56 protein-coding genes (2 of these 56 cut by a window edge) are annotated in these 54,902 nt (G+C 64.2%); 25 read left to right on the top strand and 31 right to left on the bottom strand.

All coding sequences use genetic code 11. The annotated features are described in order from the left end of the window. On the top strand, positions 1-143 hold the 3' portion of the coding sequence (locus NFJ07_RS09490) for a hypothetical protein (RefSeq protein WP_269993868.1). The gene continues 388 nt to the left of window position 1, outside the view; only the last 143 of its 531 coding nucleotides appear in the window; the start codon falls outside the window, past its left edge; it ends in the stop codon at positions 141-143. 688 nt (positions 144-831) lie between these two features. Here NFJ07_RS09490 and NFJ07_RS09485 read toward each other — a convergent pair. From NFJ07_RS09485 to NFJ07_RS09460, 6 genes are all read right to left on the bottom strand, one after another. Beyond that, positions 832-1,644, bottom strand: coding sequence for an HpcH/HpaI aldolase family protein (locus NFJ07_RS09485; protein ID WP_269993867.1), 813 nt, complete (start codon positions 1,642-1,644; stop codon positions 832-834). Further along, the gene (gene hpaH / locus NFJ07_RS09480) at positions 1,629-2,414 is read right to left on the bottom strand and encodes a 2-oxo-hept-4-ene-1,7-dioate hydratase (protein ID WP_269993933.1); all 786 of its coding nucleotides are present in this window, start codon (positions 2,412-2,414) and stop codon (positions 1,629-1,631) included. The genes NFJ07_RS09485 and hpaH overlap by 16 nt, the downstream gene beginning before the upstream one ends. 53 nt (positions 2,415-2,467) lie before the next feature. After that, entirely contained in the window at positions 2,468-3,574 is a 1,107-nt protein-coding gene (gene hpaD / locus NFJ07_RS09475; RefSeq protein ID WP_269993866.1) for a 3,4-dihydroxyphenylacetate 2,3-dioxygenase, read from the bottom strand. Positions 3,575-3,724: 150 nt separating this feature from the next. Continuing rightward, on the bottom strand, positions 3,725-5,242 hold the full coding sequence (gene hpaE, locus NFJ07_RS09470) for a 5-carboxymethyl-2-hydroxymuconate semialdehyde dehydrogenase (RefSeq protein ID WP_269993865.1): 1,518 nt from the start codon (positions 5,240-5,242) through the stop codon (positions 3,725-3,727). A 56-nt stretch (positions 5,243-5,298) separates the two neighbouring features. After that, positions 5,299-6,000, bottom strand: coding sequence for a GntR family transcriptional regulator (locus NFJ07_RS09465; RefSeq protein WP_269993864.1), 702 nt, complete (start codon positions 5,998-6,000; stop codon positions 5,299-5,301). Beyond that, positions 5,993-7,471: a fumarylacetoacetate hydrolase family protein gene (locus NFJ07_RS09460; protein ID WP_269993862.1), complete on the bottom strand. Its 1,479-nt coding sequence runs from the start codon at positions 7,469-7,471 to the stop codon at positions 5,993-5,995. Before NFJ07_RS09460 ends, NFJ07_RS09465 begins: the two co-directional genes overlap by 8 nt. A gap of 238 nt (positions 7,472-7,709) precedes the next feature. Between NFJ07_RS09460 and NFJ07_RS09455 the strand changes: the two genes are divergently transcribed. Together NFJ07_RS09455 and NFJ07_RS09450 are read left to right on the top strand one after the other, a co-directional pair. Next, positions 7,710-9,614 (top strand): FAD-binding monooxygenase, encoded by a 1,905-nt coding sequence (locus NFJ07_RS09455; RefSeq protein WP_269993860.1) that lies wholly within the window; start codon positions 7,710-7,712, stop codon positions 9,612-9,614. Between the two features lie 74 nt (positions 9,615-9,688). Continuing rightward, a complete protein-coding gene (locus tag NFJ07_RS09450) occupies positions 9,689-10,393 on the top strand; it encodes an alpha/beta fold hydrolase (protein WP_269993858.1) in 705 nt (234 codons plus the stop codon). Between the two features lie 21 nt (positions 10,394-10,414). Here the strand turns inward: NFJ07_RS09450 and NFJ07_RS09445 are convergent, their stop codons facing one another. Continuing rightward, positions 10,415-11,335 carry an NAD(P)H-binding protein gene (locus NFJ07_RS09445; protein WP_269993856.1) on the bottom strand — a complete coding sequence of 307 codons (921 nt, stop codon included), beginning with the start codon at positions 11,333-11,335 and terminating at the stop codon, positions 10,415-10,417. Between the two features lie 305 nt (positions 11,336-11,640). On the opposite strand from NFJ07_RS09445, the gene NFJ07_RS09440 reads away from it, so the two are divergent. Beyond that, positions 11,641-12,708, top strand: coding sequence for a hypothetical protein (locus tag NFJ07_RS09440; protein WP_269993855.1), 1,068 nt, complete (start codon positions 11,641-11,643; stop codon positions 12,706-12,708). Positions 12,709-12,732: 24 nt separating this feature from the next. After that, positions 12,733-13,176, top strand: coding sequence for a hypothetical protein (locus tag NFJ07_RS09435; protein ID WP_269993854.1), 444 nt, complete (start codon positions 12,733-12,735; stop codon positions 13,174-13,176). A 54-nt stretch (positions 13,177-13,230) separates the two neighbouring features. Here the strand turns inward: NFJ07_RS09435 and NFJ07_RS09430 are convergent, their stop codons facing one another. From NFJ07_RS09430 to NFJ07_RS09410, 5 genes are all read right to left on the bottom strand, one after another. Continuing rightward, positions 13,231-13,545 carry a carboxymuconolactone decarboxylase family protein gene (locus tag NFJ07_RS09430; RefSeq protein ID WP_269993853.1) on the bottom strand — a complete coding sequence of 105 codons (315 nt, stop codon included), beginning with the start codon at positions 13,543-13,545 and terminating at the stop codon, positions 13,231-13,233. After that, positions 13,542-14,441 carry a helix-turn-helix transcriptional regulator gene (locus NFJ07_RS09425; RefSeq protein ID WP_269993852.1) on the bottom strand — a complete coding sequence of 300 codons (900 nt, stop codon included), beginning with the start codon at positions 14,439-14,441 and terminating at the stop codon, positions 13,542-13,544. Before NFJ07_RS09425 ends, NFJ07_RS09430 begins: the two co-directional genes overlap by 4 nt. A 45-nt stretch (positions 14,442-14,486) precedes the next feature. Continuing rightward, positions 14,487-15,212 (bottom strand): SDR family oxidoreductase, encoded by a 726-nt coding sequence (locus NFJ07_RS09420; protein ID WP_269993851.1) that lies wholly within the window; start codon positions 15,210-15,212, stop codon positions 14,487-14,489. Positions 15,213-15,327: 115 nt separating this feature from the next. Beyond that, a complete protein-coding gene (locus NFJ07_RS09415) occupies positions 15,328-15,738 on the bottom strand; it encodes a hypothetical protein (RefSeq protein ID WP_269993849.1) in 411 nt (136 codons plus the stop codon). Positions 15,739-15,919: 181 nt separating this feature from the next. Further along, a complete protein-coding gene (locus NFJ07_RS09410) occupies positions 15,920-16,444 on the bottom strand; it encodes a MarR family winged helix-turn-helix transcriptional regulator (RefSeq protein ID WP_269993847.1) in 525 nt (174 codons plus the stop codon). A 99-nt stretch (positions 16,445-16,543) separates the two neighbouring features. Between NFJ07_RS09410 and NFJ07_RS09405 the strand changes: the two genes are divergently transcribed. Further along, positions 16,544-18,424 (top strand): ABC transporter ATP-binding protein, encoded by a 1,881-nt coding sequence (locus NFJ07_RS09405; protein WP_269993845.1) that lies wholly within the window; start codon positions 16,544-16,546, stop codon positions 18,422-18,424. Between the two features lie 47 nt (positions 18,425-18,471). Here NFJ07_RS09405 and NFJ07_RS09400 read toward each other — a convergent pair whose 3' ends face one another. From NFJ07_RS09400 to fdxA (NFJ07_RS09385), 4 genes are all read right to left on the bottom strand, one after another. Beyond that, the gene (locus NFJ07_RS09400) at positions 18,472-19,965 is read right to left on the bottom strand and encodes an aldehyde dehydrogenase (protein WP_269993844.1); all 1,494 of its coding nucleotides are present in this window, start codon (positions 19,963-19,965) and stop codon (positions 18,472-18,474) included. Between the two features lie 93 nt (positions 19,966-20,058). After that, positions 20,059-20,937 carry an SDR family oxidoreductase gene (locus tag NFJ07_RS09395; protein WP_269993843.1) on the bottom strand — a complete coding sequence of 293 codons (879 nt, stop codon included), beginning with the start codon at positions 20,935-20,937 and terminating at the stop codon, positions 20,059-20,061. A gap of 82 nt (positions 20,938-21,019) precedes the next feature. Further along, the gene (locus tag NFJ07_RS09390) at positions 21,020-22,531 is read right to left on the bottom strand and encodes an MFS transporter (RefSeq protein WP_269993842.1); all 1,512 of its coding nucleotides are present in this window, start codon (positions 22,529-22,531) and stop codon (positions 21,020-21,022) included. A gap of 243 nt (positions 22,532-22,774) precedes the next feature. Beyond that, on the bottom strand, positions 22,775-23,089 hold the full coding sequence (gene fdxA / locus NFJ07_RS09385; RefSeq protein ID WP_269993841.1) for a ferredoxin: 315 nt from the start codon (positions 23,087-23,089) through the stop codon (positions 22,775-22,777). A 146-nt stretch (positions 23,090-23,235) separates the two neighbouring features. Between fdxA (NFJ07_RS09385) and NFJ07_RS09380 the strand changes: the two genes are divergently transcribed. The 3 genes from NFJ07_RS09380 to NFJ07_RS09370 are packed head-to-tail and all read left to right on the top strand — an operon-like array spanning position 23,236 to position 25,636. Continuing rightward, positions 23,236-24,408: a cytochrome P450 gene (locus NFJ07_RS09380; RefSeq protein WP_269993839.1), complete on the top strand. Its 1,173-nt coding sequence runs from the start codon at positions 23,236-23,238 to the stop codon at positions 24,406-24,408. Positions 24,409-24,410: 2 nt separating this feature from the next. Continuing rightward, positions 24,411-24,623 carry a ferredoxin gene (locus NFJ07_RS09375; RefSeq protein ID WP_269993837.1) on the top strand — a complete coding sequence of 71 codons (213 nt, stop codon included), beginning with the start codon at positions 24,411-24,413 and terminating at the stop codon, positions 24,621-24,623. After that, positions 24,620-25,636, top strand: a complete 1,017-nt coding sequence (locus NFJ07_RS09370) for a zinc-dependent alcohol dehydrogenase (protein WP_269993835.1) — start codon at positions 24,620-24,622, stop codon at positions 25,634-25,636. Before NFJ07_RS09375 ends, NFJ07_RS09370 begins: the two co-directional genes overlap by 4 nt. A 62-nt stretch (positions 25,637-25,698) precedes the next feature. Here the strand turns inward: NFJ07_RS09370 and NFJ07_RS09365 are convergent, their stop codons facing one another. Then, positions 25,699-26,685 carry a cyclase family protein gene (locus tag NFJ07_RS09365; protein ID WP_269993834.1) on the bottom strand — a complete coding sequence of 329 codons (987 nt, stop codon included), beginning with the start codon at positions 26,683-26,685 and terminating at the stop codon, positions 25,699-25,701. A 337-nt stretch (positions 26,686-27,022) separates the two neighbouring features. Between NFJ07_RS09365 and NFJ07_RS09360 the strand changes: the two genes are divergently transcribed. From NFJ07_RS09360 to NFJ07_RS09340, 5 genes are read left to right on the top strand one after another with little or no spacing between them, the layout of a single operon-like run. After that, entirely contained in the window at positions 27,023-28,312 is a 1,290-nt protein-coding gene (locus NFJ07_RS09360; RefSeq protein ID WP_269993833.1) for a cytochrome P450, read from the top strand. After that, positions 28,312-28,527 (top strand): ferredoxin, encoded by a 216-nt coding sequence (locus tag NFJ07_RS09355; RefSeq protein ID WP_269993832.1) that lies wholly within the window; start codon positions 28,312-28,314, stop codon positions 28,525-28,527. The genes NFJ07_RS09360 and NFJ07_RS09355 overlap by 1 nt, the downstream gene beginning before the upstream one ends. After that, positions 28,524-28,928, top strand: coding sequence for a Zn-ribbon domain-containing OB-fold protein (locus tag NFJ07_RS09350; protein WP_269993831.1), 405 nt, complete (start codon positions 28,524-28,526; stop codon positions 28,926-28,928). Before NFJ07_RS09355 ends, NFJ07_RS09350 begins: the two co-directional genes overlap by 4 nt. A gap of 1 nt (position 28,929) precedes the next feature. Beyond that, positions 28,930-30,078, top strand: coding sequence for a thiolase family protein (locus NFJ07_RS09345; RefSeq protein ID WP_269993830.1), 1,149 nt, complete (start codon positions 28,930-28,932; stop codon positions 30,076-30,078). After that, on the top strand, positions 30,075-31,307 hold the full coding sequence (locus NFJ07_RS09340; protein WP_269993829.1) for a CaiB/BaiF CoA transferase family protein: 1,233 nt from the start codon (positions 30,075-30,077) through the stop codon (positions 31,305-31,307). The genes NFJ07_RS09345 and NFJ07_RS09340 overlap by 4 nt, the downstream gene beginning before the upstream one ends. 127 nt (positions 31,308-31,434) lie before the next feature. Here NFJ07_RS09340 and NFJ07_RS09335 read toward each other — a convergent pair whose 3' ends face one another. Beyond that, complete coding sequence (locus NFJ07_RS09335) at positions 31,435-31,908, bottom strand: MarR family winged helix-turn-helix transcriptional regulator (protein ID WP_269993827.1); 474 nt, start codon at positions 31,906-31,908, stop codon at positions 31,435-31,437. A gap of 36 nt (positions 31,909-31,944) precedes the next feature. Continuing rightward, positions 31,945-32,397, bottom strand: a complete 453-nt coding sequence (locus NFJ07_RS09330; protein ID WP_269993826.1) for a MarR family winged helix-turn-helix transcriptional regulator — start codon at positions 32,395-32,397, stop codon at positions 31,945-31,947. Between the two features lie 144 nt (positions 32,398-32,541). Here NFJ07_RS09330 and NFJ07_RS09325 point away from each other — a divergent pair, with 144 nt between their 5' ends. Beyond that, positions 32,542-33,999, top strand: a complete 1,458-nt coding sequence (locus NFJ07_RS09325; RefSeq protein WP_269993825.1) for an MFS transporter — start codon at positions 32,542-32,544, stop codon at positions 33,997-33,999. A 44-nt stretch (positions 34,000-34,043) separates the two neighbouring features. On the opposite strand, the gene NFJ07_RS09320 is transcribed toward NFJ07_RS09325, so the two are convergent. From NFJ07_RS09320 to NFJ07_RS09295, 6 genes are all read right to left on the bottom strand, one after another. Next, positions 34,044-34,535, bottom strand: a complete 492-nt coding sequence (locus NFJ07_RS09320) for a hypothetical protein (RefSeq protein WP_269993824.1) — start codon at positions 34,533-34,535, stop codon at positions 34,044-34,046. 97 nt (positions 34,536-34,632) lie between these two features. Next, positions 34,633-35,796: a P-loop NTPase gene (locus tag NFJ07_RS09315; protein WP_269993823.1), complete on the bottom strand. Its 1,164-nt coding sequence runs from the start codon at positions 35,794-35,796 to the stop codon at positions 34,633-34,635. A 16-nt stretch (positions 35,797-35,812) separates the two neighbouring features. Continuing rightward, a complete protein-coding gene (locus tag NFJ07_RS09310; RefSeq protein WP_269993822.1) occupies positions 35,813-37,147 on the bottom strand; it encodes an FAD-dependent oxidoreductase in 1,335 nt (444 codons plus the stop codon). A gap of 2 nt (positions 37,148-37,149) precedes the next feature. Next, positions 37,150-37,473, bottom strand: coding sequence for a ferredoxin (fdxA, locus tag NFJ07_RS09305; RefSeq protein WP_269993821.1), 324 nt, complete (start codon positions 37,471-37,473; stop codon positions 37,150-37,152). Positions 37,474-37,512: 39 nt separating this feature from the next. Beyond that, positions 37,513-38,742, bottom strand: coding sequence for an NAD(P)/FAD-dependent oxidoreductase (locus tag NFJ07_RS09300; RefSeq protein WP_269993820.1), 1,230 nt, complete (start codon positions 38,740-38,742; stop codon positions 37,513-37,515). Positions 38,743-38,958: 216 nt separating this feature from the next. After that, the gene (locus NFJ07_RS09295) at positions 38,959-39,792 is read right to left on the bottom strand and encodes an IclR family transcriptional regulator (RefSeq protein WP_269993819.1); all 834 of its coding nucleotides are present in this window, start codon (positions 39,790-39,792) and stop codon (positions 38,959-38,961) included. A gap of 96 nt (positions 39,793-39,888) precedes the next feature. On the opposite strand from NFJ07_RS09295, the gene NFJ07_RS09290 reads away from it, so the two are divergent. Genes NFJ07_RS09290 through NFJ07_RS09275 form a run of 4 tightly spaced genes read left to right on the top strand, consistent with a single transcriptional unit; the run spans position 39,889 to position 42,601 of the window. After that, complete coding sequence (locus NFJ07_RS09290) at positions 39,889-40,791, top strand: SDR family NAD(P)-dependent oxidoreductase (protein WP_269993818.1); 903 nt, start codon at positions 39,889-39,891, stop codon at positions 40,789-40,791. A gap of 18 nt (positions 40,792-40,809) precedes the next feature. After that, complete coding sequence (locus NFJ07_RS09285) at positions 40,810-41,433, top strand: carboxymuconolactone decarboxylase family protein (RefSeq protein WP_269993817.1); 624 nt, start codon at positions 40,810-40,812, stop codon at positions 41,431-41,433. After that, on the top strand, positions 41,430-41,921 hold the full coding sequence (locus tag NFJ07_RS09280; RefSeq protein ID WP_269993816.1) for an HtaA domain-containing protein: 492 nt from the start codon (positions 41,430-41,432) through the stop codon (positions 41,919-41,921). The genes NFJ07_RS09285 and NFJ07_RS09280 overlap by 4 nt, the downstream gene beginning before the upstream one ends. Before the next feature lie 2 nt (positions 41,922-41,923). After that, complete coding sequence (locus NFJ07_RS09275; protein WP_269993815.1) at positions 41,924-42,601, top strand: TetR family transcriptional regulator; 678 nt, start codon at positions 41,924-41,926, stop codon at positions 42,599-42,601. A gap of 46 nt (positions 42,602-42,647) precedes the next feature. Here NFJ07_RS09275 and NFJ07_RS09270 read toward each other — a convergent pair whose 3' ends face one another. Beyond that, positions 42,648-43,589 carry an SDR family NAD(P)-dependent oxidoreductase gene (locus NFJ07_RS09270; protein WP_269993814.1) on the bottom strand — a complete coding sequence of 314 codons (942 nt, stop codon included), beginning with the start codon at positions 43,587-43,589 and terminating at the stop codon, positions 42,648-42,650. Between the two features lie 183 nt (positions 43,590-43,772). On the opposite strand from NFJ07_RS09270, the gene NFJ07_RS09265 reads away from it, so the two are divergent. From NFJ07_RS09265 to NFJ07_RS09245, 5 genes are all read left to right on the top strand, one after another. Further along, positions 43,773-45,416, top strand: a complete 1,644-nt coding sequence (locus NFJ07_RS09265) for a flavin-containing monooxygenase (protein WP_269993813.1) — start codon at positions 43,773-43,775, stop codon at positions 45,414-45,416. A 47-nt stretch (positions 45,417-45,463) separates the two neighbouring features. Further along, positions 45,464-45,793: a DUF4286 family protein gene (locus NFJ07_RS09260; protein WP_269993812.1), complete on the top strand. Its 330-nt coding sequence runs from the start codon at positions 45,464-45,466 to the stop codon at positions 45,791-45,793. A gap of 90 nt (positions 45,794-45,883) precedes the next feature. Further along, positions 45,884-46,630, top strand: a complete 747-nt coding sequence (locus NFJ07_RS09255) for an SDR family NAD(P)-dependent oxidoreductase (protein ID WP_269993811.1) — start codon at positions 45,884-45,886, stop codon at positions 46,628-46,630. Positions 46,631-47,010: 380 nt separating this feature from the next. Continuing rightward, positions 47,011-47,841, top strand: coding sequence for an SDR family NAD(P)-dependent oxidoreductase (locus NFJ07_RS09250; RefSeq protein WP_269993810.1), 831 nt, complete (start codon positions 47,011-47,013; stop codon positions 47,839-47,841). Between the two features lie 111 nt (positions 47,842-47,952). After that, positions 47,953-48,804 (top strand): IclR family transcriptional regulator, encoded by an 852-nt coding sequence (locus tag NFJ07_RS09245; RefSeq protein ID WP_269993809.1) that lies wholly within the window; start codon positions 47,953-47,955, stop codon positions 48,802-48,804. A 114-nt stretch (positions 48,805-48,918) separates the two neighbouring features. Here the strand turns inward: NFJ07_RS09245 and NFJ07_RS09240 are convergent, their stop codons facing one another. Continuing rightward, on the bottom strand, positions 48,919-49,185 hold the full coding sequence (locus tag NFJ07_RS09240; protein WP_269993808.1) for a type II toxin-antitoxin system RelE family toxin: 267 nt from the start codon (positions 49,183-49,185) through the stop codon (positions 48,919-48,921). Then, a complete protein-coding gene (locus NFJ07_RS09235) occupies positions 49,182-49,433 on the bottom strand; it encodes a type II toxin-antitoxin system Phd/YefM family antitoxin (RefSeq protein ID WP_269993807.1) in 252 nt (83 codons plus the stop codon). The genes NFJ07_RS09240 and NFJ07_RS09235 overlap by 4 nt, the downstream gene beginning before the upstream one ends. 200 nt (positions 49,434-49,633) lie before the next feature. On the opposite strand from NFJ07_RS09235, the gene NFJ07_RS09230 reads away from it, so the two are divergent. Further along, positions 49,634-51,124 (top strand): MFS transporter, encoded by a 1,491-nt coding sequence (locus tag NFJ07_RS09230; RefSeq protein WP_269993806.1) that lies wholly within the window; start codon positions 49,634-49,636, stop codon positions 51,122-51,124. A gap of 115 nt (positions 51,125-51,239) precedes the next feature. Here NFJ07_RS09230 and NFJ07_RS09225 read toward each other — a convergent pair whose 3' ends face one another. The 3 genes from NFJ07_RS09225 to kdpC all read right to left on the bottom strand — a co-directional run. Next, positions 51,240-51,917 (bottom strand): response regulator, encoded by a 678-nt coding sequence (locus NFJ07_RS09225; protein ID WP_269993805.1) that lies wholly within the window; start codon positions 51,915-51,917, stop codon positions 51,240-51,242. Further along, complete coding sequence (locus tag NFJ07_RS09220; RefSeq protein ID WP_269993804.1) at positions 51,914-54,562, bottom strand: ATP-binding protein; 2,649 nt, start codon at positions 54,560-54,562, stop codon at positions 51,914-51,916. Before NFJ07_RS09220 ends, NFJ07_RS09225 begins: the two co-directional genes overlap by 4 nt. Before the next feature lie 74 nt (positions 54,563-54,636). Beyond that, positions 54,637-54,902 carry the 3' portion of a K(+)-transporting ATPase subunit C gene (kdpC, locus tag NFJ07_RS09215; protein ID WP_269993803.1) on the bottom strand. Its footprint extends 346 nt past the window's final position, so only the last 266 of its 612 coding nucleotides appear in the window; the start codon falls outside the window, past its right edge; the stop codon is at positions 54,637-54,639.

Below are 54,902 nucleotides of genomic sequence, written 5' to 3'. Positions count from 1 at the left end.
ACCAGATCACCGAACAGCGGGAGGCGTTGATCGTGATGGCACACCGCACCCAAGCCTGCGATGACCTTGAGCTTGCCTCGTTGACCGGCCTCACGCCCGACCATATCCGCAGGTCAACACGAGGCACCGCGCGCTCCGCCTAGCTTCCGCGGGCCAGCCCAGACGGCGCCTCCAACCCAACTGACTGACAGTTGTTGTCGTTATGAGGCGTCAAAACGACAACAACTGCGAGTCAGATGGGAGTCCTCACATCATTGGCTCTTTCTTTGCCGGGGGCGTCCTGCAGCTAAACAGTTCCTGGGGTCCTGTTCTCCTTGCGATGAGCACCGTCAATGTGCGGGCCGACGTTGGAATCGGTTCAAAATGTTGGATCGACCGCGCACCAACGGTCCAGATGCGCTTCACGCCCAGCACACGGTCGTGCTCATCCGCGGCAACCAGGGGCGGACTTCCCTGCCCCGCCATGGGCCTGCGTTTCCAGCACAGACTGACTACCGTCGCGTGCTCCCAGAATTCCACGGCAGTCACGAAGAATTCGCGCCCCTCATCATCTAGGAACAGCCCGGACTGCGGGACGTAAACCGCCCGAAGATCGTACTCCACGGGGCCCGAACGCCTTGCAGCCGGCGGTTGGGCAGTGGCTGCAGCTTGTTGAGGATTGAGATCTGGTTGCGTGACCACGACATGCTCCGTTGAATTGTGGACGGTCCCCTTCTCGACCGCCCCCGGCGGCCCCGGGATATCCAATGTAGCTCCGTCCAAGGACCTCCGGAAGAGTGCCGACTACCTACTTGCAACATCGTGGGCGGCTGGTTAGTGAATGAGAAATGTTCAGTAGCTCGGGGGCGCTCCGCCGTCGGGGGCTCTTGGGATGAACTTGTCCGCGAGGGCTTCCGTGCCGCGCGCGAGCAGCGCGACGTCGGCGCCGACCAGCACGAACGAGGCACCCGCGTCCATGTACGACCGGGCCGTGTCCTCATTGAAGGCGTTCACGCCTGCCGGTTTGCCCGCGGTTTGTGCCGCGGTGAGGCAGTGCTCGACGGCGGCGCGCACCTTGGGGTGTTCCTGCTGTCCCAGCAGGCCCATGGACGCCGCGAGGTCGGAGGGCCCGAGGAAGATGGCGTCGACACCGTCCACCGCCAGGATCTCCTCGACCGCGGCGACGGCGGCCTCGGTTTCGATCTGGACCGTGACGCTGATGGTCTCGGCGGCGCGGGCGAGGTAGTCCGGGATGCGGTTCCAGCGTGAGGCGCGGGCCAGGGCCGAGCCGACGCCCCGGACGCCGTGCGGCGGGTAGCGCACGGCGGCGACGGCGGCCTTGGCTTCCGCGGCGGAGTTGACCATGGGGATGAGCAGGTCCTGCACGCCCAGGTCCAGGTATTGCTTGAGGAGCACGGTGTCGTTGACCGGCGGTCGGACGACGGCCTGGACGGGGTAGCCGCGGACGGCCTGGAGCTGGGCGAGGATGGATTCGAGTCCGTTGGGGCTGTGTTCGGCATCAATCAGGAGCCAGTCCAGCCCGGCCCCGGCGCACAGTTCGGCGACGAGCGGGCTGCCGGAGCACACCCACATCCCGGCGAGGGGCCGGTCCGCGGCGGCCAGGGCTTGACGGAACGTACGGTCTGGTTCTACTCGAACCGGCATGTGACAACTCCCAAGGGTCCGTAGTCGGCGTGGACGGTATCGCCTTTGTACACCCAGAGAGGGCGGGTGAAGGAGCCGGCGAGGATGATCTCCCCGGCCTTCAGCCCGTCGCCGTGCGGGGCGATCTTGTTGGCGAGCCAATGCACGCCGTTGGCCGGGTGGTCCAGGACGCCGGCGGCCACGCCGGTCTCCTCCACGGTCTGGTTCTTGTACAGGATCGCCGAGACCCAGCGGAGGTCGACGGCGTCCGGGCGGACCGGTCGCCCGCCCACCACCATGGCGCCCATGGCCGCGTTGTCCGAGATGGTGTCCACGATGGTCCGGCCCTCCATCTCGATCCTGGAATCCAGGATCTCAAGGGCCGGAACCACGTAGTCGGTGGCGTTCAGGACGTCGAAGATCGTGCAACCCGGCCCGGAGAGGTCCTTCTTGAGCACGAACGCGAGTTCCACCTCGACCCGCGGGTGGGTGTACTGGTCCCACGGCACCGAGCAGCCGGTTTCCAGGACCATGTCATCGAAAATCGCGCCATAGTCCGGTTCGGTGATGCCGGTGGCGTCCTGCATGGCCTTGGACGTCAGCCCGATCTTGCGGCCCACCAGCTTCCTCCCGGCTTCCTCGTTGCGGCGTCGCCACAACTGCTGCACGGCGTAGGAATCCTCCACCGTCATCTCCGGGTAGCGGGCCGTCAGGCGCGGAACCGGGGTCCGGCTCCGGCCTGCTTCCAGTAGTTCGTCCGCAATGGTTTCTATCGTCTTCGGGTCAAGCATCTCCACACTCCGTTCGGCCATCCTGCGGTCAGCATACGTTGGGGGCTGCGGGCCTAGAGCTGCGAGCCGACCTTGAAGCCCTTCTTTTCCCCTGCGGGGCCGTCCTCGGGCTGGCGGGTGTACGAGAAGCCGTCCGCCCCAACGGTGACCGCCATTTCGCTCTTTTCCTCACGGACGATGACCGGCTGGGGGTTGCCGTCCAGGTCCAGGACGAGGGAAGCCTCGGTGTACCAGGAGGGGACCACGGGGTTGCCCCACCAGTCGCGGCGCTGGTTGTCGTGGACGTCCCAGGTGACCGTGGGGTTGTCCGGGTCCCCGGTGTAGTAGTCCTGGGTGTAGATCTCGATGCGGTGCCCGTCCGGGTCCAGGATGTACAGGTAGAACGCGTTGGACACGCCGTGCCGGCCGGGGCCTCGTTCGATCCGGTCGCTGATGCGCAGGGCGCCCATCTTGTCGCAGATCTGGATGATGTTGTGCTTCTCGTGCGTCGAGAAGGCGATGTGGTGCAGGCGGGGTCCGTTGCCGCCGGTCAGGGCGGTGTCGTGCACGGTCTGCTTGCGGTGCATCCACGCGGCGTAAGTGACGCCGTCGGAATCCTTGATGTCCTCCGAGACACGGAAGCCCAGGTCCTCGAGGTACTTCCGTCCCCGGGGAACATCGGGGGTGACCTGGTTGAAGTGGTCCAGGCGGACCAGTTCACCGGCGGAGTAGAGGTCGTAGCGCTGGGTGAGGCGTTCGACGTGTTCGACGTCGTAGAAGAACTCGTAGGGGAAGCCCAACGGGTCCTCCACGCGGACGGAGTCGCCGACGCCCTTGGTGAAGCCGTCCTTGCGGCGTTCAACCCGGCAGCCCAACTCGCGGTAGTACGCCTCGGCGGCGTCCACCTCGGCCGGGGACTTCACCCGGTACGCGAACGCTGCCGCGGCGGCGACCGGTCCCTTGCGGAGCACGAGGTTGTGGTGGATGAACTCCTCGAAGGAGCGCAGGTAGATGGTGTTCTCGTCTTCCTCGGTCACGTGCAGGCCCAGGAGGTCCACGTAGAACTCGCGGGATTTGGCGAGGTCGGTGACCACGAGTTCGAGGTAGGCGCAGCGGACGATATCCGGTGCCGGGACGGTGGGGGTGGGGACGAAGTTGGTCTGTGCAATTTGAGGGTTCATGGGGTTCTCTCTTCTTTGAAAGGGGTCTGTGGTGTTCGACGGCGGTGGCTCGCCTTGCGTGCCGTCGGCCACCCAACTGACTCGCAGTAGATGTCGTTTTGGAGCCTCATAACGACAACAAGTGCGAGTCAGTTGGGAAGGGGGAAGCGCTTAGGCGCCGAACTTGGGAGTATGAACAGCGCCGAGGGTAATGTGCACGGCCTGCTGGTCGGTGTAGAAATCGATGGAGCGGTAGCCGCCTTCGTGGCCCAGGCCCGAGGCCTTCACGCCGCCGAACGGGGTGCGCAGGTCCCGGACGTTGTGGCTGTTGAGCCACACCATGCCGGCCTCGACGTTCTGCGCGAAGTTGTGGGCCCGGGTCAGGTTCTGGGTCCAGATGTAGGCCGCCAGGCCGTATTTCGTGTTGTTCGCCAGGGCGAGCGCTTCGTCGTCGTTCTCGAACGGGGTGATCGCGACGACCGGTCCGAAGATCTCCTCTTGGAAGATCCGCGCGTCGGGCGCGACGTCGGCGAACACCGTCGGCGCGATGTAGTTGCCTTCGGGCAGGTGTTCCGGGCGTCCCCCGCCGGCGAGCAGCCGGCCTTCGGACTTGCCGATCTCCACGTACGAGGCCACTTTTTGGTAGTGCTCGGGGTGGACGAGGGCGCCGACCTGGGTTTTGGGGTCGTGCGGGTCGCCGACGACGATGTTCTTCGCGCGGGCGGCGTACTTTTCGCAGAACTCGTCATAGATGGCGCGTTCCACGAGGATGCGGGAGCCGGCCGTGCAGCGTTCCCCGTTAAGGGAGAAAACGCCGAACAGGGCCGAGTCGATCGCGGCGTCCAGGTCGGCGTCGGCGAACACGACGCACGGGGATTTGCCGCCGAGCTCCATGGACAGGCCCTTGAGGTTTGCTGCGGCGTTGCGGAAGATTGTCTGCCCCGTGGTGGTCTCACCGGTGAAGGAGATCAGCGGCACGTCCGGGTGCTTCACGAGGGCGTCGCCGGCTTCCTCGCCGAGGCCGTTGACCAGGTTGAACACGCCGTCGGGCAGGCCTGCGTCCTTGAAGATCTGTGCCCAGAGCGAGGCCGAGAGCGGGGTGAATTCGGCCGGCTTCAGGACCACGGTGTTGCCGGTGGCCAGGGCCGGGGCGAGCTTCCAGGACTCGAGCATGAACGGGGTGTTCCACGGGGTGATCAGGCCCGCGACGCCGATCGGCTTGCGGTTCACGTAGTTGATCTGTGAGCCGGGGACCTTCATGGCGTCGTCGAACTGGGCCACGATCAGGTCCGCGAAGAAGCGGAAGTTCTCCGCCGCACGCAACGCCTGGCCCTTGGCCTGGGTGATCGGCAGGCCGGTGTCGAAGGTCTCGAGTTCGGCGAGGCGCTCCTCCTGGGCTTCGACGGCGTCGGCGATCCTGTTCAGGACGCGGGCACGTTCGCGCGGCTTCATCTTCGGCCAGGGACCGTTCACGAAGGCTTCGCGGGCGGCGGCAACAGCGAGGTCGATGTCTTCCTTCTGCCCGGCCGCGGCGGTGGCGTAGTTGCCGTTGGATACCGGGTCCAGGACGTCGAAGGTCTTCCCGCCAACGGAGTCAACGAACCGGCCGTTGATGAAGTGCTGGATGTGGGTGGGAAGGTCCTTCGGGATGTAATGGGTGGTGGTGGTTTCTGGTGCGGTGAACGTCATTGTTGTCTTCCTTTACTTGTGCAACGCGGGGTCACTTACGGCCTATGTTGGGCCGTTTAATGGGCGCTAACTGACCCCGCGTTGCTTTGTGCGAGGTACGCGTCCAGGGTGGCGCTGCGGTGCCGGCGGGCGGCGTGTTCGATGGTGTTGGCGTCGGCGTTGCTTTCGATGAGTTGAAGCAGCGCCTCGTGCTCTTTGACGGATTCCTGCGCGCGGCCGGGGACGAAGCGGAACGTCGAGGCCCTGATCGAGGCGAGCCGGTTCCAGCCGCGGTGCACGAGGTCCAGGATGTGCGGATTGGGACAGTGTTCAAAGAGCACGCTGTGGAAATCCTGGTTCAGCGCCGTGAAGCGGACCGGGTCGAAATGCTCCAGGCAATCGCGCATCTCGGCGTTCACCGCGCGGGCCCGTGCAATCGCCACGGAATCGATCAGCGGTGCGGACAACGCCGTTGCCGCTCCTTCGATAATGCTCAGGGTCTGCATCGTGTACAGGTACTCCGTGGGGTCGATCCCGGAGACCGTGGCGCCGACGTTGCGCTCGAACTTCACGAGCCCCTCGGCCTCCAGGCGGCGGATCGCCTCCCGGACCGGAACCACGCTCACGCCCAGGTCCTCAGCGATCTTGGCCAGCACCAGCCGGTATCCCGGCGTGTAGGTGCCTTCCACGATGCGCGCCTTGACTGCCGTATAGGCCTGCTCGGACTTGCTCCCGGTCTTCTCGCCCAAGGCGACGCTCCCGACGGCGGTTTCAGTCACCCTGGGCTCCTTCCCACTCCTGGTAGCGGGCACGCCACTGCGCGTTCATCGGATACAAACCGTCCACGCTGTTGCCCTGCTTGACCATCTCGAAGATGAAGGATTCTTCCTTCTCCTGCTCGATGCACTCATCCACGAGTTCCCCGGCGATGGCCGGCGGGATCACCAGGATGCCGTCCGAGTCGGCCACAATGATGTCCCCGGGCTGGACCGTGGCCCCGCCGCAGGCGATGGTGATGTCCGTGTCCCACGGGATGTGCCGGCGGCCCAGCACGGCGGGGTGTGGGTTGGCGAAGTAGGTGGGCATGTCCAGTCCAGCCACCGCAGAATAGTCGCGGACGCCGCCGTCGGTGATAATGGCTGCGGCGCCGCGCATCTGGGCGCGCAGCGCGAGGATGTCCCCGACAGTGCCTGTGCCCTTTTCGCCCCGGGCCTCCATGACCAGGATTTCGCCCTCGTTCACGGAGTCGATCGCGCGCTTCTGCGCGTTGAAGCCGCCGCCGTGGGTCTTGAACAGGTCCTCCCGGTTGGGAACGTAACGCAAGGTCCGGGCGAGCCCGACGACGCGGCGGTCCGGGCGGGTGGCCTGCAGTCCGTCGATGCTCACGTTGTTCAGCCCGCGCTTGCGCAATTGGCTGGACAACGTCGCGGTGGCGACGCTCTCGAGTTTCTTCTTCAGCTCAGGCGTAAGGACGGGCGCCGGATTTTCCAGCGGCGGCAACCCCGCCGCTTCGCGGGAACCGTACGCTTCCTCCCGCTGCGTGTCATCGGACTTGGGCCGGGCACCGAAGTCCGCGAACGGCGTCGTACCTTCCGTCACTGTGGTGACCAGGCGGCCGCTGCTGAGCCCGACGGCGGTGACTTCAACCTCGACGACGTCGCCGGGCTGGGCGACGGAGGCGCCGGCCGGGGTTCCGGTCAGGATGATGTCGCCGGTTTCCAGTGTGAGGAGCTGCGAGAGATCGGCGACGAGGCGCGCGAAGGGGAACAGCAAGCCTTCGGTGGTGTCGTCCTGCACAAGTTCGCCGTTGTGCCAGGTGCGGATGCGCAGTTGGGAGGGGTCGACGTCGGCGGCCGGGATGAGCGCGGGCCCTACCGGGGTGAAGCCGTCGCCGCCCTTGGACCGGAGGTTGGAGCCCTTGTCCGCGTAGCGGAGGTCGTAGACGCCCAGGTCGTTGCTGGCAGTGACCCACCCGACGTGGCTCCAAGCGTCCTCGATGCTGACCCGACGGGCGGGCTTGCCGATGACCAGCGCGATCTCGCCCTCGTACCCGAGGAGCTCGCAACCGGCCGGACGCTCCACCGATGAAGGCGCTTCTGCCGAGCCGAATGTCAGGGACGACGAAGGCTTCAGGAAGTACGACGGCTGCTCCGGCGTACGGCCCCGCTGGGCGGCCCGGCTGGGGTAGTTGATATGCACCGCGATGACCTTGCGGGCCGCGGCCAGGATGTGGTCGGTGACCTTTTCCAAGATTTACTCCTCATCGAGTACGAAATCGTATACGATAACTATGACCCGGGAGCTTCGGGACGTCAACCCCCGTTTTCAGGCACAGTCTCACGGGCCCGGCGCGGATCGCGCCAGGGTCGGCCATCCGGCCTTGTAGCCCACGTCACACCTGCCGTACAGTTAGAATCCAATTCAGGGTTCAAATAGAGAATTCACAGTTCTATAATTGAACAACCACACAACGAAGTGAGGAAATCCCATGCAGTTCCACCACCACGGTTATGTGTCCGGTGACCCGCGAGTCCAGGCGGCCGCCGGTGTCGGGATCAACAGGCCCACTGACATTCCCGACGAGGTCGACGTGCTCATCGTGGGCAGCGGGCCCGCGGGCATGCTCGCCGCCGCACAGTTGTCCCAGTTCCCGGGCGTCACGACGCGGATCGTGGAGCGCCGCGGCGGGAGGCTCGCGATCGGCCAGGCCGACGGCATCCAGGCCCGGAGCGTGGAGACGTTCCAGGCCTTCGGATTCGCCGAGCGGATCATCGCCGAGGCGTATCGGATCACCGAGATGGCGTTCTGGAAGCCGGACCCCGCGGATCCCTCGCGCATCATCCGCACCGCCCGCGCCCTCGACGATCCGACCGGAGACATCAGCGAATTCCCGCACCTCATCGTGAACCAGGCGCGCGTGCTGGACTACTTCGCCGAGTTCATGGCGAACTCCCCTACCCGCATGTCTCCCGACTACGGATACGAGTTCCGCGGCCTCGAGGTCACCGGCGAGGGCGACTACCCCGTCACCGTCACCCTTCTCCACACCGCCGGAACCAACGAAGGCCAGGAACGCGTCGTCCGGGCCAAGTACGTCGTGGGGGCGGACGGTGCGCGGAGCAAGGTGCGGGAGTCGATCGGCTGCACCCTCGCCGGGGACCAGGCCAACCACGCCTGGGGCGTCATGGACGTCCTTGCCGTCACGGACTTCCCCGACATCCGCACGAAATGCGCCATCCAGTCCGGCACGGGCGGCAGCATCCTGCTGATCCCGCGCGAAGGCGGCCACCTCTTCCGCATGTACGTCGACCTCGGCGAGGTGGACCGGAATGACAACCGCTCCGTGCGCAACACCACCATCGAGGAGATCATCGCGAAAGCCAACGAAATCCTGCACCCCTACACGCTCGACGTGCGCAACGTCGCCTGGCACAGTGTCTACGAGGTGGGGCACCGGCTCACGGACAGGTTCGACGACGTCCTGCCGGAGGAGCGCGGCACCCGCACTCCCCGTGTTTTCATCACCGGCGACGCATGCCACACCCACAGCGCCAAGGCCGGCCAGGGCATGAACGTCTCCATGCAGGACGGCTTCAACCTGGCCTGGAAGCTCGGACACGTACTCGAAGGCCGCAGCCCGGAGAGCCTGCTGTCCACGTACTCCGCCGAGCGCCAGGTCGTTGCCAAGAACCTCATCGACTTCGACAAAGAGTGGTCCACGCTCATGGCCAAAAAGCCCGAGGAATTCGAGGACCCCACCGAGCTGGAGAACTTCTATGTGAACACGGCGGAGTTCCCTGCCGGCTTCATGACCCACTACGCTCCCTCGCCGCTCATCGCCGAGCCAACACACCAAAGCCTGGCCACGGGATTCACCATCGGCAAGCGTTTCAAGTCCGCCCCGGTGGTGCGGGTCTGCGACACCAACCCGCTGCAACTCGGCCACCAGGCCAAAGCGGACGGCCGCTGGCGCATCTACGTCTTCGCGGACGCCGAGGTGGCCGGTGCACAGTCCCCTGCCGCGGACTTTGCCGAGTGGATCGCGAACGCACCGGACTCACCGCTGGCCGCGACGCCGTCGGGCGCTGACCGTGACGCGTGGTTCGACGTGAAGGTGATCTACCAGCAGGAGCACACAAGCGTCGACATCGGGGCCGTACCGGAGGCGTTCAAGCCGCAAGTCGGGCCGTTCAAGCTCACCTACCTCGAGAACGTCTACGGCACTGATCCTTCGGCTGACATCTTCGAGCTGCGCGGCCTTGACCGCGGCGGCGTCGTGGTGGTGGTGCGCCCGGACCAGTACGTCGCGAACGTGCTGCCCTTGACCGCGACGACGGAACTCGCCGCGTTCTTCGCGCCGCTCCTTCGATCGGGACGGACCGCGGCAGTGTGAGCTGTTGGCGCGGCTTGGCGCGCTGGACCTGCGGAAGGGTTCATTCTGTCGGTGGCTCGTCGTAGGGTACCGGCATGGACATCATCATGGTTCCCGGATTCTGGTTGGACGCTTCTTCGTGGTCGGAGGTCACGCCGCCGCTCGTTGCTGCGGGGCACACCGTCCACCCACTCACGCTGCCCGGGCTGGAGGCCATTGACGCCCCAAGGTCCGGCATCGGCCTTAGGGATCACATCGACGCAGTAGTGGCGGCTGTTGACGCCGTCGGCAACCCCGTTGTTCTGGTCGGCCACTCCGGTGGGGGCGCCATCATCCACGGCGCCGTCGACGCCCGCCCGGACCGCGTGGTCCGGGCGGTGTACGTGGACAGCGGCCCGCTTGGCGAGGGCGGAGTCATCAACGACGAACTGCCGGTAGAGGGCGACGCCGTGCCGTTGCCGCCGTGGGAGCTTTTCGAAACTGAGGACCTTGTGGACCTCAACGAGGAACTGCGGGCTGCCTTCCGGGCGCGTGCGATTCCGGAACCCAAGAAAGTGACGTCCGATAAGCAGCGCTTGCACGATGTTCGCCGCTACGACGTCCCGGCCACCATCATCGCGTGCGAATTCCCTTCCAGCCTGCTCGGCGAATGGATCGAATCCGGCCACCCCTTCGTGGCCGAGCTCGCGCGCATCAACGATGTCGAATTCATGGATCTGCCCACCGGGCACTGGCCCCAGTTCACCAAGCCGATTGCACTCGGGGAAGCCATTCTTGCGGCTGTTGAGCGGACGGGATAGTCACCGTACCTAATTGCTCGTTCACGGCTTACGGTAGCTGTTCACCGTGACCTCCAGCGCTTCGTCCCACGGCGTCGCCGTGACACCCAGCATCCTTTGCGTCTCCGTTGAGTCGATCACGAAGGGCATCGTGAATTGGTAGCTGGAAGCTGCGATCTCGCGCATGATCGGAATGACGGTGCCGAGGGCTTTGAGTGACCACTGCGGGATCGAGGCGACCCGGCCTTTCACGCTCCAGCGCTCATTTACCTGCCGCGCAATTTCCGTGCGGGGGACGGATGCACTCGGCACATGCCAGGCTCGCCCCCATTCGCCGGTGTGGTCTGCGGCCGCGATCAGTGTCGCGGCGATATCGGGCAGGAAGCTCCAACTGTGCTCTAGTGCGGGGTTCCCAACGACGCGCGCCGTTTTGGAGGCCAAGAGTGGTGCGAAAAAGCCACCGCCGAGGTGTGTCGACATGCCGATGGACCCAGGACCGAAGTAGTCGCTGGCCCGAACCTCCACGGCCCGGATTTCACCGCGTTCGTGCGCCGCGAGCACTTTCTCCCAACCCGCTTTGCGCACCAGGCCCTTTTTCTCGGTGGTGGCGAGCCGTGAATGCTCGGTCATCGGACCGACCGGCGGTCCGTACGCATAGAGGTTGCCCATGAACACAAGCGCGGCCCCGGAATCACGGGCCGCAGTGATCACGGCGTCGAAGATCGGCGGCCAGTCGGCTACCCAGTTGGTGTACGGCGGGTTGGTGCAAACAAAGATCGTGTCGGCTCCGCGCGCAGCCTGTGCCACATCGGCCGCGTTGCTGGCGTCCAGCTTCAGTGGAGTCGCGCCGGGGACGGTGGTGCCGCTGCGGGTCCCAAGCGTGACTTGGTCGCCACGGGCGGTGAGTTGCTTCGCGAGTGTTCCGCCTATGGGTCCCGCGCCGAGGATAAGTTGACTTGCCACGATGGTTTCTCCTGAGCTCTCCGGCCATGCGTTGTTGGTAACGTCGCATCCCTCAGCACGACGGAACCCATCACCCTTGACAAGATCCGAGGGTGGAATGAATGATACGAGCCTCACCAGCTTTGTCCCTTCCGGTGGACAATAGCTGAATTTGTGTCCGACATTGTCGAAAGAGCGTATTGACAGTATTAATGTGGGCGTGTTTTTCAGTCGGGTTGGTTGGGTTGCTCCTGAACTGGATGAGTGTGATCGGAACGCTGATCGTGCCGCGGCCGCTGCACAGCAACCTTTCACGGGTGACCCATATGGTCACTGCGAAAATCTTCTTTGCCATCACGAAGCCCGCCACCTCGTACGAAGTGCGTGATCGGATCCTTGCCTGGCAGTCTCCGATGGCACTGTTCGTCCGACTGCTTGTTTGGGTGATCCTGTTCGACCTGTCGTTCAGTCTCCTGCTGCTACCCTTCGTCGATGGTGACATCTGGCAAGCCTCAAGCGAGGCCGGCTCCGCGATGTTCACGCTCGGTTACGCTGCCCCATCCAACGTTGGCAACACGGTGTTGGTGTACGTGGCCGCGTATACCGGGTTGATTGTGATCGCTTTGCAGATCGGTTACCTGCCAACGCTTTATGCAGCCTTCAACCGGCGCGAGGCGGAGGTAACGCTGCTGGTATCGAGGGCAGGCTCACCTGCATGGGGGCCGGAGCTTTTGGTGCGCACACGGTTTGGCATGGCCGCTCAAACCAGTACCAGCGAGCTAAGCGAGCTTTACCGTACGTGGGAGCGGTGGGCCGCCGATGTGGCCGAATCTCACAGCACCTACCTCACCTTGGTGTGGTTCCGTTCACCAGCGCCGCAATCGAACTGGCTCAACTCCCTCCTCAGCGTCATGGATGCGGCCGCGTTGCAGCTTTCCTTGAGTCCAGGGTCTGCCCCGAGCACGAGAGCGCGGCTGGTCCTTCGGATGGGGTTCACCTGCCTGAATCAAGTGGCGCGGGCTATTCGAATCCCGGTCGAGGAAGACCCCGATCCGGATTCCGAAATCGACGTGACCTTCGAAGATTTCCAAACAGCCGTGGAGCTCCTGCGAACCGTCGACTACCCGGTTGAGGTGACGGCGGAACAAGCCTGGCCCCACTTCAAGGGCTGGCGCGTCAACTACGAAAAAGTCGCATACGCCCTCGCCTACGCGATCGACGCTCCGCCATCACTGTGGAGCGGCCCACGACGTTTCGCGTCCGAGCCGATCCCGCCGCACCGGCCGAAGAACCGCACCTCCAAGGACGTCAAGCCAGACGACCCGCAAATGATTGCCCAGAGGAAGACACTGGGACAGCAAGATGCAAGGATTGCAGAAAATCATGACGATTGACCAACATCGAAGAGGAGAAGCATCATGCCCATGATCGACGTGTATGCCACGACGGGGACCTTTGCCGACAAACACCAGCTCGCCGTTGATCTGGCATCGACGGTGATGCGGGTGGAGCAGGTGCCGGATATCCCGATGTTCCGCAAGAACACGGCGGCATTCATCCATGAACTCCCGGAGGGGGATCTGTCGAATGTCGACGGCGACAGCAACTACGTGCGCGTCCAGGTGCTCACAAACGCAGGAGCATTGGACCGCAACAAGCAGCTCGCCTTGGTCGAACAGCTCACTGCGCTCGTCGCGACCGCCGCAGCAGATCCGACGTTACCCGACCGAACCTGGGTCCTGCTCACGGAAGCACCCGACGGCGGCTGGGGCCTCAACGGCCACGCCAACACCAATGAAGAGCTCATCGCAGCCGCACGTGCGCAAATTGCCTCACTCCAGGGGCAAGCCCCGCAGGCCTGACCTCCGGCGGCAACCGGGAAAACGGGGCGCCAAGCGCCCCTGACGTGAACTTGGCTACTCGGCAAACACCTGCTTGGCGACCGCCATGGCGGACATCGCCTTCGGCCAGCCCGCGTAGAACGCCAGGTGCGTGATCGCCTCGCTCAATTCGGCCTCGCTCAGTCCGTTGGCCTTCGCAAGACGCAAGTGTCCAAAAAGCTGTTCGGTGCTGCCGCTCGTGACGAGACTGGCAACGGTGATGAGGCTCCGATCGCGCTTGGCCAACTCGGGCCGTTCCCAGACATCGGCGAAGAGAACGTCGTCGGTGAGTGAAGCAAGTTTCGGCGAGATGTCTCCGACGAGTTGCTGGGCACGGGATTGTTCGGTCATGTGATTCTCCTTGTTAGCGATTCGTTTTGCGAGGTGAAGACAGTGCCTTCAACGTCTTCCGCGGGTGCCCAGCTGTTGAGCAGCTGGAGCCCTTCCTCGGACCGGGAGCCCGGTTCGGCGGCATAGATAAGCAGAGTCAGGCCCTCGTCCGTGGTCAGTTGCATGGCCTCGTACGTGAGTTCCAGATCTCCGACGACGGGATGCCGAAGCCGCTTGGTGCCGTTGCGATGGACGAGGACTTCGTGTGAGGCCCAGAGTTGGCGGAAGGGTTCGCTGTGGGTCGCGAGTTCGCCGACGAGGTCAGTGAGGCCTTTGTCGTAAGGGTGCTTGCCGGCCTCGGTCCGAAGCGTTGCCACCATGCCGCGGGCCATCTCCGGCCAGTCGGGATAGAAGTCCGCGGCGCGCGGGTCCAGGAAAAGGAAGCGGGCAGTGTTTCCTGGCCGTCGGGGATCGACGAAGATCGGTGCGTAGAGCGCCCGTCCCAGGCGGTTGCCGGCAAGGAAGTCGGCCTTGCCGTTTCTGACCCAGGCCGGTGCACCGATCGAGTCGAGTATGCGTTGCACCGCCGGGCGTACGTGAAGCGCCGCCGGGCGCGCGCGGCGGGTGCCGCTGCTGTTGGCTGTGTTGGCGAGATCGTAGAGGTGGGCGTGCTCAACCTCGGACAGCTGTAGCGTGCGCGCGACTGCGTCGAGAATACTTTCCGAGACACCGGAGATATTTCCCCTCTCCATGCGCACGTAGTAGTCCACGCTCACGCCGGCCAGCATCGCAACTTCCTCCCGGCGAAGGCCCTTGACGCGCCGGTTACGTCCGTAGACCGGAATCCCGGCTTGTTCCGGTGTGACCCGGGCGCGGCGGGACGTCAGGAAGTCCTGCACCTCGGTTCTGTTGTCCATTTCGTTGCCTTAGGTTCGACGACGGCGACGCACGGGTTCGCCGGTTCAGGCCTGGCCTGCGGGGCGCAGCAGGATTTCGTTGATGGTGAGGTGCCGGGGGCGGTTGACGGCGAACGCGATCACTTCGGCGATGTCCTCGGCCGTGACAGCCACCTGGCTATACATCGCCTCGGCGCCCGCCCTGGTCTGTTCGTGCGTGATGTGGCTCGGCAGCTCGGTGGCAACCGCCCCGGGTTCGATCACCGTCACGCGTACCCCTGGCTGAAGTTCCTGCCGGAGCGATTCCGACCAGCCGTTGATGCCCCATTTCGTTGCGGCATAGACGCCATTGCCGGGCCGGGCCGTCCGGCCAGCGACGGAAGAGATGTTCACCAGGTCCCCGCCACCGTCGCGGAGCTGATCCAAAAAGACCTCCGTCGCGGTGATCGCCCCGATCAGGTTCACTTCGATCATCTGGCGGTAATCGTCCTGCTGATCCGAAGAGAACGGCCCGAGCAGCATGATCCCAGCGTTGTTCACCAAAACGTCTGTCCCGCCGAACTCGGCCTTGACCCGCTCCGCAGCCGCCAGCAGGGAGCCACGGTCAGTGACATCTGCCTCAATGGCGATAACACCATCGCCGAGCTCATCAGCCAACGCCTGAATCCGGTCGGCCCTCCGTGCGAGTAGTGCGACCCGGTATCCATCGGCAGCCAGCGCCCGCGCCGTGGCGGCCCCGATTCCTGACGACGCACCAGTAATGACGGCAACCCGTCCTTGTCCAGAGTCCATTATTTTTCCTTCTTTCGGTGAAAGCTTGTCGGCTTGCTTTCCATCCTAGGAACGCGCATCTGAATGAGACAGGGTCGGCTATTACCTGTTTCCCGGTGAAACCCGGGGTCCGGGATTAGAGCGACGGATATCTTTTGAGGCCCACCACTCCGCCAGCGGCAATCAGGGTCCCGCCGAAGGCCAACAGGATTCCAGCCACCGAGACGGTCGGAGCGAGGGTCTGGCCGCCCTGGGCGGGAGCGCCGGGGTCAATTCTGGCTGCGGCGGCCGAGGCTGAATTTTGTGTCGAGGGCGTCGGACTGGAAACAATCGGCGACGGCACGGCAGCCACGGCTGTCGCGGGAAGCGGGACCTGGGTGGGTGCCTGTTCCGCGGTCACCGCCGGCGAAGGCGTTGAGGCGGCACCCGAAGGAACTGCGACGCCGGGATCCGGCTGGGGTTGCGGTTGTACCGGTGGGCTAGCCGTGGCGGACGGGGTGGGTTTGCCCGACGGCCGGGAAGATGGGGAGCTGCTGGGAGAACACATGCCAACCACCCCTAAAAGGCCTTGCGAATTGCAGGATGCGGCCCCTGCAGTCCCCGCTGGCGCAAGTGCGATCAGGCACAACGCGAAAGGGAGCGCGACGAGTGCAACTGGAACCTTCCGGCGAGTCATGGCTTCGACTCTACCTACTGTGCGGCAACTTGGGAGAGAGGCGGCGTCAACCTCAATCGCCCAACTGCCCCAGAATCCGGGCCAGCTCGGCGCGATCGTCCGCACTGAGCCGGGCAAAGTATTCGGAAGACTTGCCGCGCCGTTCGGCGCTGACCTTAGCAAAGAGCTGCTGCCCGGCTGGTGTGGCGGCGACAAGGGTGGCCCGCCTGTCCGTGGGGTCCGGATCGCGACGGACGAGGCCTTTGACCTCGAGCTGGTCCACCACTTCCGTGGCCGAACGCGGCGCAATGCGCAGCCGTTCCGCAAGGTCTTTCAGTCGCATCGGGTCCCCGGGCGCCGGGGCGTCCTGCCCGGTTGGCTCCCCTGCCGGCTCCCCTGCCGCAACTGAACCTGCCGAGGCGGAACCGGTCTCGGCGGAACTGGCGGCACGCCGGCGCATCAGCGTCATGAGCGCCCGCCATTGGTGCGGCGTCAGCTCCCACGGAGACAGCTGCTCGGCCCAGGTCCGGCGCAGCCCTCGGAAAGCGGCATGGAAGAGATCCCCGAGGTCGGCAGAATCAGAGGGCTGTGAGTGCATTCTGCCAGTCTAGCAATTTGACCTGCAACCACATAGTGAGGTAACCTCTGTATTAGTAGGCGCGATTCTGGCGCCCGTTCACCACTGGAGGTGGTGCTTATGACGGAGAACATCCTCACCCAAAATCCCCATCGACCGGGGGCTGGCGCCCGAAATCCCGGCCGCGGCCCCGCCCGCCTCAATCCCGCGGACCGTACCCAGCTAAAACAGCACCCCGTGAGCCTCAAACGCATCGCCGGGCTGTTCACCCCGCACAAGGCGACCATTGCCGCCGTCGTGCTCCTCATCAGCGCCTCGAGCATCATCGGCCTGGCGCAGCCGTTCCTGGTCCGCCACATCATCGACGTCGCGCTGCCCGGCAAGGATCTTCCGCTTCTCGCGTGGCTGGCCGCCGGATTGATCGCCGTGGCAGCCGCAACCGCACTCATTGGCGTGCTGCAAACCTGGATGACCACGGGCATGGGCCAGAAGATCATGCACACGCTGCGCACGCGCTTGTTCACACACCTGCAGCAACAATCTCTGGGATTCTTTACCCGGACCCGCAGCGGCGAGGTGCAGTCGCGGTTGAACAACGACATTTCCGGCCTGCAGCAGGTCATCACCTCCACCGCGACCGGTATTGCCTCCAACTTGACCACGGCCATTGCCACCGCCATCGCCATGGTGGCCATTTCCCCCGGACTCTCGCTTCTGTCCCTGATAGTGATCCCGCCGGCTGTCTGGTTCACCCGCCGGGTGGCCCTGCTCCGGCGCAACATCACGTCCACGCTGCAGAGCGAACTGGCCACCATGAATACGCAGGTCGAGGAAGGACTGTCAGTCTCCGGCGTCCGGCTCTCCAAAACCCTGGGAACCACCAAGCGCGACGCCCACCGCTACACGGAAAGCTCCAAACGGCTGATCGGCCTGGAGATGCGCTCACAGTTGGCTGGCCGCTGGCGGATGTCCACCGTGGGCATCATCTTCTCGGCCATTCCGGCGCTGATCTACCTGGCCGCTGGATTGCCCGTCACCAGCGGAGGCATGACCATCGGCACGCTCGTGGCGTTCACCGCGCTGCAGGGCGCCATCTTCCGCCCTGTCATGAGCCTGCTGGACCTCGGCGTCCAATGGGTCACCGCGATGGCCCTGTTCAGCCGTATCTTCGAGTACCTGGACTTGGCTCCCGAGATCACGGCACCGGCGCGGCCCGTCCTGCTGGATCCGGCCGCAGTGCGCGGCGAGGTCCGCTTCGAGGGCGTCCGTTTCGCGTACGACGGCGGCACTGAAGTTTTGCGCGGCATCGAGCTTACGCTCCCGGCCGGCACCAGCACCGCAATCGTTGGCCCCACGGGCTCCGGAAAATCGACGCTGGGCTCGCTGGTCCCGCGCCTGCATGACGCCACCGCCGGACGGATCACCATTGACGGCGTGGACGTCCGCGACATCGCCCCTGAGAACCTGACGAAAATCGTGGGTGTGGTGTCCCAGGAGACGTACCTGATTCACGACACCATCCGGGAAAACCTGCTGCTGGCCGCACCCGGCGCGGACGACGCAGTCCTTTGGAGCGCGCTGGCCTCGGCGCAGATCGCGGACTTGATCGCAAGCTTGCCCGACGGCTTGGACACCATGGTCGGCGCCTGGGGCCACCGGTTCTCCGGAGGAGAGCAGCAGCGCTTGGCCATTGCCCGAACCATCCTGCGCAATCCCAAAGTGCTGGTCCTCGACGAAGCCACCTCCGCTTTGGATAACGCCACCGAGGCCCAGGTTCAGGCGGCACTCGACCGGTTGGCGGTTGGCCGGACTACGCTAACCATTGCCCATCGGCTCTCCACCGTGGACAAAGCGGACCAACTGGCAGTCCTTGCCGGCGGTGCGATCGTGGAGCTCGGTATGCCCGGCGAGCTTCGTGATGCCGGCGGCGCATATGCCCGGCTTGTTGAGGCCGGAGAGACTGTGGAGTTTGCCGGCTCTGAGGTATTCGGGGTCTCATGACCCGCGCTGCCCCGATACGCGGATCGCGTGCCGGGGCAGCGGTGGGATCACTGGAATCGCGTGGGCGTGCCATCGAGGAGGACGGTTTTCGATTCCAAGTAAGGGAACACCCCCTGGATTCCGCCCTCCCGCCCGACTCCCGATTGCTTGAAGCCGCCGAATCCCATGCGGGTGTCGGTCTTGAAGCCGTTGTGGCCGACCGTTCCCGAGCGCAGGCGACGAGCCACCTGGTAGGCGCGGTCGATGTCGTTGGTGAAGACGGCCGAGTTCAAGCCATAAGGAGTCCCATTCGCGAGCTCGATCGCGTGCTCTTCGTTCTCGGCAGGGATCACAGAAAGCACCGGCCCGAAGATCTCTTCTTGTGCAATGGTTGAACGGTTGTCGACGTTAGCGAAGACCGTGGGCTCCACGAAGTATCCACGGTCGAGGTGCCCCGGTCGGTTGCCTCCGGTCACGAGCGTTGCACCCTCGTCCTGGGCTGTCCGGATGTAACCCAGCACGCTCTCCTGCTGCTTGGCCAAGGCGAGCGGGCCGAGTTGCGTTTCCGGGTCGAATGGGTCGCCAACCCGCACCGAACCGAATACGGAGCCCAGTGCCTCCGCGAACTCGTCGTGTCGAGACTTTGTCACGATCACGCGCGTCAGCGACATGCAGACCTGACCGTTCAGCGATGTCTCCTGGGCGGAGATTGCCGCCGCCGCGATGGAGAGGTCGTAGTCATCGAGGATTACCGCAGCCGACTTGCCGCCGAGCTCAAGGGTGTACCGCGCGAGACGCTCGCCGCAGGTCGCCGCGATCTGACGCCCGACTGCGCTTGAGCCGGTGAAGGCGATCTTGTCGACCCGGGGGTCTCGGACAAGCTGCTGCGACACCTCGCGGTGACCGTTCACGACATTGAGCACACCCGGCGGTAGGCCGATCTCATCCGCGATCTCCGCAAGGATGTAGAGCTCGCCGGGCGCTTCCGGCGGAGCTTTGAGGACCACCGTGCAGCCTGCGAGGAGTGCCGGGGCGATCTTGTAGGCTGCGAGCGAGAGCGGCGTGTTCCAAGGGACGATGGCGCCGACAACACCGACCGGTTCGTTGACGACCGCGCCGAACGCCGCGAACTCCGGAGAGCCCGGCGTCACCCAGGGGTAGCTCGTGGCGAGGTCCGCGTAATAGTCGAAGAGCGCTGGAACGCGGCTGATCGAGCCAACGGACATGCCGAAGACGACGCCGGTCTGCCGGGTCCAGAACGTCGCGGCCTCTTCGATGCGGGCGCGCAGGCCCGCGGCCAGCTTGCGAAGATATTCCGCGCGCTGCGTCGGTTCAAGGAACGGCCAAGGCGAGTGGTCGAACGCATTGCGAGCTGCCGCGATCGCTGCGTCCATGTCGCCCGGACCTGTCCCTGCGATGCGGAAGAAAGTCTGCTCCGTGGCAGCGTCGATCACGTCCAGGCTGGAGGCGCTTTGCGGGAGCGTCCACTTGCCGTCGATGTACAGGCGGTCCGGATGCTTCAGGTTGATGGGGGTGTCACGCACCGTGAGTAGGTCAATCACGTATTTGTCCTCACTTCATTAGTCCACTGCCCGGGGACGAGTGCCCGGGCGTCAGGTTGAGCCTCAAGGTCGAGAGCCCATGTTCGGCTGGAGTTAAGCAACCGGCTGCCGCGACAGAACGCCTCGGAGAGTCCAGCCGAGGCGGTCCGGCTCCAAGCCCGCTATCTGCCGCGCATTCATGCCGAAGTCGACCGAGAGATGCGCACCGGACACGTAACTGGCCAGATCGCTGCCGAGGAACGCAAGGACCTTCGCCATCTCCACCGATTCCGCCAGGCGCCCGCCTGGACCGAGGTCTGCTTCCACGGCGTCCTGGCCGCCCTTCATCTCGGCAAATTCAGGCAGCATGCCGGAGACGGTCATGGCCGGAAGCACAGCGTTGATCCGGATCTTGCGAAGGTCGGCGAAAGAAGCGACCCGCTCCGCGATGAAATAGTTGAGCAGCCGCTTCGACAGGATGTACCCGAGTGATCCGGGAATCGTGCCGAACTCCGCTTCGAAGCCCCCAAACCTGCGCACGAGGTCGTCCCAGCTGTCGCCGTCTGCGAATGGAATCAGTTCCTCACGCACCGTGGGGGTCTCCCAGCGGAGTCCGCCGTTGGACGTCACGAACGAGATGGAGCCTCCTTCGGCCACGCGTTCCGTGAGGTAGGCGTCGGTGACGTATTTGTTCGCTATGAAGTTCACGGTCAGCGTTTCGAGGAAGCTGTTGTGCACACCGGAAATGCCCGCAACACCGAAGAAACCGTCGATCTGCGCGGGAATCTGTTCAAACGCCGCGTCAATCGACTCTTTGTTTCCGAGGTCCGTGATGATGGCCTTCGTGATACCTGGAACCGGCGGCTCCACACGATCGAGCGCATACACCTTCGCGCCGAGGTCAACCAGGATCTCGGTGAGGGCACGGCCCATCCCGGACGCCGCTCCCGTGACAACAACTGTCTTGCCCGTATACCCGAAGTAGTCGTTCACTGATTTGCTCCTTAGTTCGTTGGAAGCGGGTGGCGTCTGGTTCTCGGCCTGGACGCCACCCGCGGTCTTGGACACCGACGTGTCAGTGAGTCCGGGCAGGCTCTCCTGCAGTCATCGGCTCGGTCAGTTTGGAGAAGCCCTCGACGGCGGTCTCCGCGCCGACGACGGTAGCGGTATCCGTGGCTTTGGGCGTGCGGAGGAAGAACGCAACGACCAAGGCGATCGCGCCGATAACGGCGACGAACGCAAACAGCTGGATGTACCCGCCGCCGGAGCCGAAGTGCGAACCCGGCGCTGCGGAGCCTACGAGGATCGCTGTACCCAGCGAGGCACCGACGCCGGAGAACGCGGTCTGGACGACGGTGTACACGCCGGTGGCCTCACTCGTGCTCTTCGCAGGTGCACTTTCGACTACCAGCATCGGCAGCGCCGAGAGGACGAAGGCGGTGGAGAGCGTCAGCACCACCTGGCTCATGACGAAAGCCGGGAAGGAGTGCCAAGTCACGGCAGCGAGTGCGGTGAGGGTTGCGGCGACTACGCCTGCACCCGCGCCGATGATCAGCGAAATGCGGGCGCGACCGTGGCGGGCGATGCGACCGCTGAGCGGCGAAAGCAAGAACCCGAAGAGGCCTATGCAGAAGGACACCGCTCCAGCGACGCCGGCGGCGAGACCGAAGCCGACGGGGGCCGAGGTGGGGTACTGCATGATCAGCTGGCCGGCGAAGCCCGAAATGCCGAGCGGCATACCGAGGAGCGCGGCGATGACCAGTGAGAGGCCGAGGTTGCGCTGGGCGAACAGACGGACGTTGACCATCGGATGCGAGTGCCGCGCTTCCCACACTGCCCACACGACGAGGATCACGACGCCGACGCCGATAAGCCCGAGAACGAAGGACGAGCCCCATCCCAGCCCCTGCGCGGCGTTGACGCCGAAAAGAACGAGCGCCAGACCTGGTGCGAAGAGAATGCCCCCAAGCCAGTCGATGCGATCACGCGGGCCGCTCGGGACGGACGTCCGCAAGAAGATGGCGCCGACCGCCGTGACGACGGTCAAGATTGCGGCCACAACGAAGATGTATCGCCATCCCCACGCATCGACGATGTTTCCGGCGATGATGTTGCCGGCAGCACCGGCCAGCATCGCGGTACCGGCCACCAGGGAGACTGAAATCGTCAGGTGCTTCTCCGCGACCGCCTCACGAATGATTCCAAAGCACAGCGGGAGCAAGCCTCCGGCGAGCCCCTGCACTGCGCGGCCGAGAATCACGCCACCGATGTCTCCAGCCATCAGGCTGATCACTGATCCGATGATCGAGGCAACAAGCAGGACTATGAGAACTCGTTTGCGACCAAAGATGTCGCCAAGCCGACCGCTGATTGCCGCAGAAGCAGCGCCGACGAGCAGGAAGCCCGTCAGCACCCAACTCACTTCGCTCTGGCTGCTGTTGAAACCCACGATCAGGCCCGGCAATGCCGTGTACATCATCGTGGACTCGAATGAGCTCACGATGGCAACCAGCATCAGGATGATGATCACGAAACCGAGCGGGCGCCGGGGGCGGGTCCCCACTTCGGCGGTCAGGGGTGATGTCATGTCTTGTCACTCTCCACATTGAGGGCCTGTCGCGAGGCGACAGGGAGGCTGGGAGTTCCCGGGGCCTGAACGACACTGTCCGCCGCGGCCGGGAGAGCTCCTTCGATCTGTACAAGGACGGTCAGTGGCTGCATCGCCGCTAAATCCGAAGCTGTTTCGTTGTAAGGAACATATGATCGCTACAACAGATTCAGTGTGATCTACATCGCCAAGAGTGTCAATCAGCAAACATCCGAAACCCGATCACATCTGGGGCAGCTGGGCAATGTAGGCGACATCATGCTCGATCTTCCCCAACTTCCTGCCACCTTTAGGCACATCCCGACCCTCGAAGAATTCAGCATTCAGTTTCAAAAATGATTGGTCTTCAGTTTCGAGATCCTCCTCGAAGCGAATGGCGGAAACCGGACACGCTTCCTCGCACGCGCCGCAGTTTATGCATTGGCTCGGGTTGATATACATCATTCGACCACCTTCATAAAGGCAATCTGCTGGACAAACCTGGATACAACTCTTGTCCTGCACATCAACACAGGCCTGCGTTACGACGAAAGTCATGATCTCCCTCTTTCTGAACACCTTTGGAATCGGCCTAGACGCAAGAAGCCGAGCGTGGCTAGACTGCATTAACTAAGCGCTTGGCCTCAAAACTAGCACTTTGATGGTTGCGCAACCAGAGCTGTTCGGTGATCGAAGGAGATCTCATGACAACCACACCAAACCTCTCAACGCGGCGAGTAGATCCATACAACCCTCCGGCTGAGCACGCACGCCTGCAGGAGGAACAGCCTGTCAGCCAGGTGGGTTGGCGGGACGACCGCAAGATCTGGGCGGTCACGAAGCACGCGGATGTCCGAGCCGTACTCAGCGACGCCCGCTTCAGCTCGGATCGCTCGCTCCCTGGCCACCCCACCAACATTGGCTACGCGCCCGGGGACAAGCTCAAGCAACTGATCGAGATGGACCCTCCCGAGCACACCACGGCTCGAGGTCGCGTGATGGGCGAGTTCACGGTGAAGAAGGTCGCTGCCATGCGTCCTTGGATCACGAAGATCGTCGAGGAGGCCATTGACATGATGCTTCAGGGCCCAAGCGAAACGGACTTCGTCGTTGCGCTCTCCCTACCAGTGCCGTCCATGGTGATCGCCGAGCTTCTGGGTGTGCCGTACGACGACCATGACTTCTTTCAAGAGAACAGCGCAGCCTTCGTCGACCAGCACACCACGCCTGTTGAGAAGGCGGCTGCGATGGGCCGACTCAGGTCATACATCGCCGATCTTGTGAACTCGCGGATCGAGGCACCCGGGAACGACATCCTGAGTCGACAGCTCTCCGCCGGCGCTGATCCCCAGGACCTCGTCGGCCTAGGATTCCTGCTGCTGATCGCTGGGCACGAGACCACCGCCAACATGATCTCGCTCTGTGTCGCGACCCTGTTGGACAAACCCGAGCTGCTGCAGCAGCTGCGCGACGATCCCGATCTCATGCCGGGCGCCGTCGAGGAACTGCTCCGCTACTTCACCATCGCCGAGATCGGCGGCCTCCGCCTGGCTACAGCAGACATTGAGGTCGGCGGAACGCTGATTCATGCGGGCGATGCGGTCTTCGCGCTGTCCAACACGGCCAACCGGGATCCAGAGGTCTTCCCCGAGCCGAACAGGATCGATTTCACGCGCGGGGCACGCAATCACGTAGCCTTCGGTTTCGGCCCCCATCAATGCCTTGGCCAGAACCTCGCCCGCCTGGAACTGGAGATCGTCTTGTCAGCGGTCATCCGCCGAATCCCGGCCCTGCGCCTCGCGGTCCCCTTCGCTGAGATCCCGTTCAAGGAGTACGGGCCGAACTACGGCATCTACAAGCTCCCGGTTGCGTGGTGACCATGCAGATCAATGCGAACCGAGCCACCTGCATCGGCTCCGGACAGTGTGTCTTCACCGACCCCGATGCATTCGACCAGGACGACGACGGGACGGTCCTCATCCTTCGGGCGGAGCCCGTGACGAACGAGGAAATCACCCGAGCGAACCAGGCGGTGCATGTGTGCCCGAGCCGCTCGCTCTCACTTGTCACCGAGGAATTGGAGTATTCATGAAATCGCTCATCGTTACGGGGCCCGGCACCGTCGAGTTTCTCGATGTCGAGGAACCCACCGCCGGACCTCGCGATGTTGTCATCGCCCCGAAGGCCTGCGGCATCTGCGGATCGGATGTGTTTTACGCGCACCGTGGCGGCATCCCACCTCGCGATGGTCACACGCCGCTCGGTCACGAAATCGCCGGCGAAGTGGTCGGGATCGGCAAGGACGTAGCGGGTGTCGCCGTCGGCGACCACATCGTAATAAACCCGATGGCCAACGCTGACGGCATCATCGGGAACGGCGGCGCACAGGGTGGACTGTCCGAGCGCGTCGTGCTGCTCGACGCGAAGGCCGGGGTCCATTTCCGCATCATCCCCGCCGAGCTTCCATGGGAAATCGCCGCGCTTAACGAGCCGATGGCGGTCGCATATCACGGCGTAAACCGCTCGGGCGCCGGCGAGGGCTCGAAAGTCGTCGTGTTCGGGGCGGGCCCCGTCGGCCTCGGTGCCGCGATCGGGTTCAAGGACAAAGGCGCGGAACACGTGGTGGTCGTCGACGTCGTTCCGAACCGTCTTGAGAAGGCCCTTAGAGTGGGGGCGGACGCTGTCATCAACTCCGCAGAGGAGGACGTCGTCGAACGCCTCAAGAGCCTCCACGGGGAGGTGCCCGGCTTCATGGGCCAAGGGTCCAAGGCAGCCACAGACATCTACTTCGACGCAGCGGGAGCACCCATTGTCATCGAAACCGCCTTCAAGGCGATGCGCAACCGCGGCGTGCTCACGATCGTCGCCGTGCACAAGAAGCCCGTCGAACTCGACTTCCAGGAACTCCTGACGATAGAGCCCGACATCCGGTTGGCGATGGGCTACCCCACCGAGATCTTCGAGGTGACGGATTCGATCATCGAGCACTGGGACAAGTACCAGCACATCATCAGCGACGTCATACCCTTCACGGAAGCTGTAAAGGCCGTCGAGTTAGCCGCGACGCCGGGAGCGACCGACAAGGTCGTCGTCATATTCGAGTAGGACAGGCAGCAGAAAGCGCCGGTCCGGAGCGGCAAGCCGCTCCGGACCGGCGCTTTCACTTTTTAGTAAAGGAGGAGCGGATTGATGAGAACGCCCGTGGAACGGTGGATAGCAGGAGGTGCGGCCACGAGCAGACCCGTAGAGGTGCCGGCTTCCTTCAGTGCGGCCACGGCGGGGCCCAGCAGGCAGTTGTCGACGAGGCAGAGGCCGATCGCCCAGATGAGGCTGTGCACCTCCAGCGATCCGGTGGGAGTGTTCCGGGCGTCATGGAAGTCCCACAGGACAAGGCCCGGGTCTTTGGAGGCGATCCACTTCGCGCCGTCTTCCCCGATGCCCGGGCGCCTCACCGCGGCGGCACCGCTCGGGTAGATGTTCCCGGCGGCCTCGTACCTGTCGCGGCCTTGGTAGATGATCAGCGCGTCACCGGGCTCAAGGGACACCCCGCTCGCCGTGAGGGCGGCGTCGAGCTCCGCGGCCGTGACGGGTTCCTCGGCTGTTACCCACTCGACGCCGCGCACGGCGGGGATGTCGAGCAGCACGCCGCGGGTCGCAATGCCGTGCTGTGCCCAGTTCACCATCGTGTCTTCATCGGTCTCGGTATTCCGGGCGGGAATGGGGCCGTGCCAGGTGGCGTCCGCGCCGATGTGTGCAAGCCCGTCGAGGTGGGTGTTATGGACACCGTGGGCGTCATACTTGATGACATCGCCTCCGTGGGCAGAGCGGCCATGAATGCCGATCTGCACCTCAAGTTCAACGCCCCCGTGGCCGCTGGGCATTTCTGACAAACCCAGCTTCTCCCACTGCGCCTTCTCATTCTCGGCAGCTTTCCGGCCGCCGAGAAGGTGTGCGGGCCGAGTCTCGATCTCCTTTTCAAGGGAGATGGCCTTGCCAAGCTTCACCTCTCCGACGCCGCGGAGCCGGGCCGTCTGGTCGATCAGCGCCACCGAGCCACGGCACTGCACGCCCTCGATGTGGCGGTTGGCATCGTGCTTGCTTGCAATTTCCCGCACCCACGGGGCGAGGGGGTCGGGTCCGAGTTCGTCTGACATCTCTGATTCCATTTCTCCCGGGGTTGTGCCCGGGCCATCTAAATAGCGCTTGACTCCTACAACGGAACAGCAATGCCCTACAGTGAAGTGCGTTTAAATGTGGCACGACTCGCCACGCGGCGTCAATAGGAAGCAATCACCTTTGATTTCCGACACTTGGCGGAAGCACGCTTGACACTAGCCCGCCCGAGGCCCATGCTAAGAATGTCGTCTAACAGTACAGGCGTTCTATTCAACAAAACATCATGAGCTCTTGATTCATCTCGAATAGTCCCGAGGCAACGGCGCGCGGACATCGAGGCAAGGGCGGACTCAGACTGAAGGGAAAGGGACTCAGATGACCACCGTCGACATCGATCCCACCAAGATTGACTTCTTCACCGACCCGGAGACAGCGAAGACGGCAGAGCCCTACTTCGACTACATGCTCGCCAACCATCCGGTGTGGCGTGAGCCAAAATACGGCGTCGTGATCGTCACGGGATACGAAGAAGCTCTACAGGTGTACCACCAGCCTGAGGTTTACTCCTCGATCAACCGCACAGGCGGGCCGGTTCTCGACATCCCGGTCGAACTCGTCGGCGACGACCTGAGCGAGCTCCTCGAGAAGTACCGTCAGTACTTCCCGAACAACGACCAGATCGTCACCTTCGATCCGCCGGTTCACACCGACCACCGCACACTCCTGATGGGTCTCATCACACCGAAACGCCTCAAGGAGAACGAAGACTTCCTCAAGCGCACTGCGGACCGCTTCCTTGACGAGATCATCCAGCGGGGTCATTGCGACTTCATTTGGGACTATGCCAAGGGCTACACCATCCTCGCGGTCGCCGACCTGCTCGGCGTGCCTGAGGAGGATCACCCCATGCTGCTTGAGTTGCTCGCCTCGGCTCCGGGCCCCGTGCTCGGCAACCTCGAGCTTCAGGCCAGCCATCACAGCAGCATCGAAAAGCTCTACGACTACTTCGTCGCGAAGATCGAGCAGCGCCGCGATGATCCAAAGGAAGACGTGATCACCGGCATGGCGCTCGCCACCTTCCCCGACGGCTCCCTTCCCGAGCCACTTGAGGTCGCCCGTATCGCGTCGAACATGTTTGCCGCCGGCCAGGAGACCACGGTGCAGCTGATGGGCATCGCCCTGCAACGTATCGCCGAGGACCAAGACCTGCAGGACCTGTTGCGCCGTGAACCCTCGCTGATTCCGAAGTTCATCGAGGAAACGCTCCGCATCGAAGCGCCGATCAAGGGCTCCTTCCGCCTCACCAAAGTCGCCACCAGCATCGGTGGGTTCGACCTCGCCCCCGGCACCGTCGTCATGCTGCTGCACGGCGCTTCGGGCCGCGATCCACGGCTCTTCGACAATCCGGCCGAGTTCGACATCGAACGAGCGAACGCCAGGCAGCACCTCGCCTTCGGCCGCGGCATCCACACCTGCCCCGGCGCCCCGCTCGCGCGCGCCGAAGCGGTCTTCTCGATCCAACGCTTCCTCGAACGCACCGAGCGCATGTGGATCAGCGACGAGCACCACGGTTCAACGGACTCCCGCGAGTGGAACCTGATCCGTAGCTACAAGTTCCGCGGCCACAACAAGCTCTTCCTCGAGTACACGCCGAAGGAGGCATGATGTCTGAAAACCTCACCGTCGACCGGGACCGGTGCATGGGTTCGGGGCAGTGCACGTTCTACGCGCCGGGCACCTTCGACCTTGACGATCTCAGCATTGCCATCGTCACCGACGAGCACGGCGACCCCGAAGACAAGATCCAGATGGCCATCAACGTTTGCCCGACCCGTGCCATCGCCCTGAGTGCCATGGCCACCAAGGAAGGCGCGCAATGACTGCGACTACCGAGGCCCCAGCCTCACAGCCCATTGCAGACATGGAGGCCGACAGCCTGATCGGCACGTTCGCCGAAGGGCAGCGCCTGGTCGGCAGCCAGTGCAACGCATGTGGCTGCACGATGATCGGCAGCCGCGTGGTCTGCAGTTCCTGCATCAGCCGCGATGTAAGCCGCGTTGCGCTGCCGAGCACCGGCGTGCTCTACTCCTTCACCCGCATACACGTCGGCACCGCGGGCATCCGCCCCCTTGGCTATGTCGACCTGGACAATGGCGTACGCACCTTGGCCGACATCCGCGAGGGTGACGTCCCACTGCGCCCCGACATGCGGGTCGAGCTTGGTATCGACGACGACGACTGGTTCTTCGCGCCGGCGGCCGGCGAAAAGCGAGAGGCTTAACATGAGTGACAACGTATTTGTGATTTCGGCGGCGATGATCCCGTTCGGGAAGCACCGCACCTCCTCGTATGTCGGCCTCGCGGTCTCCCCGCTCATCGATGCGATCCGCGATGCTGGAATTGAAAAGTCGGACATCGACGCCGTTTATGTCGGCCACTCCTACGGTGGCATGATGACCGGGCAGCGCATCTGCAAAGAGATCGGGCTCGGCACTATCCCCACGGTCAACGTCGACAACGCCTGCTCAAGCGGTGCCACGGCGATACACGAGGCGTGGCAGGCCATCTCGCAGGGCCTGATCGATATCGCCGTCGTGATCGGCGTCGAGAAACTGACGCAGTTCGGCGGCGGTACGCTGCCCCTCTCTCCAGAGGATCGCGAAGTCAAGCAGGGCATCATCATGCCCGCGGTGTACGCGATGCGCGCCACCCGCTACCTTCACGAGACCGACGCGACGCCCGAGGACCTCGCGCTGGTCAGCGTCAAGGCCCGCAAGCACGGCGCACTGAATCCGTTCGCGCAATTCCGCCAGGAGACGACCGTCGAAGAGGTATTGAACGCGCGCCGCGTCGCCGACCCGCTCACCCTGCCCATGTGCTGCCCCACAGGTGACGGTGCCGCCGTCGTCGTGCTCGCCTCAGAGCGCGCACGCAAGCGCCTCGACTCCAAGCCCGGCATCCGCGTGGCCGCCTCTGTGCTGCACTCCGGTCATGTCGCCGAGGGCTTCCGCGACATGATCAAGCCCGAGATCTCCTACGATTCTGCCCGCGACGCCTATGCGATGGCCGGCATCGGGCCGAAGGATCTCGACATGATCGAGCTGCACGATGCGTTCTCGATCGCCGAACTCATTTACTACGAGGCCTTCGGGCTCGCCGAGCCCGGGCACGGCGTGGACCTTATTCGCGACGGCAAGACGACCTTCGGCGGTGACGTGGTGGTGAACCCCAGCGGGGGCCTGCTCTCGAAGGGCCACCCGGTCGGCGCGAGCGGCGTCGCGCAGGTCGCCGAGGCGTTCTGGCAGCTTACTGACCAAGCGGGCGCACGGCAGATCGACAAAGCGCGGTGGGCGATGACCCACGTCACCGGTGGCGGTACCGCCGGTCTCGACCATGGCGCCTGCACCATACATATCTTCGAGGCGGCATGACCACCATCGAGCGTCCGCCACTGGAGGGTATCCGGGTCATCGACCTCACCACCTTCCTCTCTGGCCCTTCGGCAACGCAGCTGCTCGGGGACCTCGGCGCGGACGTCATCAAGGTCGAATCGCTGGCGGGCGACTCAAGCCGCGCCATCGCCGGCCCCGAGATCGACGACGTCAGCGCCTACTACCTGGCGAACAACCGCAACAAGCGCAGCGTCGCGATCGATCTGAAGGCTCCGCGGGGCCTGGAGGTCATGAAGCGCTTGATCGCGGGCGCCGACGTCGTCATCGAGAACTTCCGGCCCGGCGTCACGACCCGGCTCGGGCTGGAACCCTCGACCATTCTCGAGGCCCAGCCCTCGCTCATCTGGGCGTCGATCAGCGGGTTCGGACAGGAGGGCCCCCTCCGGGACCGCCCGGCCTACGACATGGTGGTGCAGGCGCTCAGCGGGGTGATGAGCCTCACCGGCCACCCGAACGCCCCGGCCGCGCGGCTGGGCATCCCCGCCGGTGACGTAGTCGCCGGACTGTACTCCGTGATCGGCATCCTGGCCGCCCTCCGGGCGCGGGACGAGACCGGTCGCGGCCGCATCATCGATGTCTCGATGCTGCGGGGCCAGCTCGCAATGCTGTCCTATCAGGCCCTGTACACCTCCGTTAACAACACCGCACCCGAGCCGCAGGGAGCGGGCCACGACTCCATCGCCACCTATCGCTCATTCCGGGGAGGCGACGGCCGCGAGTTCGTCGTCACGGCCAACACCCCCCGGATGTGGGAGGGCCTGTGCCAGACGCTGGGCCTCGGCGGACTGGTCAGCGACGAACGCTTCATCGACGCCGCGAGCCGGCTGCGGAACAAGGAGGCCCTCTGGGAGATCCTTGAGGCGCGCTTCGCCGGGAGACCCGCCGCCGAATGGGTGAAGCTCCTCGCAGATGCATCGGTGCCGGTCGCGCCAGTGAAGAACGTACTCGAGGCGCTCGAGGACGCACGCGAGGCCGATGATGGTTCACTGCTCACCCTGAGGAACGGCGCGACCTCGTTCGAAAACGTCGCAACACCGATCCGCTTTGTCGACACGATCGACGTCGAGCCGGCCTACCCGCCGGCTCTCGGCGCAGACACCATCAGCATCCTGACACGGGAGCTTGGGCTGTCGAGCCTGGAGGTTAAGGATTTGCTGGAGGACGGCATAGTTCTTGCACCCTCGCGCGATCGCTCGGCAGCAGTGTAAGGGACTCGCCTAGATTCGAGACATGAAACGGCCGGGCCCCAACGCCCGGCCGTTTCATGCTAGGGAAGGGGTCGATGCAGCGTGAGTCTATGTACGCGTCCCCCGGGCCCTCTCGACCCGGTCCCACTCAGCGGGATGGAACGCGGGGTCCGGCCGCCTTTGCCCGGGCTGAGTCCTTCAGCGATTCAGCGAGCTTCTTTAGGGTCCTCGCGGTAGCTTCGGCGTCTTCCGGGCTCCAGTCTTGGAGATACTCCTGCAAGGTGGCGGTGCGCCGCGCTTCGATCTGCGCCAGCTTCTGCGCGCCGGACTCGGTGAGGGCAAGCAACTGGGCTCGGCCGTCGTCAGGATCCCGCCGCCGGATGACGTAACCCTGCTCTTCAAGGTCCGCGATGTGGCGACTGAGAACTGGCGTGCTGACACCCAGCCGCTCGGCCAGCTGGGTGGCGCGCGATTCCCCCTCCCCAACGAACTTGAGAACGCCGTGTACCGCAACGCCGGCGACGTTCCCCCGCACGCTCGCAGCGGCTACGCACTTCACCACGCGCTGAAGGTCCAAGATCTGGTAGACGAGATCTGCCGCCGTATCCGATGCAACTGCCATAACTCTGGGTTCTCCTCGGTTGTTGGCCCTGGCCAGCTACTGGGGCCTCGGCCAGGGGTGGCCGTCCAGCCGTTCGATGTCGCTGTTGAACCGTTTGAGGGCCAAGGCGAATTCCGCAACATCTTGACCGGTCCAGTCCTGCAGTACCCGGGAAAGGGCCTTCACGTTCGCCTCACGTTCCTCGTCCAGGAGGCGTTCTCCCTCAGGCGTGATCCGGAACTTGCGGGCAATGCCTCCATCCGGGTCGGCAATGCGTTCGGCCAACCCGACCCGCATCATGGCCGCGGTCTGGCGGTTCAGGGTTGAGGCGTCCAACCCAAGGGCCTCGCTGAGTTCGCCTATGCTCATCGACCCCTCGATCCTGATGCGGTTGAGCAGGGTGTAGGCGCTGCGGTCCAGCTGGCCACCGCTGCGCCGAGAGAGCAGGCCCAGGTGGCGGCCCAGCAGCATGGACTCGAATTCGACAGCCTGCGCGGCTTGCTGATCCATGGATTTCCCTTCCTCCCGCCGCCTGTTACGGACGGCCCCCTCAGATATAGCACGAGCATGCCCGGGCTCGCGTTGTGTATCATGCACAAGCTATGTATCATACACATAATAGCCTCTTCCGTCCCTCGTATCCAGGAGATCCTTATGAGTTCCCCCCTCTCCGCCACCAGAACCGGCCCGTTGGTGGCCGTGCTGGCATTCTCGGGCATCGTCGCCTCGCTCACCCAGACCCTCGTGGTCCCCCTTATCGCGGAACTGCCGAAGATTTTTGACACCACGGCCTCGAACACTTCCTGGGTCATCACCGTGACCCTCCTGGCCGGTGCGGTCAGCACCCCCGTGGCCGGGAAGCTCGGTGACATGTTCGGCAAGCGCCGGATGATCCTCATCTCGCTAATACCGCTGATCCTCGGATCCATCCTTTGCGCCGTGGCCGCCTCCGTGGTTCCAATGATCATTGGACGCGGCCTGCAGGGCCTCGCCACGGGCCTGGTTCCACTGGGCATCAGCCTGCTCAAAGACCTGCTTCCTCCGCAGCGGCTGCACGGTGCGATTGCCCTGATGAGTTCCTCGATGGGCATCGGGGGCGCGCTGGGCCTGCCCATCGCGGCCGCCGTAGCCCAGTACACCAACTGGCGCACCCTGTTCTGGGCCGTGGCCGTCGTGGCCGCATTGGGCATGGTGCTGGTCTGGAAGGTCATCCCGGCCGCCGCGGCACCGGAACAAACCGGAAAATTCGACCTTCTTGGGGCACTCGGCCTTGGTGCAGCCCTCGTCTGCCTCCTCTTGGCCGTCTCCAAGGGCGCGGACTGGGGCTGGGGCAGCATCACCGTGCTCGGCCTGTTCGCCGGCGCCGTCGTACTCTTCCTCCTCTGGGGAGTGTGGGAGCTGCGGACCCGCGACGCCCTGGTCGACCTGCGCGTCACCGCCAGCCGTCCCGTGCTGCTGACCAATGCTGCGTCCATCCTGGTGGGCTTCGCCCTGTATTCCCAGTCGCTGATCATCCCGCAAATCCTCCAGCTCCACACGCAGACCGGATACGGCCTGGGCCAATCGATGCTGCAGATGGGCCTGTGGATGGCCCCCTCCGGCATAGCGATGATGCTCATCTCTCCCGTAGGGGCACGGCTCACCGCCGCCCGCGGACCAAAGACCACCCTCATCGTGGGCGCTGTCATCATGGGCGCCGGCTATGCCGGCGCGGCCCTGATGATGGGGACCGTGTGGGGCCTTCTCGTCGCGACGGCAGTCGCCGGCATCGGCGTCGGCTTCGCCTATGGCGCCATGCCGGCCCTGATCATGAGCAGCGTCCCAAGCACGGAGACAGGCTCCGCAAACAGCTTCAACTCCCTGATGCGCTCCATCGGCCTCTCCCTCTCCGCCGCCATCATAGGCGTCGTCCTGACCCAGATGTCCGCGCCGTTCGGCGCTCATGCCATCGCCACCCCGGACGGTTTCCGGACAGGCCTGTTCATCGGATGCGGGGTTGCCCTTGGCGCCGCGGCGCTCTGCATGGCCATCCCCGCGGCGGCAAAGACCAAGCCCGAGCTAACGGGACCCAGCGACAGTCCTGCCATGGAACCCGCGGCAACCAGCCACTGACACCACGCCGGGGTTGAGATACAGCCGGGCCCCGCGGATACACCCTACAAATGCGACTGTAGTGCTAGCCGTTTGTAAAGTTCCTTGAGGCCCCCGACCGTTCCCGCCACTTGGCCGAGCATTAGTCCGTCCACGACGGCCAGACTGCAGACTCCTACGATGTCCGCCGGGACCCACAATCCCACCAGACGGGTACGGAAGATACTGAAGGCGATGTAGGCCACCAGGATGACGACGCCAAGAACGTCCAGCTTGCCCACGACGTTTTTGGCGGCGCTGTCCCACTGGAGCCGAAACATGCGGCTCGCCACAAGCCCGACGACGATTCCGCCGGCCAAGGAAACGGCGGCGGGGAGGACGGCGGTCTGTGGGGCCATGAACAGCTCAACGACCACGATGACCAGGAGCACTGAGAAGACAAGGGCATAGATCCGAAGCCGCAGCCGGATCTTCCGGCCGACGTGCCTGCGGGCCCCCGCCTTGCGCGCCTTGCGGTCCAGCGGTGCGCGGCCGTCGGGGCCGCCCGGGCTCTCCATGCCGCCCAGTATAGACCTGGAGGCCACCGCGTTTGAACCCGACCCTACGCCGACTGTCCCGGCCGCCAAAGCGCGCGTTGCTGCGTAAGCGGCGACCTCAGCGAGCTGCTGTGAGCGAGACCGGGAGCCTGCGTCCGGGCAGTCCGCGGGGGCGAACGGCTAGCCTTTCGGCGAGCTCGCTGAAAGCGCGGGCCGCGGGGTCTTCGGGATCGGCGACGACCACGGGCACCCCGGCATCGCCCCCCGCGCGCAGTCCGGTGCTGAAGGGAATCGACGCGAGCAGCGGGACCTCGGCGCCGGGTGCCGAAAGCTTGGCCGCGGCTGCCGCCCCGCCACCTGAACCGAACGGTGCGAAGGAGGTGCCGTCGGCAAGCTGCATGGGCGACATGGTTTCGACTACCGCGATGACACGCTGGTTGAATTCGCGGGCCAGGATGCCGCTGCGCACCGCGACGCCCGAGGCGGCCGGCTGCGGCGTCGTCACGACGATGACTTCTGCGTGGGGCAGGATCTGCCCTACCGAAATCGCGATGTCGCCGGTGCCTGGCGGCAAGTCGAGGAGCAGCACGTCCAGATCACCGAAATACACATCGCTGAGGAACTGCTCAAGCGTGCGGTGCAGCATGGGACCGCGCCAGGAAACCGCCGTGTCTTCGGCGCCCTCAGGCAGGAACATGCCGATCGATACCGCCCTGACGTCGTGCGCGATAGGCGGCAATACAAGGTTGTCGATGCGGGTGGGCCTGATGACCTTTCCCTTGTCGTCGAAGAGTCCCAGCAGGCCGGGGATTGAGAACCCGTGCACGTCGGCGTCGATGAGCCCCACCCGCAGCCCGCGCGCAGCCATCGCTGCGGCGAGATTGGCCGTGACGGTGGACTTGCCAACGCCGCCTTTGCCGCTGGAAACCGCGATAACGCGGGTGAGCGAATCTGAGGTGAAGGGCATGCTGGCCCGGCTGCGCCCCTCGCGCAGCTTCGCGGTGAGCGCCGCCCGCTCTTCTGCGGTCATCACCCCGACGTCGATGCGCACCTCTTCGACGCCGACGACGGCGCAGGCCGCCGCGCGTACCTCCCGCTTAATACGGTCAGCGGCGGGGCAGGTCGAGATGGTCAGGTTGATGCCGACGACGGCGACACCGCCTTTGACCTCGACGCCCTTGATCATGCCGAGGTCGGCAAGGGGGCGGCGCAATTCGGGATCGCTGACTTGCCCCACAGCCTCGCGCACCGCGGCTGCGAGGTCTGCATTCGAATTCTCCATGTCGGTACTGCTCCGCTCAGCCGGCCGCCACGCCGGCGGCGCGGAGCATTTCGGCGCGGTCGTGCAACTTGACGGGCTCGCGACCGACCGCCTCACCCGCCGCGTACTCAGCCTGCTCAAGCGCCCGCCACGCGGCCCAGTCCACCACCCGCACCCCGCGGGAGCGCAGCAGCTCGTCGACGTCGGCGGCCGCAGTCGCCGTCGACGTCCAGCCCTGTGCGGTGAGGTCCTCGAGGATTGAGGTGACGGTTTCCGACGCGCAGCGGCGGTTGGTGCCGACGACGCCCGTGGGGCCGCGCTTGATCCAGCCAGCCACGTAGACACCGTGCAGGACGCTCCCGCCATCCGCGACGCGCGAGTCGAGGTGCGCGATGGTGCCAGACGCGGCGTCGAACGGAAGGCCATCGATGGCTGCGCCCCGGTAACCGACGGAGCGGAGTACGAGCTCCGTTTCGAGGGTCTCGGTGACGTTCGGGTCACTGGTCTTTGCCAGGCGGAGGGTCAAAGCCGGTCCGTTGGCAATGAATTCGACGGGCGTACGGTCGAACAGGAAGCGGATCGCCGTGTCGCGTCCCAGGACCCCGCGCTCGGCGGCCTTCGCGAATGTGGCGAGCAACCGCCTGGCTGCCGGGTCGGCGTCGGCGTGCGCCTGCTGCTGAGCGTCGAGCTCGAGGTCGGCAGGATCGATGATGACGTCGCAGCTATCAACCTCCAACAGCTCGATGAACTCCTTGTTGGTGAACTTCGCGAAAGCGGGTCCGCGGCGGCCGATCACCACAATCTCGCGGTACGTGCTCGCTGCAAAGGTGTCGACAATGTGCTCGGGCACATCCGTGGCGCGGAGAGCCTCGGGCGTGTGGGCGAGCATGCGGGCCGCGTCGAGCGCCACGTTGCCGACTCCGATGATGACCGCGCGGTTTCCATTAAGCGCGAAAGCATCGCTCGCACTGTCCGGGTGGCCCTGGTACCAGGACACGAACTCGCGCACGCCATGCACACCGCGCAGTTCCTCGCCCGGAATGCCGAGGTTTCGGTCGACCTGTGCCCCGCTGGCGAACACGACAACGTCGTAGTTCGCACGGAGCTCATCGAGCGTAATGTCGCTGCCCACCTGGACGTTGCCCAGGAAGCGCACTCCGGGGGTCTCCTCGAACACCTCGGCGAACGATGCGGTTATCGACTTGACCCTGGGGTGGTCGGGCGCCACACCGTAGCGAACCAGGCCGAACGGTGCCGGAAGGCGTTCGAATACGTCCACCTCAACCGGGGACTCGGACTCTTCGGTGAGCAGTTGGGCGCAGTACGATCCCGACGGACCGGAACCGATGACGGCGACACGCAGTGCACTCATGCTCAGACCCCTGCTCGCGGGGGAAGGGCCGCAATAGCATCGACGTCGTAGTCGATCTTGCCGGCCTTGCGCCCGCTCTTGGGCGTCGCGACCTCCTGGAAAAAGCGCTCGTTGATCTCGACGTACTCCTCCTTTTCGGCCGGAAGTTCGGCGTCGTAGAAGACCGCGTCAACCGGGCAGGCCGTCATGCAGGCCCCGCAGTCAATGCAGAGATCGGGGTTGATGTAGCTCATCCGACCCCCCTCGAAGATGCAGTCCGCAGGGCACTCCTGCATGCAGCTCTTGTCTTGAATGTCGACGCATGCGTCAGCGATCACATAGACCATGGTTCTTTCCTCTCGTACACCTTCAAGACAGCGCGGCCGTTAGGCCAGCTGCCCAAGTTTTTCGACGATTGTCTCTGCGGATTCCCCGGTGGCGAAGAGCCTCCGTGCCAGGTTGAGTCCGCGTACCCAGTTCACGGTGACAGCGCCACAGACAACCCCATTCGCGTCGCTGTGAATCACCGCGGTTTTCCCGCTCTCGGCCAGGTCGCCGACGATGGTGGAACTGCCTTCGGGGTGGCGCCAGCCGATGGTGTGGACCTTCCAGTCGTACTGGTGGGACCACACATAGTCGGTGGAGTCATACGGCACATCGGCCCCTTGGGTGATAGCGGTGGCAACAAAACGTGCCTGGTCGCTGGCGTTGGTCCAGTGCTCGGCGCGAACCTGCACGCCGCGGCCGGGGTGGGGCCAGCGCGCCACATCGCCGATGGCGTACACCTCATCAGCCCCGACCACTCGGAGGAAACCGTCGGTCACCACGCCGTTGTCGAGAGTGAGCCCCGAAGCGGCGAGCCAATCGGTCGATGCGATCGAGCCGATGCCGACCACCGCCATCGAGGTCTCGAGGCGGCTGCCGTCGTCGAGGATGACCGTGAGCTCACCGTCTTGGCCCTGGATGTCCGCGACACCGACGCCGAAGCGGGTTTGGGCTCCGTGCCGGTGATGCAGCTCGACGAGGCTGCGCGCGATCTCAGGGCCGACGATGCGGGCCATCGGCTCGGAAACGGGATCGACTACCGTGACGTCGCAGCCGAAGCCGACGGCGGCCGCAGCGATCTCCGTGCCGATAAAGCCGCCGCCCACCACGACGACGGGCTCGCCCAGTTTGAGGCGCGCAGCGATGGCCCGTGAATCTTCAAGCGTTCTGAGCTGGTAGACACCCGTCCCGGGGCGCCAGGGCGAGGGCCTGGCCGAGGCTCCGGTCGCGATGATAAGCACGTCATAGCCGACCGTCGTGCCGTCTGCGAGGATGACGACACGTTCGATCGTGTCGAGGCCACTTGCGGCGACACCGAGCTTGAGCTCGATATCGGCACCGTCGAGGCTGGCCTTCGTAGCCAGTCGAAACGACTCGACTGCCTCGTCCGACCAGTCGGACGTGAGCAGATCTTTCGACAGTGGCGGGCGATCGTAAGGCAACTCGCTCTCGGCTCCGATGAGCGTGATGCGGCCGGTGTGGCCAAGGTTGCGCAGTCCCTCGGCCGCCCGGGTTCCGGCCAACGACGCACCCACAATGACTACGTGGCGGTCGGCGCTTGCTTCGGTCATCGTTGATCCTCGGTGTAGTCAGGTATCGCGAGGGTCTCGGTTGGGCCCTAGCGGCAGTTTTCATGTCATCATGTTCGTTGAACCGAACAAGTGGTCGCTACAACGCAACACATTCAGTATGGGCCGCCCTTCGAACCGGTGTCAAGGAACGCAAGAAGCGCCGCCTGAGCGTTTGCCGCCACAGGCGCCCTCGCGCTCGAATGGCAGCAGCCGCGGCTACCTACGCACGATGCCGGTGCGTGGATCCCGCGCGCCAGTGAGATAGTCGGTGATCTGGCGGGCGGACTGTTTGACCAGCCCCGCGAGCGACGAGGAGTGTGCGGCGTTGAAGCGCGCCTCCGGCATGGAGATGCCTGCGGACCCGACCACGCTGCCCGCCGGACCGAAGACTGGCGAGGCGATCGCGATCGCCCCATCGATACGCTCACCGTGGGTGATTGCGTACCCATCGCGCCTGATCATGGCGAGCCGGTCGAACAGGCCCTGAGGCTCGACCAGTGTGCGATCGGTTGCCGCGCGCAGAGGGCCGCGCGCAATACGGTCCTGGATTTGCGCCGGCAGAAACGCGAGGATCGCCAAACCGCTTGCGCCGGCGTGGAGGGGGATCTGCTGGCGCATGGGCAGCGTGTAGCGCAGGGGGTGCGACGACTCGACGACGAGCGTGAACATCATCTGCAGTCGCTGCTCGCCATAGACTGCGAAGAATGAGGACTCCCCGCTCTGCTCCGTGAGCTCCTGCAGCGTGTCCCTCGAAACTTCCTGGATCGGGTAGCGTTCCGTCGTCGTCCACGCGAGACGCAAGTATTCGAGGCCGAGGCGGTATGAGCCGTTGGCCGTGCGGCTGACAAGTCCGAGCTTTTCAAGGTCGGCAATGAGGCGGTGCGCGGTGCTCGGACTCACGTCGAGCCGGCCCGCCAGCTCCCGGACGCCGTGAACATCCCGGTCGCTGTCAGTCATGAGCGTGAGTAATTCAATGCCGCGGGCCAAGGGATGCCTGCGTCGCAGCCCGTCGACGGACTCTCGATCTGCTTTATCTTCCGCGCTGCTCATCGCCCACCATCCCGTTTCATAGCCAATTTCAGTCGCTTGACATCCATCTTCGGCGCATGTAATTCTGAAGCAACCGAGAACGGAACGCTTGTTCAGTTGAACACAACAGTAGCCCACCGCGAAGCACCACACAAAGACGTGGCGGCTCAGCAGGTTCGTCGCGGCGAACCGACGGCACCTCAATGGAATAGGGATAACCATGACCACAAAGCAAAACACCTGGTTTACCAGCTTGGAGACAAGATGAGCGGGGGAGGGCGGGTCGCCGTCGTTTCAGGAGGAGCGGCCGGCATCGGACTGTCGATCGCAGAGCGGCTTGCGAAGGACGGATTCGCGGTCGCTATCCTGACCCGGACCGAGGGGGCAGCCGAGAAGGCTGCCGCAGGGATCGAAGAGACCGGCGGCATCGCCCGCGGCTACCAGGCCGACGTGAGCGACCGCGATCAGGTGGATGCAGCACTCGCCGCCATCCGCGCCGATCTTGGCCCGCTGTCTGTCATCGTGGCCAACGCCGCCGTCGCACCGCAGCAGCCATTCCTTGAAATGACGCTCGAGCAGTGGAACCAGATCCTGACTATCAACCTCACGGGCACTTTCAACCTCGTGCAAGCAGGCCTGCCCGATCTGCTCGACGCCGGCGCGGGCCGCGTCGTGCTGATCTCGTCGTCGAGCGCCCAGCGCGGTGCGCCCAGAATGGCACATTACGCCGCATCGAAGGGCGGGCAACTGGCGCTGACCAAGGCGCTGGCAGTCGAATTCGCTAAATCCGGCGTGACAGTCAACACGGTGGTACCTTCGTCAATCGACACCCCGAGCGTAGAGAAGAAGCGCGCTGCAGGCACCATGCCGTCAGTCGAAGACATGTCAAAGTACATCCCCGTGGGCCGCATGGGTACCGGGGCCGACATCGCCGCTGCAGTGTCCTACCTTGCCTCCGATGACGCCTCGTACGTGACTGGCCAGACCATCAGCGTCAATGGCGGATCGTTCATCGCATAACGAACAGGAGCACAAAAGATGACACAGCTGACACAGCCTAGAATCTCCCCCCGTCCCACCGAAGACTGGGATGCGGAGGTCGACAGTGCCTTGAGCGTGCTTGCTGCGCACGGTGCAAGCGGACAAGCCGCCCCGCAGCTCACCCCGGAGACCAGGCCGAAATCGAACATTCTCGGCATCTACGCCTGGCATCCCGAGCTCATGCGTGGCTGGATGCCGTATTCGAACCACCTCCGGAACTCGAGCCTCAGCGATCGTGTTCGTGAGATTGCCATCATCCGCACCACGTGGCTCGGCTACGGGGAGTACGAGTGGGCGCAACACGTGCGCATGAGCCGGGCAGCAGGGTGCCTCACTGACGATGAAATCGCCGCGTTGTCCGAGGGACCCGACGCTGCCTTGTGGTCGAACGGAGACGCCGCGCTGGTGCGCGCGATCGACGAGATGTGCCGCGACAAGAACGTGGCGGATGAGACCTGGCAGGCACTCGAATCGCGGTTCAGCCGCCAACAGCTCCTCGACTTGCTCTTCACCGTTGGCACTTACGACTTTCACTGCATGGTGTTCCGAACGATGGGCCTTGAACTCGAGCCCGGCATGGAGAGCTTTCCCGAGAGCCACTCCCCCGGGCTGGCCAAGTGACGGCGTTGCATGACGAAGTAGATCGCGGATCGCTCACTTGGGCGGTCCGCGATTCACTCTTGCGCTACGTCACGGTCATCGCCCGCGGCTCCTTCGTGGTGGAGGACGGAACCACCGTCACCGACGACGGCGCATTCACCTTCCCGCTGCGCAACGCAGTGCAAGTGGGGAATGAGTGGCGCCTGTCATTCGGAGGATCCGTGCGCTTTACGGCCCATCACGGTTTCCTCGATATCAGGATCGCGAAGCCTGAGCTCGTCATGGGACCCGAGGGCGGTGTTCTTTCAGCCCGCACCGATGATGGCGGAGTGACGACCACGCTCATTGCCGTGACGGGCGCGGAAGAGCTTGGGCGCGAAGGCACGGATCTCCTCTGGACGGCGACGGATGTCCATCTCCTGGAAACCGGAGTCGAGCTTTTCGGTGGCGTATATCCCGCGGGGACCGGCTTAGCCCCGCTGAAGATTCGCGCTTCACTAGACTCATAGGCATGTCTCAAACTTCAGTTGCCCCCAGGTCGTCCGGCGAGCGAAAGAACGTGCGCGGCCAGGCAACCCGGCAGCGCATCATCACGGAGGCAGAGCGGCTCTTCGCCCAGCATGGCATCTCGTCAGTACCACTGCGAGACATCGGCAAGGCTGCGGGGCAGCGCAACCACGCGGCCGTGCAGTACCACTTCGGCGAGCGTGAAGAGATCGTGAAGGCGATTATGGAGTTCCGCGGCGCTGAGAGTGAGCTCAGCCGCGCCGAGATGGTGGCAAGCCTGATGTTAAGCGGAACGACGCCGACCGTATCCGACGTCGTCAGCGCGTTCGTTCGACCGCTCGCCATTCACTTCCAGCCGGACAACCATTACCTTCCTTTCCTCTCCCTCTACATCACGGAAGAGGGTGGATATGAAGGGCTCGTCGGAGTGCGTGTCGGCGCCGCTGTCATCACGCTGCGCACCCTTCTCGGCAAGCTCGTGCCTGAGGTCCCCGAACCGGTGCTCGACGAGCGCTGGTGGCTGACGCTCACGAGCACTGTGCACGCACTCGCCCGGTACCACACTGCCCGGCGCAAACGCGAACATCTTCCGGCGGGAATCGAGGCGCTCATCGCCGACCTCATCACTTTCCTCAGCGCGGGGCTTGCGGCGCCTCTCGCGGAAGACGACCCCAGGAAATAGGAAACGGGGCCTGCGTGAACGCAGGCCCCGTTACTGACTTAAAAGCCTAGGCCAGGTGCGCCATGAACCTCGCGCCCCAGTCGTACGTGCCCGTGGGCACGTAGTAGCCGCTCTCATCATTGATCTCATCCCAGTGCGTCACGACGTCTTCGATGGTCGGCACGCCGTAGCCATCGTCGAGCCAACCCGGCGTAAAGCCCATGAACCAGCGGGCGAAGCGCTTCGCGCCGGCGACGAGGATCTCGCCATTGACCTCGCACGACTCGTGCGCGAGGTAGGCGACCATCGGCGAGACGAGGTCGGTCTGCATGGCCTGAACGCGCGCGGCGTCCATCTGGTTAGCCGTGACGATGTTCGGCTTGTCGGCTGAGAGGCTGGGCCTGGTAACCGAATTCGGCGCGACGCAGTTGACGCGGATGCCCTTCGGTGCGGCAGCCACCGCGAGGCTTCGAGTGAAGCCAATAAGGGCCCCCTTCGCTGTCGCGTAGGCAAGGTTATCGGACAGTCCCAGCATGCCGGTTGACGTCGTCGTGATAATGCGGCCGTAACCCTGCTGCTCCATATAGGGCCAGGCTGCGCGGGTGGTGTGCCAGGTGCCGCGCAGGTGCACGTCGAGCGTGAGCTCAAGGTTCTCGGCGTCGGCCTCGGGGAAGGTTGCCCAGCGCGAGATGCCCGCGTTGTTCACGACGATGTCGATGCGGCCGAACTCGCGAATGGCGGTCTGGACGAGTGCATGGCAGCCCTCCTCGCTGCCGACGTTGTTCGTATCGGCGACTGCCATGCCGCCCGCGGCGACGATCTCGCTTACGACGTCGTTGGCGGGCCCGGCGTCGCTCCCTTCACCCTCCTTCGAGCCTCCGAGGTCGTTGACGACGACCCTCGCACCGCGCTCGGCGAGCAGCAGGGCATGCGCGCGGCCGAGACCGCGGCCGGCTCCCGTCACTATGGCAACACGTCCGTCGAATCGGAGGTCAGGGGTGGCGTTCATGGTTCTCCTTTGAAGTAGCCGTGGATCAGATTTCATCACACATGCTCAAAAATATCAATCAAAAAATCCGCGCAAATTAGGGACTAATCGCCGCATCTTTGTAATTATTGAGCGTTAGTGCTTGAATTATGTTCGGTAGTCGCCAGTGTGGCACCGATTGAGATTGAGTAGGAGTGAAGTCAAATGGCAGAACAGACCAGCAGCGACGTCGATGTCGAAGTACTGGTGATTGGCGCAGGTGTTGTCGGCATCTACGCGCTCCAGCGTGCGCTTGAGGCCGGGTTCTCAGCCCAGACGCTGGAGGCGGGAGAGGGCGTCGGCGGCGTCTGGTACTGGAACCGCTACCCCTCCGCGCGCTTCGATTCCGAGAGCTACACGTACGGGTACATCCACTCCAAGGGCCTCTTCGACAAGTGGCGTTGGGAGGAGGAGTTCGCTACCCAGCCCGAGATCGAGCGCTATCTCAACTTCGTTGTGGACCACTTCGACCTACGGAGGCACATCCGCACCGGCCAGAAGGTTGTCTCGGCAGTGTGGAACGAGGCTGACACGGCATGGACAGTGACCACCGAGAAGGGTGAAACCATCCGGGCACGCTGGGTCGTCTCGGCGACCGGCGGCCTCTCCGTGCCGAACTACCCCGACCTGGATGGCCTTGAGGACTTCAAGGGGCAGGCCTACCACACCGGCGCCTGGCCGCACACTCCGGTCGATTTCACGGGCAAGCGGGTCGCCATCATCGGCAACGGTCCAAGCGGTGCGCAGATCCTGCCCGCCATCGTTGACCTTGTGGACGCCGTGGACCTCTACCAGCGCACGCCGACCTGGACGACCCCGCTGAACAACGCGCCCATTACCGATGAGCGCCACGCGTGGCTCCTTGACAACTTCGAAGAGATCGCCGGCAAACTCGGCTCTGCGGCGAACCCGACCGGCTTCCTGCATGAGCCCGCCGGCAAGTTCTCGACCGCGGACTCGTTCGATGAACGGCAAGCCTTCTATGAGAAGGTCTGGAACAGCCCGGGTTTTGGCAAGCTCACCACCAACTACTACGACATGACAACGAACCGCGAGGTCAACCTCGAGTTTTGCGAGTTCCTTGCGAACAAGGTCCGCAGCATCGTCAATGATCCCATTACGGCCGAAAGGCTGATCCCGAAGGACCACCTGTTCGGTGCGAAGCGCCCGCCGTTCGTCTCGAACTACTACGAGTCGTTCAACAATCCGAGGGCCTCGCTGATCGCGCTCAGGGAGACGCCAATTGTGCGGGTCGACGCGACCGGCATCGAAACGAGCGAGGGGCATCGCGAGTACGACATCATCGTCTTCGCCACCGGCTTCGACTTCGGCACCGGCGCACTCACACGCATGGGCATCAAGGGCCTCGAAGGCCTCGACCTCGGCACGGACTGGGAAGACGGCCCCACGGACTTCGGTGGGTTCAGCGCACACCAGCTGCCGAACTTCTTCTTCCCTGGCGGCCCGCACGGTGCCGGCGGCGGCAACTACCCGCGCTACTCGCAGGACCAGATCGACTGGATCACCGGCACGCTGATCTACGCGCGTGAGCACGGCTACGAGCGTTTCGAACCGACCGCCGAACAGCAGGAAGCGTGGATGACCATGATCGAGACCCTCGCGCCCAAATCCATCTTCTCGGCAGAGCACAGCCACTACTACGGCGCGAACGTCGAGGGCAAAGTGCGAAAGTTCCTTCTCAACCCGGGCGGACGCGCCAAGCTGCACGAGATGCTGGGCGAGATGACCGCAACCGGGAACTACGGCGGCGCGCTGTCGTCCGTCCGCGAGAGTGTGAGCGCGGTATGACGCCCGCCCCGTCCGAAAATCCCGTTCCATCTGAAAAGGAGAATGAAATGACCGAAAAACTGCTGCAACCTCGTGAGATGCTGCTTGCGCTCGTCAACCCCGTAGAAGGGCAGGACGAAGCGTTCCGGCCTTGGTACTGGGAGACACACATACCTGAGGTGCTTGGGCTTCCGGGTTTCGTCGCAGCCCAGCGCTACCGCGCCGCCACGGAAGCGCCGGCGTCGCACCAGTACGCGACGATCTACGAAGTCGAAGGATCTGCGGCCTCCGCCCTGGGCCTGCTCTTCGGGGCGGGCCTCGGCATGAGCCCGGACCTCGATCTCAGCACGATGGTGTTCGTCCCGTTCGTCGCCGAAGGGAACCCCGTCCTCCCGTAAGGACGGCGGCGTTCAGACAGACAGGAGAATCAGCATGGTTTCAAGCAGCAGGCGGCCCGGCGGGCCGTGCGGACTGGCCCGGTGAGCGCGATGACACGAGTCGCGGTTGTGACCGGGGGAGCTTCCGGCATCGGCCGGGCGATTTCCACCCGGCTCGCCGACGAGGGGTACGCCGTTGCCATCCTGGACGTGAACGGCGAGGGCGCCGAGCTCGTCGCCAAGGAGCTGTCCGCGGCAGGCGGCAAGGCGGCGGGGTACCGGGTTGACGTAAGCGATCGAGCCCAAGTCGACCATGCCATCGAGAACGCCCGGGGCGAGCTCGGCCCCATCGGAGTGCTGGTCTCCAGTGCAGCCGTGGCGGTCCAGGAGCCTTTCGCCGAAATCACGACCGAATCCTGGAACCGCGTTCTCGCCATCAACCTGACGGGCACCTTCAACTGCGTCCAGTCCGTGATCCAGGACATGGTGGACGCCCAATGGGGCAGGATCGTCCTGATCTCCTCCGTGAGCGCCCAGACCGGAGCGCCGGCCCTGGCGGCCTACTCGGCCTCGAAGGGCGGCGTGATCGCACTGACGAGGACCCTTGCCCTGGAATACGCATCCTCGGGCCTGACCGTCAACAGCATCGCTCCCTCCGCGATCGACACACCGGCCTTACGCAAGAAACAGGAGGCAGGGATACTTCCCCCGAGCGATGTCCTGGGGAAGGGCCTTCCTGTCGGGCGCATCGGCACGGGCGAGGACATCGCCGCTTCCTGCGCGTTTCTCTGCTCGGACCAGGCCTCATTCATCACAGGGCAGATCATGGGCGTCAACGGTGGCACATTCACCGGGTGACGAACTGCCACTGATTGATTACTGCGCGGGGGTCAGCGCGTTTCCTGCCCGCCGTTGGATCAGATACGACGACTGGTCTTGCGTTCTCGGACAGGAGGTCGAGATCCGCCGCGGGCCAAAGACTGTCCGGAGCGGTCGGGTGGATATGGTCTCCGATGACTCTTCAATCCTGTGGATTGCCTGGGACCATTCCCAGGCACGCGCGCTCTATATGAAGGACGACGGGTACGAAGCGTGGGTCAGCCCGCCCTGCATCCAGACGACGGGACCCTGACTTTCACTGTTTGCGGCGTCGCGGCTACCCGCGACGCCGCAAGTCTTTGATTCACCACAGAACATACGTTCCACTCAAGGAACATCCAAAGAAAGAGGGTCGAGCAATGACCAGTTTCGTGCCAGGAGAGATAGCCGTGGTAACCGCCGCTGGGAGCGGCATCGGGAGGGCGCTTGCGCGGGCTCTGGCGTCGCGCGGGCTCAAGCTCGTGATTGCCGATATCGATTCCAACGGATTGGAGGCCACCCTCGGTGAGCTGAAGTCATTCGGCACCGAAGTCCTCGCGGTACCCACCGACGTGACGGATGCCGAATCGGTCGAAAGGCTTGCGCGTACAACTCTTGAGCATTTCGGAACTTTTGACCTTATATGCAACAACGTCGGGGCCGCCAACGACCAACGCCCGTCATGGGAGATCAGCCCGGATGCTTGGCAGCGGCTGCTTTCCCTGAATCTATGGAGCGTCATTAATGGGATCCGTGCGTTCGTGCCGCACATGGTTGAAAAGAATCACGGCCATGTGCTGAACACGGCCTCCATGTCCGGCCTGTCCATCGTCCCGGGCATTGCGGACTACGTCGTGACCAAGCACGCTGTTGTCGCACTCACGGAGACGCTGCGTGCCGAATTGGATGCATCGGCGCCGGGTGTCAGCGCCACCGTCCTGTGCCCGGGCATCGTCCGCACGCCCATGAGCGCGGCCATCGAATCCGAGCGCGTTGAGAATGCCGCAGGGTCCTCCGCAAGAAAAGGTTCCATTCCTGCTGTTCCAGCCATCGACCCACACGACGTAGCCGAGGCAGCAATCGCAGCCATGGAGGCCAACTTTCTCTATGCGGTGCCAGCGATCGATCCTTTGATGCGGATCCGTCCGACGGTGGATCGCCTACTCGAGGAAGTATCCAAGCAACCGCGACCCATACTTGCGCATCCCTGAATGCGATTCTTCATCGGAATCCGTGTCCTGTTGAATAGACTGATCCAGCATGGCTTCGAGCTGAGACGATGTCCCGAGGTCTTAGTGAGGTGACAGAGTTCGGGAGGGCCAATGAGTACAGACGAAACGACTGCGGGTTCGGAGCCTGTGGCGGACCGGCAGCGGCATCCGCTGGCGCGGGGGATCGAACTGCTGACCCTTATGGTCGACACGGGCGAGGACTCCTACGGCGTGCGCGAACTGGGCTCCCTTATGGGAGTCAGCGCGAGCACGGCCCACCGCCTACTCGGGGATCTGGAGAAGCTCGGGATGGTGGGTCGCACGCCCGACGGCGCATATCGGCTCGGGCTCGAGTTCCTGCGGCTTGCCTGGGCAACGACGGCCCGTCTCCCCCTTGAGGAGGCGGCCGCGGACATCCTCGGCAAGCTCACCGAACGCACGGGAGAGACCTCGTTCTTCGGCGTCTACAACGAACAGCGCCGGCAGATGATGTTCACCCACACGGTCGAATCACCGCACCCTTTACGCTACGTGCTGCCCAAGCACACCTGGATGCCTCTTCACGCGGGCGCGAGCGGGCTCGCAATCCTCGCGTTCCTACCGGAGCAGGCCCGCCGCGAGATCATCAACAGTCCACTCCCTGCACTGACTGCGCGCACAAACGTAGATCCCGGCCGGCTAGCCGAGCGACTAGAGGAGATCCACCGGGACGGCTACGCCATCTCGCACGGCGAGCGGATTGAGGGCGCGATCGCCGTCGCCGCCCCGGTGTTCGGGCTCTCAGGCAACCTCGTCGTGGGCGATGTCGGCATCACGATCCCCGAGGGCCGCTTCGACAGGGGCACCGAATCCAATCTCGCACGCCTCGTGAGGGACTCGGCCGCGGCCCTCACTGCCCGTATCGCGAGCTCCCGCGTAGCCACTCGGCCCCAGCCCACTGAAGGGCCATCCACGGAATCCTGACTGAAGGTGACGGCCTTTCAGGCCATCACTCATCACCACCCAACATGTTATGAACCATCACAACATGAAACATTGGCATGCCATTTTGGACCTTCAGACCAGGCCCTCAGAGCTTCAGTGCCGGTAGATCTCCTTGCGGTGCCCTACCCTCACGACCAGGATCAGTAGTTCCTGGTCGTGAATCTCATAAATAATGCGGTAATCACCGGTCCGGATGCGCCATTCCCCGTCACCGCCCACCACCTGCTTGCCCAAAGGGGGACGCGGAGTATCACTGAGGATTTCCACAGCCTTCAGGACCCGTACCTGGGCTCCTTTGTCCAGCTTTTGGATCTGCTTCGCTGCAGCCGAGGTATAGCGGATGCCGAAACGGCCCGTCACGCCTCGATACCAAGCTCACGCAATAATTCCTCATGAGTGACCGTCGGCCCGCCCTCGGCCCTGGCAGCGCGCGCAGCCGCAACATCCTCGGCATCCTCCAACGCCTGCACAGCACGCTCATAAAATTCAGGGTCCACTAACACCGCAACGGGGCGCCCCCGCCGGGTGATGTGCACAGGCTCAACGCGCACACCGTCAATCAGCTCCGCCCAGTGCGTTCTGGCCTCATTGGAAGTAGTCGTCGTCATGCAACAAATCTTACGAACCTTACGAAACGCAAGCAAGCTCACAGGACGAGCGCTTGACTTTGGACACAGCCGTCGGCCCAGAACGGCGCGTCCCGCTCTTGACAGGGCACTTTGACGATGCCACCATGGTGAAAATCACACAACGAAACTCTTGTTTCGCTAAAGCGAACACATTCTCTAACAAGGAAGTTAGGAACGACATGACTACGAGCGACGTCACACGGTCAACTGCGGTGAGGCCTTTCGGCTTGATCGTTGCGATCTTCATGATCATCGAACTCACCCCGATATTTGAAGTGACGATGGTGTTCGCGGCCATCCCCACACTCATGGCTGCATTCAAAGCCGATGCATCCGCGATCTCCTGGGTAATCACAATCTTTTTGCTAACCGGCGCAGGCACGGCGGCTATCGCGGGGCGACTCGGGGATATCTATGGCCGGAAGAAGATCCTCATCATTCTGATGCTGATTTCGGCTGCAGGTTCGATCATCAGCGTGATCACCGGCAACCTGGAGGGCGTTCTGATCGGTCGCGCATTGCAGGGAACCAGCGCAGGCCTCTTTCCGCTGCTCATCGGCGTCGCCCGCGAGGTTGCCCCGCCTTCCAAAGTGTCCGTGCTCATCAGCCTCACATCGGGCATCGGTCTGATCGGTGGATCGCTGGGAGGCGTCGCGGCCGGCATCCTTCTTGCCGCGGGCGGTTGGCGCAGCATGTTCATCGCCTCGGCCATCGTGGCGATCGTTTCCATCCTGGTCGCACTTGCACTGCCCAAGTCGGTTGTCACGGTGGCCGAACGCGGCCGGGTGGATGTGTTGGGCGGCATTTTGATGGCCCCGGCAATTGCAGCAATTCTGTACGGGTTCACAACGTCGCGCACCGAGGGCGCCAGCCCGTTGGTCGTCGGGCTCATCGTTGTCGGAGCGCTCCTCTTCACGTTCTGGATCCTCTGGGAGCTGCGAATCAAGGCCCCGATGTTCAACCTGCGGCTGTTCCGCAAGCGTTCATTGGTTCTTACTCTCGTCGCCACCGCTTTTGTATCGCTCGGCATCCTTTCGGCGCCCAGCCTGCTCACCCCCATCCTTCAGCAAAGCCCGACGAAACTTCCTGTCGGGCTCGGCCTGACTCCGACCCAAGCCGGACTGTACGGGCTGATCTCAGGGGCGATCGCGTTCATCCTGTCACCCGTGGCAGGTCGTGTTGCCGGAAGGTTCGGGGGGAAACTGATACTCGCCTTGGGCGCCCTGCTCGGAATCCTGGGATACTCCGGCTTCTTCTTCTCGACCCATAACCTCCCGCTTTCGATTGTCGCCGTCGTCATCGGCTCGGTTGGGTCGGTGTTCCTCACCATCAGCATTCCGATTGTCATCGTGGAGAACGTGTCTGCCCGCGACACCAGCGAGGCCGTCGGCCTGATCTTCACGGTCGGACGCACCCTCTTCAGCGCGATCGGCACCGCAATCATCGGTGTCATGTTGGCGTCGAGCACCGTGCCTGGCACCACGGCACCGACCATTTCTTCATGGAACGCTGGGATCATTTTCATCGTCATCACGGGCGCAGTCGCCTTTGCCGCAGCCATGACCTTTAGGAAGTCGACACCGATGGACCGGCGCGGCGCGGTCGTGGAGGCCCTCGTCGAGGTCGAAGAAGAAGCCCTCAACACGGGTGCGCCTGCAACGACCCATTAGCTCGCCACGTGACTTCATGGTGTCCAGTTCCATTTACCGTTCCAGGAGTTGGCGCGGCGAAATGGAACTGGGCACCACTGCGCGTAGCCACTGAGCGCAGCCCCAGGAGCCAGGCTCACGGCATGAACCGGTATCCGATCCCTACCTCAGTGATCAGGTGGCGCGGGTTCCCGGGCTCCCGTTCAAGTTTCCGTCGGAGCTGCGCCATGTACACGCGTAGGTAGTTGGCTTCCTTGGCGTAGGCCGGTCCCCAGACCTCGCTGAGGAGCTGCTGCTGAGTGATCAGCTTCTCGGGATTCCGCACGAAGAGATCCAGTATCCTCCACTCCGTCGGGGTCAGCCGGACGTCTTTGCCGTCGCGCGTCACGCGTCTCATGGCCAAGTCCGCAGTGAACGATTCGGTGACCAGCACGGGCGGTTCTTCGCCTGGATCCGCGGTGCGCCGCAGGATCGCCCGGAGGCGCGCCAGCAGCTCGTCGAGCCCGAACGGCTTGGTGATGTAGTCGTCTGCGCCCGCGTCCAAGGCCTCAACCTTGTCGTCGGAGCCGTGCCGTGCGGAGAGGACGAGGATGGGCACGCTGCTCCACTCACGCAAGCGGGTGATGACCGTGGTTCCATCGATGTCCGGCAAGCCCAGGTCGAGGATCAAGACGCCCACCGGGTGCTGGGCTGCAGAGCGCAAGGCCGATTCGCCGTCGGACGCGGTGGCCACGGTGTAACCGTGGGCTTGGAGCGTAATCCGCAACGCCTTGACGATATGGGGATCGTCGTCCACCACCAGGACGTTGCTCATCTCGCCTCCCCGGAGGCGGCGCTATCTGAGCTGCCCGACGGCGGCATGTGGCGGCGATGCAAAAGCACGGATTGCGCTTCCAAGGGAGCTTGCGCCTCCTCGCGCGGGAAGGCGACCCCCGTGGACAGCGGAAGCCGAATGACCATGGTCAGGCCGCCACCCGGAGTCTCTTCTGCGGTGAGGGTGCCTCCCATCGCTTCGGTGAATCCCTTGGCCACGGCGAGTCCAAGGCCAACCCCGGTGGTGGACGGGACGTCGTTGAGCCGCTGGAATGGCTGAAACATCCTGACCACGCTTTCCGCAGGCACCCCTTGGCCGTGGTCGATGATGCGCAGTTCTCCGGACGGCATCCCGTCCAAGGTGGATGAACTGAAGCCACCCGCGGCTCCCACCAGCACAACATCGGAGTCCGGAGCGTACTTGATGGCGTTCTCGACGATGTTTGCAATGACGCGTTCCAGCATCCCAGCGTCGGCTTCGATCTCCGGCATGTTTCCCGGCAGGTCGACCCGCACCCGCCCTTGCGGAAAGCCATGCAAGGCGGACGGAATCACCTCGTACCAGCGCACCGGGCGAATGAGGGCGTTCACCGAGTCCGAGGTAATGCGGGACATGTCCAAGAGGTTCCCCACGAGGACGTCGAGCCTGTCCGAGCATTCCTCGATGGTTGCCAGCAGTTCCTGTTCCTCCTCGGGCGTGTAGTGGACGTTGCTTTGCCGCAAGCCGCCCACGGCCAATTTGATCCCGGCCAGGGGAGTCCGCAAGTCATGGGAGACGGCGCGCAGGATGGAAGTGCGCATGGTGTTGCTCTCGGCCAAGCGCATGACCTCACGTCGGCTCGCCGCCAATTGTCGCCGCTCGAGCTGGGCCGAAAGGTGCGCGCCGAAGGCGCTGAGCAACCGGCGGTCGCTGGCAGGCAGGATGCGGCCAGACAGGACCAAGCGGGTTCCGGCGTCGATCTGTTCGGTGTTCTCGCCGCTGTCGGGAGGGAGCGAGGCGGCCTCTCCGGCCTTGGCGACGAGGCGCCAGCCGCCGGCAGCCCCGGCGGGGCCTGCGACACCAGCCTTGAACAGTGCCGCCCCGCGCATTTGGAACACGTCCAGCGCCTGCTTCAAGAGTCCATCCACGGTGTCTTCTGCGCTCGAAGCCCCGCGTGTGAGGTCTCCCAGGGTGGTGGCCTCGGCACGTGCCCGGGCGGCCTCCTTGGAACGCCTGGCCGAGACGTCCACGACGGCGGCCACAGCGGCTGAAACACCCACGAAAACCAGCAACGCAAGGATGTTCTCGGGGTCGCTGATGGTCAGGGTTCCCACGGGCGGTATCGAGAAGAAATTCACCAACAGGCTGCTCCACAGGGCACCGAGCAGGGCGGGCCACAACCCGCCGACCAGTGCCACGGCAACGGAGCCCGTCAGCTGGAGGAGCACCGCCGTCGCAATGTTGTGCGAAGGGCTCGCGGCGAGCATGAGCTGCAAAAGAACCGGAAGGACCACGGCCATTGCAAAGCCGACGATCACCCTGGTGCGGCCAAGGTCCCGCTGCCGTGGACGGTCGACGCCCCGTCCACCCAAGGGATGCGAAACCATGTGCACGTCTATATCGCCGGAGTCACGCACCACCCGGTTGCCAATCCCCCGGCCGGTCAGCCTGGCGACCAGGGATCGACGTCGGGAAATTCCGACGACGATCTGCGTCGCGTTCACGCTGCGGGCGAAGTCAAGCAAGGCCCGGGCCGGGTCCTCCCCCGCCACAGTGTGGTAGCTGCCGCCCAAATCCCGCACCAACAGGCGCTGGGCTTCCAGCGCCTGCGGAGATTCGGAGGCCACGCCATCGGCAGCGCGGACGTGCACGGCGAGCAAGTCGCCGCCGTTGACGCGCTTGAGGATCCGGGCAGCCCGGCGGACCAGGACCTCCCCTTCGGGCCCGCCGGTGAGGCCGATGACGATGCGTTCCCGGGCGGGCCAGCTCGCCTCGATCCCTTGTTCCGAGCGATACTTCGCGAGCCCTTCGTCCACGCGGTCAGCCAGCCATAGCAGTGCCAGTTCCCGCAATGCCGTCAGGTTGCCCATCCGGAAATAGTTGGACAGCGCGGCGTCGATTTTGTCGGCCGAATAGATCTTGCCGTCGCCCAGCCGCTGCCGCAACAGCTCCGGTGAGATGTCCACAAGGTGGATTTGATCGGCACGCCGCACGACGTCGTCGGGCACTGTCTCCGCCTGCCGGACGTCGGTGATGGCACTCACGACGTCACCGAGGGAAGCCAGATGCTGCACGTTGACGGTGGAGAGGACGTTGATGCCGGCGTTGAGCAATTCCTCGACGTCCTGCCAGCGCTTGGGATTGCGGCTTCCGGGAATGTTCGAGTGAGCGTATTCATCGACGACGGCGATGCGCGGCTTGCGTGCCAAAACTGCGTCGAGGTCCATCTCCTCGAACGCCGTGTCCCGGTACGCGATGCTGTGCGGCGGGATGACTTCCAATCCGTCCATCAAAGCACGGGTGTCGCTGCGCCCATGGTCCATGGCGAAAGCCACCACCACGTCTTCACCACGCCCGCGCAGCCGATGAGCCTCTGCGAGCATGGCGTAAGTCTTCCCCACCCCCGGGGCAGCCCCGAGGAAAATGCGCAGCGTTGCCCGTGCCATGTGGTCATTCTTTCACTTGTTGAACGCGGCGGTTACCCGCGCGGAGCTGGCCACGCTCACTTGGCCGATTCCCTTCACTTGGCCGGCGCCGCTGCGGCTACATCCAAGTTCAACTCCGTGACGTTGACGGACGGCTGCCCCAGGAAGGCCTCGAGTCCCGTGACCGTTCGCCGGTCCACCATGGCCTGCACTGTCTCAGGACTCAGCCCGTGCGCCTTGGCTACCCTGGGCACCTGGAGGCGGGCATAGGCGGGCGAGATCTGCGGATCCAGCCCGGAACCGCTCGCCGTCACGGCGTCGGCGGGGACGTCGGACTCCTTGACCCCTTCTTCGGCGGCGA

It is taken from the genome of Arthrobacter sp. B2a2-09 (assembly GCF_027587375.1).
GTDB lineage: Bacteria > Actinomycetota > Actinomycetes > Actinomycetales > Micrococcaceae > Arthrobacter.
Note: the sequence above shows the minus strand (reverse complement) of the source record. Positions and strands in the feature narration are given on the sequence as shown.

Excerpts from the sequence above, each read along its gene's own strand:
- NFJ07_RS09250 (WP_269993810.1), top strand. The coding sequence starts at position 47,011 with ATGACCAGTTTCGTGCCAGGAGAGATAGCCGTGGTAACCGCCGCTGGG.
- NFJ07_RS09420 (WP_269993851.1), bottom strand. The coding sequence starts at position 15,212 with ATGGACTCTGGACAAGGACGGGTTGCCGTCATTACTGGTGCGTCGTCA.
- NFJ07_RS09220 (WP_269993804.1), bottom strand. The coding sequence starts at position 54,562 with ATGGCACGGGCAACGCTGCGCATTTTCCTCGGGGCTGCCCCGGGGGTG.
- NFJ07_RS09410 (WP_269993847.1), bottom strand. The coding sequence starts at position 16,444 with ATGCACTCACAGCCCTCTGATTCTGCCGACCTCGGGGATCTCTTCCAT.
- NFJ07_RS09345 (WP_269993830.1), top strand. The coding sequence starts at position 28,930 with ATGAGTGACAACGTATTTGTGATTTCGGCGGCGATGATCCCGTTCGGG.
- NFJ07_RS09360 (WP_269993833.1), top strand. The coding sequence starts at position 27,023 with ATGACCACCGTCGACATCGATCCCACCAAGATTGACTTCTTCACCGAC.
- NFJ07_RS09320 (WP_269993824.1), bottom strand. The coding sequence starts at position 34,535 with ATGGAGAGCCCGGGCGGCCCCGACGGCCGCGCACCGCTGGACCGCAAG.
- NFJ07_RS09415 (WP_269993849.1), bottom strand. The coding sequence starts at position 15,738 with ATGTGTTCTCCCAGCAGCTCCCCATCTTCCCGGCCGTCGGGCAAACCC.
- fdxA (WP_269993821.1), bottom strand. The coding sequence starts at position 37,473 with ATGGTCTATGTGATCGCTGACGCATGCGTCGACATTCAAGACAAGAGC.
- NFJ07_RS09270 (WP_269993814.1), bottom strand. The coding sequence starts at position 43,589 with ATGAACGCCACCCCTGACCTCCGATTCGACGGACGTGTTGCCATAGTG.
- NFJ07_RS09275 (WP_269993815.1), top strand. The coding sequence starts at position 41,924 with ATGTCTCAAACTTCAGTTGCCCCCAGGTCGTCCGGCGAGCGAAAGAAC.
- NFJ07_RS09440 (WP_269993855.1), top strand. The coding sequence starts at position 11,641 with ATGGTCACTGCGAAAATCTTCTTTGCCATCACGAAGCCCGCCACCTCG.
- NFJ07_RS09310 (WP_269993822.1), bottom strand. The coding sequence starts at position 37,147 with ATGAGTGCACTGCGTGTCGCCGTCATCGGTTCCGGTCCGTCGGGATCG.
- NFJ07_RS09260 (WP_269993812.1), top strand. The coding sequence starts at position 45,464 with ATGACCGAAAAACTGCTGCAACCTCGTGAGATGCTGCTTGCGCTCGTC.
- NFJ07_RS09380 (WP_269993839.1), top strand. The coding sequence starts at position 23,236 with ATGACAACCACACCAAACCTCTCAACGCGGCGAGTAGATCCATACAAC.
- NFJ07_RS09300 (WP_269993820.1), bottom strand. The coding sequence starts at position 38,742 with ATGACCGAAGCAAGCGCCGACCGCCACGTAGTCATTGTGGGTGCGTCG.
- NFJ07_RS09450 (WP_269993858.1), top strand. The coding sequence starts at position 9,689 with ATGGACATCATCATGGTTCCCGGATTCTGGTTGGACGCTTCTTCGTGG.
- NFJ07_RS09365 (WP_269993834.1), bottom strand. The coding sequence starts at position 26,685 with ATGTCAGACGAACTCGGACCCGACCCCCTCGCCCCGTGGGTGCGGGAA.
- NFJ07_RS09425 (WP_269993852.1), bottom strand. The coding sequence starts at position 14,441 with ATGGACAACAGAACCGAGGTGCAGGACTTCCTGACGTCCCGCCGCGCC.
- NFJ07_RS09315 (WP_269993823.1), bottom strand. The coding sequence starts at position 35,796 with ATGGAGAATTCGAATGCAGACCTCGCAGCCGCGGTGCGCGAGGCTGTG.
- NFJ07_RS09265 (WP_269993813.1), top strand. The coding sequence starts at position 43,773 with ATGGCAGAACAGACCAGCAGCGACGTCGATGTCGAAGTACTGGTGATT.
- NFJ07_RS09430 (WP_269993853.1), bottom strand. The coding sequence starts at position 13,545 with ATGACCGAACAATCCCGTGCCCAGCAACTCGTCGGAGACATCTCGCCG.
- NFJ07_RS09355 (WP_269993832.1), top strand. The coding sequence starts at position 28,312 with ATGTCTGAAAACCTCACCGTCGACCGGGACCGGTGCATGGGTTCGGGG.
- NFJ07_RS09325 (WP_269993825.1), top strand. The coding sequence starts at position 32,542 with ATGAGTTCCCCCCTCTCCGCCACCAGAACCGGCCCGTTGGTGGCCGTG.
- NFJ07_RS09330 (WP_269993826.1), bottom strand. The coding sequence starts at position 32,397 with ATGGATCAGCAAGCCGCGCAGGCTGTCGAATTCGAGTCCATGCTGCTG.
- fdxA (WP_269993841.1), bottom strand. The coding sequence starts at position 23,089 with ATGACTTTCGTCGTAACGCAGGCCTGTGTTGATGTGCAGGACAAGAGT.
- NFJ07_RS09245 (WP_269993809.1), top strand. The coding sequence starts at position 47,953 with ATGAGTACAGACGAAACGACTGCGGGTTCGGAGCCTGTGGCGGACCGG.
- hpaE (WP_269993865.1), bottom strand. The coding sequence starts at position 5,242 with ATGACGTTCACCGCACCAGAAACCACCACCACCCATTACATCCCGAAG.
- NFJ07_RS09370 (WP_269993835.1), top strand. The coding sequence starts at position 24,620 with ATGAAATCGCTCATCGTTACGGGGCCCGGCACCGTCGAGTTTCTCGAT.
- NFJ07_RS09455 (WP_269993860.1), top strand. The coding sequence starts at position 7,710 with ATGCAGTTCCACCACCACGGTTATGTGTCCGGTGACCCGCGAGTCCAG.
- NFJ07_RS09405 (WP_269993845.1), top strand. The coding sequence starts at position 16,544 with ATGACGGAGAACATCCTCACCCAAAATCCCCATCGACCGGGGGCTGGC.
- hpaD (WP_269993866.1), bottom strand. The coding sequence starts at position 3,574 with ATGAACCCTCAAATTGCACAGACCAACTTCGTCCCCACCCCCACCGTC.
- NFJ07_RS09255 (WP_269993811.1), top strand. The coding sequence starts at position 45,884 with ATGACACGAGTCGCGGTTGTGACCGGGGGAGCTTCCGGCATCGGCCGG.
- NFJ07_RS09225 (WP_269993805.1), bottom strand. The coding sequence starts at position 51,917 with ATGAGCAACGTCCTGGTGGTGGACGACGATCCCCATATCGTCAAGGCG.
- NFJ07_RS09390 (WP_269993842.1), bottom strand. The coding sequence starts at position 22,531 with ATGACATCACCCCTGACCGCCGAAGTGGGGACCCGCCCCCGGCGCCCG.
- NFJ07_RS09485 (WP_269993867.1), bottom strand. The coding sequence starts at position 1,644 with ATGCCGGTTCGAGTAGAACCAGACCGTACGTTCCGTCAAGCCCTGGCC.
- NFJ07_RS09335 (WP_269993827.1), bottom strand. The coding sequence starts at position 31,908 with ATGGCAGTTGCATCGGATACGGCGGCAGATCTCGTCTACCAGATCTTG.
- NFJ07_RS09230 (WP_269993806.1), top strand. The coding sequence starts at position 49,634 with ATGACTACGAGCGACGTCACACGGTCAACTGCGGTGAGGCCTTTCGGC.
- NFJ07_RS09375 (WP_269993837.1), top strand. The coding sequence starts at position 24,411 with ATGCAGATCAATGCGAACCGAGCCACCTGCATCGGCTCCGGACAGTGT.
- NFJ07_RS09235 (WP_269993807.1), bottom strand. The coding sequence starts at position 49,433 with ATGACGACGACTACTTCCAATGAGGCCAGAACGCACTGGGCGGAGCTG.
- NFJ07_RS09295 (WP_269993819.1), bottom strand. The coding sequence starts at position 39,792 with ATGAGCAGCGCGGAAGATAAAGCAGATCGAGAGTCCGTCGACGGGCTG.
- NFJ07_RS09285 (WP_269993817.1), top strand. The coding sequence starts at position 40,810 with ATGACACAGCTGACACAGCCTAGAATCTCCCCCCGTCCCACCGAAGAC.
- NFJ07_RS09350 (WP_269993831.1), top strand. The coding sequence starts at position 28,524 with ATGACTGCGACTACCGAGGCCCCAGCCTCACAGCCCATTGCAGACATG.
- hpaH (WP_269993933.1), bottom strand. The coding sequence starts at position 2,414 with ATGCTTGACCCGAAGACGATAGAAACCATTGCGGACGAACTACTGGAA.
- NFJ07_RS09340 (WP_269993829.1), top strand. The coding sequence starts at position 30,075 with ATGACCACCATCGAGCGTCCGCCACTGGAGGGTATCCGGGTCATCGAC.
- NFJ07_RS09435 (WP_269993854.1), top strand. The coding sequence starts at position 12,733 with ATGCCCATGATCGACGTGTATGCCACGACGGGGACCTTTGCCGACAAA.